The following is a 57,671-nucleotide window of genomic DNA, read 5'->3' on the forward strand; positions in this document are numbered from 1 at the left end:
ATGATCTGGCGGCCGAACAGGGCGAATATGACCAGAACGGGAATCGTGCCGAGGGCGGTGCCGGCCAGGACCAGAGTGTTGTCCCGGTAGTGGCCGGACGCCAGCGTGCTCAGCGCGACCTGCACCGTCGGGTTCTCGGCGTTGAGCACGATCAGCGGCCACATGAAGTCGTTCCACGCCTGCATGAACGTGAGCAGGCCGAGGACGGCCATCGCCGGGCGCAGCGCGGGCAGCGCCACATGCCAGTAGAGCCGCAGCGTTCCGCAGCCGTCCATGCGGCCGGCTTCCAGCAGTTCGTCCGGCACCGCCTGGATGACGCTCTGCCGCATGAAGACGACCCCGAAAGCGGTCACCGCGGTGGGCAGCACGACGGAGATCAGCCGGTTCCCCCAGCCCAGCTCCTGCATCTCGATATAGAGCGGGATGATGCCGAGCTGGACCGGCACCATCATGGTGGAGACCACCACGAGCAGCAGAGCGTTTCGGCCGCGGAAGTTCAGCTTGGCGAACGCGAAACCCGCCAGCGAACAGAACAGAAGAGTGCTCAGGGTGATGGACCCGGCGACGATGACCGAGTTCATCAGAGCCTTGCCGAAGTTGACCGTGTCGAAGACCCGGGCGGCGTTTTCGAAGAAGTGCCCGCCGGGCAGGAACGGCGGTGGCAGCTGGCCGACCACGTCGTTGGTCCGGGACGGGATCATGAAGGTCCAGTACACCGGGAACGCGGAGATGATGACGACCGCGAACAGGAGCGGATAGCGCAGCGGGCCGGAACCCTCGCCGGAGCCGCGGGTGGAACGGCGGGTGGAGCCGCGGGTGAAGCCGGTCACCGGGATCCCCCTGTGAGTCGGGATGTGCCACGGGTCACGAAGTAGGCGCCCGCGGCCAGTGCCATGGTCACCAGGAACATCACCCAGGCGATGGCGGAGCCGTAACCGAAGTTGTGCAGCCGGAAGCTCTCCTCGTAGAGCAGCAGCGCCAGCGTCTGGAACTGGTGGCTGTTGCCGCCGGAGACGCTGCCCGGCGAGTTGTCGAACAACAGCGGCTCGGTGAACAGCTGTATCTGCCCGATCACGGAGATGAGCGCGGTGAAGGCGATGGTCGGGCGCAGCGCCGGCAGGGTGATGTGCCACAGCTGGCGCCAGGTGCTGGCACCGTCCATGGCGGCGGCCTCGAAATGCTCCTTGGGGATCGCCTGCATCGCGCCGAGGTAGATCAGCGCGTTGTAGCCGGTCCATCGCCAGATGACCATCGACGCGATGGCGATCTTGGATGTCCACTCGCCGGCCTGCCAGTTGATCGGGTCCAGGCCGACCGTGTCCAGCAGCCAGCTGATGAGGCCGAACTGGCGGCCGAAGATCTGGCTGAACACGATGGTCACCGCGACGATCGAGGTGATGTTCGGCAGCAGGACGCCCATCCGGAACAGCGTGCGCGCCCGCAGCCGGGTGTTCAGGATGTGCGCGAGGATCAGCGCGAACGCCAGCTGGGGAACCGACGACATCGCCATCAGCAGGAAGGTGTTGCCGACAGCGTTCCAGAAGAACTCGTCCGAGAACAGGTCGGCGTAGTTCCCCAGGCCGATGAACTTCGCGGCACCGGGGCGGAGCATGTCCCGGTCGGTGAGCGAGATCCAGGCGGTGTAGACCATCGGGAAAAGCCCGAAGGCCGTGAAGATGACGAAGAACGGGGCGATGAGCCAGTAGGGGACCGTCGCGCGCCCGACGCGCCGGAACGTGCTGTGCGGCCTGGGTTGCCGCTGGGGCGCCTCCCGCGCGGCTGGCGCGGATTCGGCCGCGCTCTCCGTCGGGTGCGCGGGGGTCGCGATCGTCATCGGCAGCTCCCTCTTTTCCGCTGACAGGGCCCACGGGCTGTTCGCCGTCCCGAACGACACCGGCTGGGACGGTGCCGTTCGGAACGGTGCTGTTCGGGTGGTGCCGTGGTGTTGTTCGGGTCTCAGGCCTCAGCGGGCGGCGCGTTCCGCCTCTTCGACCGACTCGGAGAAGGCCTTGTCGGCGGCCTGGTTCTCCTGCTCGATGCGCTGGATTCCGTGTTCCATCGCCTGCCGGATGGCCCCGTGCTTCGAACCCTGGTACTGCGGCTCCAGGCTGATCGCGGACTCGCCGAAGATCTTCCCGGTGGGCGCGTCATCGAAGAACGGGTTGGTGAAGGACTGCACCGCCGAGTCCTTGATGGAGGTGACGCTGGACGGGAAGTTGCCCGTCTCCTTGAAGATCCGGGTCTGCTGCTCCGGCGCGGTCAGGAAGGAGACCAGCTCGTAGGCCAGGTCCTTGTGGTCGCTCTGCGCCGGAATCGTCAGCCAGGAGCCGCCCCAGTTGCCGCTACCCCCGGGAATCGAGGCGATGTTCCACTTCCCGGCCGTCTCCGGCGCGTTCTCCTTGATGTAGCCCTGCATCCAGGCCGGGCAGGTGATCGTCGCGAAGGTGCCTTCCTTCATCGCCGTGACCCACTCGTCCTCGAAGGCGACCAGCCCCGCGGACAGACCGTCCGAGATGGCCTTCGCGGTCGCGTCGAAAGCGGTCTTGACCTTGGGGTTCGACCCGACGATCACATCGGATGTCCCGGTGGCGTAGTAGCTCTCGTCGAGCTGGAAGATCTGCGCGTTGTAGATGTTGGTGCCGGCGTCGAAGAACTTCACCCCGGTGTTCTTCGCCGCGAAGTCACGGCCGGTCTTGAAGTAGGCGTCCCAGGTCGGCCAGAGCGCGCTGACCGCCGCCGGGTCGCTGGGCAGGCCGGCGGCCTCGAGCAGGTCGGTGCGATAGCACATCGCGAGCCCACCGACGTCGGTGCCGAGACCGACCTGGGTCTTGCCGTCCGCGGACAGCGACGCCGACCACTTGAACGCGGGGTAGTCGGCCTCCCGATCACTCGCGCCCAGGTCGTTCAGGTTGACGAACTGCTCCGGCGTCGCCTTCAGCTGCGCGATGAACCCCTCGTCGACCGCCTCGACGTCGGCGGCGCCGGAGCCGGCCGCCAGGTGGTTCACCAGGTTGTTGTGATGGTCGTTGTACTCGCTGACGGTCTCGACGATCTCGACGTCGGGGTGGCTGGCCTCGAACTCCTTGTACAGGTCCGTGTACCCGAAGACGCCGAACGTGTTGATGGTGAGCTTGGTCTTCCCTCCGTCGTCGCCTCCGCAGGCGCTGGTGGTGGATAAGACCATGGCCAGGACGGCCGTCCCGGCCATGGCCATAAGGCGGCCCTGCCGTGCCCTCATGAAGCCCTCCCTCTGGCTTCACACTCACCGCACTGATCGCGTGTGAGCGCTCTCATGGCTTCGAAACTGTGGGCCCCGGTTACGTCGCTGTCAAGTATTGGTCACTGGTGGATGTACATAAAACTTTCTGTGTCGGTCTGACTACCTGAAGGAGTTGGCGCCGAGTGCCGCCGAAGCTCTGGACGGGCCAGGCCGCTCGTGCGAATCTGGGGCCTCGGTGCGTCGACAAGGGCGTCGGAACCTCCCTCTCCGAACGTCCACCACGGCCGGTCGCGCGCCGTGGCCGCGCTGCGTCCTGCGTCGGCCGTGCCCTGCGCGGGCTGTGTCCAGCGCGTGGGTCTGTGTCCTGTGCGGGCTGCGCTGAGCGTCAGCGTCCAAGGGAAGAGGGAGCCCCATGTCCACGATCGAGTTGCGTGACGTCACCCTGACCTACGACGACCGGCCGACCCTGGAATCGCTCAACCTCGTTGTCGAGGACGGGGAGTTCCTGGTCCTCATCGGTCCGTCCGGCAGCGGGAAGACGACCGCGTTGCGGATCGTCGCCGGTCTGCTCGCGCCGACCGCCGGTCAGGTCCTCGTCGGCGGCAGGGACGTCACCGACGTCCCGCCGGCGGACCGTGATCTCGCGATGGTCTTCCAGAACTACGCCCTCTACCCGAACATGACCGTGCGGCGGAACATGGAGTTCGCCCTGCGGCTGGCCAAGGTCGACCGCGCCGAACGCGACCGGCGGGTCACCGCTGCGGCCGAGATCCTCGGGCTCACCGACCTGCTCGACCGGCGTCCGAAGGCACTGTCCGGCGGCCAGCGCCAGCGCGTCGCGATGGGGCGCGCGATCGTCCGCCAGCCCCGCGCGTTCCTGATGGACGAACCGCTGTCGAACCTCGACGCCAAGCTGCGGGTGCGCGTCCGCGGCGAGATCGCCCGCCTGCAGCGCTCGCTGGGCACGACGACGCTCTACGTCACCCACGACCAGACCGAGGCGATGACGATGGCGGACCGCATCGCCGTGCTGCACGACGGGCGCCTGCAGCAGCTCGGCACACCGGACGAGCTGTTCAGCCACCCGGCGAACGTCTTCGTCGCCACGTTCATCGGCAGCCCGCCGACGAACCTCGTCCCGGGGCTGCTCTCGGAGTCGCCCGGCACCGGCTCGCTCGAGCTGCGGGTCGGCGACCAGACTGTGGAGGTTCCGGCCGCCATCCGTGCGGGCCTGGCCGCGCCGACGGGTACCGAGGTGACCATCGGCGTGCGGCCGCACGACGTCCAGACCGAGCCCCCGGCCGGCCCCGCGCTGATCTTCGACGTCGAGGTCGACCTGATCGAACGCCTCGGCACCGAGACCCTCGCCCACGGGGCGGTGCCGTCGGGCCCGCCGACCAGCCCGGAGACCTGCCGTTTCACCGCCGCGCTGGACCCTCGGACGCCCGTCACCAGCGGCGGCAAGCTCAGGCTCTACGCCGCCGTCGACCGGCTGCACCTGTTCGACGCCGCCACCGGCGACACCCTGCGCCGCGCGGCGGCGTTGCAGGCGGTCGCCTGACATTGCGCACAGCACATGCCCAGGCCTCGCCACCGTGGCCTGCGGGCCCGGATCCGATCTCGGATCCGAACTCGGGCCCGCGACGGCCGCGGCGCTCGCCGGGTGGGTGCCGGCCGGAGAAGGCTTCAGTGCTCGTGGCGTGTGGTGGCCGCCTCGGGATGTTCGCGGAGCCAGGCGATGCCCGCCCGGCTCTCGTCATTGATCGGGGTGTAGACGATCACTCGGGTGCCGGGCTGGTACGACAGCTCGAGGTTCGTGGAGCGGGTCGCGATGTCGGCGATCCCTGAGTAGCGGAAGATCTTGTTGCACGGCCGTGGCGGGACCACGTCATGGCTGGCCCACAACCGGGCGAACTCGGGGCTCGCCGCGCACAGGCGGTGGACGAACTCCTGCCATTCCGGTTCGCCGAGGTGCTGGGTGTAGCGATAGCGGAAGATCCCCGCGTGCTCGGCGGCCAGCTCCTCGCTGTTCACGATGGGGTTRCAGGCTGGCGGGGCGGTGAACGTGAACCAGATGGAGTTGCGCTCGCTGACGGGCGCGTTCGCCAGGCAGGGGACCAGCGCCGCGAAGGTGGCGTTGAAACTGAGTACGTCGGACCGTGCGTTCACCAGCGCCGCCGGCAGCGGGTCCAGCCCGTCGAGGATCGTGCGGATGTCCGCTGGGATGCCGGTGGTCTCCTCGTCCGCCGCGGGATGCGGCTGAGGCGTGTCGGCCAGTCGGTAAAGGTGCTCGCGCTCGGCCGGGCCGAGGCGCAGGGTGCGGGCGACGGCGTCGAGGACCTGCGGGCTCGCGTTGATGGGCCGCCCCTGCTCCAGCCAGGTGTACCAGGTGACGCCGACCCCCGCGAGCTGCGCGACCTCCTCGCGGCGCAGCCCCGGTGTGCGGCGGCGGGGCCCCGGCGGCATGCCGACGTCGTCGGGGGTGATGCGCTCGCGCCGACTGCGCAGGAAGAGGGCGAGATCCGATCGCCGCCGCTCGGCCCGCGGCCTGATCGGGAGCACGGGAGCCACCTGTGCCACCTGATCCACCTGAGGCACGGCAGCCGGCGTGGGGCTGGGCTGCGTCGTCACGTTCTCAGCGTGCCGGGCTTCGGCCCGGCGTGCCAGGTGCTGCCAGTACCAGTATCACGGGGCTCTCGTTACCAGTACCGACGCACGCCCAGGATGTTCCTCATGGTCAATGCACTGCGCAGTCCCGCCACCGAGGAACGGCGGACGCCGCCCACACCGCAGCGCGCCGCGGGCGCGCTGCTCGCCGTCCTTCTCCTCGGCCAGTTCATGTCCGTGCTCGACAACAGCATCGTGAACGTCGCCCTGCCGACGTTGCGGGCGGACCTGGACGTCTCCGGAGCCGGGCTGCAGCTGGTGGTCGCGGGCTACGCTGTGGCCTACTCGGTGCTGCTGATCACCGGTGCCCGGCTCGGCGGAGTGCTCGGCCATCGCCGGGCCTTCCACCTGGGCCTGGTCAGTTTCACCCTGACGTCGTTGGCGTGCGGTCTCGCACCGGGCACGACGTCACTGATCGTCTTCCGCTTCCTGCAGGGTGCCAGCGCGGCCCTGATGACGCCGCAGACCATGAGCCTGATCCAGCGGAACTTCACCGGTGAGGCACGGCTGCGCGCGCTGGGCTTCTTCTCCGCGATGATCGCCGGCGGTGTCGTCGCCGGGCAGGTGGCGGGAGGCCTGCTGGTCAGCCTGGATCTGTTCGGCGCCGGCTGGCGGACGGTCTTCCTGGTGAACGTGCCCGTCGGCCTGGCGCTGATGGTCGCCGGCCCGCGAGTCATCCCGCCGGATGAGCCGGAGGGCGACGTCGACCTCGACCTGCTCGGCCTCGTCATACTCGGCGCGGCCGTCCTGCTCTTCGTGATGCCGCTGATCCTGGGGCACGAGCTGGGCTGGCCGGCCTGGACCTGGGCCTGCCTGGCCGCGAGCGTCGTGGTGTTCGCGCTCTTCGTGTGGGTGGAGCGTGGCCTTGCCGCCCGCGGCCGGCGTCCGCTGCTGTCGGTGCGCATGCTGCGCGCTCCCGGGCTTCGCCCCGCCGCGGTCATGCTGCTGCTGGCGCCCGCGACGTGGGCCGGCTTCCTGTTCACGACCACGCTGCACCTGCAGGGCGACCTCGGGATGAGCGCGCTGAAGTCGGGTCTGGCGTTCGTCCCGTGCGTCGTGGCGTTCGGGGCGGTCGGGCTCAGCTGGCAGCGGGTCCCGGCGCGGTGGCACGCGAACCTGATTCCGGCCGGGTTCGCCGTCGCCGCCGTGGCCTACCTGTTCGTCGGCCCGCTCGCCGGTGGCGGCGTGGGTTACGAGCTGCTGACCGCGCTGATCGGGTTCGGGCTGGGAGTCATGTCGATCATCATGTCGGTGGCGCTCGAGGGGGTGGCACTCTCCGACGCGGCCGACGCGAGCGGGCTGCTGCTGACCCTGATGCAGCTCGGGCAGGTCGTCGGCGTGGCCGGCGTCGGCACGGTGTTCCTCACCGCCGTGGGCGACGGTGGGTCGACCCGCCACGCGGAGTACGGCACGGGCCGGGTCCTGGCCGCCGTCGCGCTGGTCGCGGTCGTCTCCGCGTTGCTGCTGGTGCGGGACCGCCGCCGCGGCCGGGTGGGCCAGGCGCCCGTGGCCGTTCGCCCGTGAGACGCGAAGGCGCCCGCCCCCGGTGAGGGGACGGGCGCTTTCGCACTACCCTGCCGCGAATGGGTGTTACTCGACGTCCATCAGGGTTACGGGACGTTCACCACGGGGCTGCCGGGGCGGCAGCGGTCGGGAAGCGGCTCGGAGCCACACCCGGTGAGGATCCGGATGATCTGCGGGTCGTGGTCGCTGGCCTGGTCGGAGAACTCGGCGTTGATGTGCACCACACCGTAGGAGTAGCCCTTGATGGTCGGGCTGATCAGGATGTGGTCCAGCGTCTGCGAGTTGCCGTCGAACACGTAGCTGTACCGCTCGTTCACGGGCAGGTCGTTGATCAGCGGCTTGAGCAGCGCACCGTTGTCGGTCAGCGTCGCCAGGGTCGGGCTGAACTGGTAGTCGTTGATGTCACCGAGCACGACCACGCGAGCGGTGTTGCCGCTCTTGGCGGCCAGGTCGGCGACGAAGTTGCGGACCTCGGTCGCCTGGCTGGTCCGCTGGGTCTCGGAGCTGCGGGCCGGCGGCTGCACCGCGGCGGTGAGCGGGTAGTCGCCGCCCTTGCTGTTGAAGTGGTTGGCGACGACGAACAGCTGCTTGTCCCCGTCGTACAGGAACTCGCCGACCAGCGGCTTGCGGCTGGTGCTCCACGCGGAGCTCGTCGGGTTGATGCGGCCCGGCGACGCCGACAGGTAGATCTGGTTGCTGGTCGGGCGCACCTTGAGCACGCTCACGGCCGTGTTCGCGTCGCCGCCGGCGCGGTCGACGAAGGTCGTCCGGGCCGGGTTGAACAGGAACACCTGGCGGATGTTGCCACCGGGGGCGCCGCCGTCCGTGCCGTCGTTCGGGTCGATCGAACGCCAGGCGTAGGTCGGGCCGCCGGCGGCCACGATCGCCGCGATGAACTTGGCGACGGTCTGGTCGGCGGCGACGACGCCGTCGTTGACCGTGCCGTTGTTGTCCTGGATCTCCTCCAGGGCGAGGATGTCGGGCTTGCCGAGGTTCACGACGACGGCCTCGGCCAGCCGCGCGAACTTGGCGTCGGAGTCACCGGCGGTGAGGTTCTCGACGTTGTAGGTGGCGATCGACAGGTCGCCGGTCTTCTTCGGCGGGGTGACCTTCTGCCGCTTGAGGCCGCCGTCGGTGATGGTGCCGAGGGTGGTGGCCTGGATGACGTACCCGCCGAACGACTGGTAGTCGACGACGCCGACGGAACCGGCCGCGAGGGTGGAGCCGACGTTCGCGGCGGGGGCGCCGTCCAGGGCCTGCAGCATCAGCCGGCCGCTGTTGGGGTCGTCGTAGGAGACGTACGCCGAACCGCCGCGCGGGGTCTGGTTCTGGGTCGGCTTCAGGGTGACCCACAGCTCGCCGAACTCGGTGTTCACCGGGCTGATGAGGCGGGTGTCCTGGGCGACGGTGACCCGCATGCCCTCGTGGATCTCCAGCCAGTCGAGCACGTAGGAGCTCGGCTCAAGCGGCTGGGCCTCGAGGGAGCCCGTCTTGGTGAAGGCGTCGGGGAAGCTGACGGGGATCGGCGCGGGAAGCGCGTTGCCGCTGCTCAGCTTGCTGGTGGCGATCGGTCCGCCGAGCTCGGTGAGCGACTGCGCGCCGGCGGCCGGGCGGTACTCGGTGACCCGGCCGGTGGTCAGCACCGAGTCGCCGATGGCGACGGCGGGTGAGGTGCTGCCGGTGAAGACGAAGATGCCTTCGCTGGTCAGCGGGTCGGCGTCGGCCGTCAGATCCTGCATCCAGTAGCCGCGGGAGCTGCCCGTGGTGCGGACGGCGGTCACGATGCCGGGCACGTTGGTGACGCTCTGGCCGACGATCGGGGAGATCCGGCCGCTGCCCTGGATGTCGTGGATCCGGGTGCTGCCGGGGGTCGGGCCGGTCGGGCCGCCGCCCGGGTCGTCGGTGGCGGTCACCGTGGTGCCGGCCGAGTTGGTGGCCTTCGGCACGCCCGCAGTGAAGTCGACCGAGTTGTTGTCGGTGTCGACCAGGGAGCCACTGCGGGCCCCGGCCGTGGTGTTGGTCAGCCCGGGCGCGGCGAGGGTCTCGACGTTGGCGGTGGCGCCGTAGCCGACGAGGTCCTTGACGTTCGGAGCGGTGGAGCAGGAGATGCCGCAGCCGACCAGCGGGATGGTGTTCGTGACCAGGGCGACGACGCCCGAGGTCGCGGACATCGGGATGCTGCCCGTCGCGTCGGGGGTCGGCAGGCTGAGCGTGCCGGCGGCGCCGGCGGCCTGCTGGACCAGATACCGGCCGCCGGCCGGGATCGAGCCGTGCAGGGCGGTCAGCTGGAAGACGGCACCCGCCGCCGAGGCGTACTGGATGGACCAGCCCTCGACGCTGATCGGGCTCGCCGTGAGGTTCGCCAGTTCGATGAAGTCGTTCTTGATGGTCGCGCCCGAGTTGCCGCCTCCGCCGTAGACGGCGGAGACGACGACGTCGGCCGAGAGCGCGTTCGCGGGACTGGGTAGGGCCGTCAGGGTGGCCGCGACCATAGCCGGCAGGCTCGCCGCCGTGATCAGGCGGCGTGCGCTGAGTTTTGCCACAGGTGTTCTGCTCCTCAGGGAAGATTCTCCCCAGGAGCATGGTGGGCTTCGTGACCTGGTGGAAGTGCGGTTTTAGGCGAACTGCCGCGATCGTCCTAGATGTTCCCCTTTTCTTTCCGGAGCGTTTCGCTTCTGGTGGGGAACGGTGTCGGCCCGGTGGGGATGCCGGCGGCATCCGCAGGGCTCTCGGCGGTGGGATTCCGCGTGCTCGGCTCCGGGTGCTCCAACTGCGGGTGCTCCAACTGCGGGTGCTTCAGCTGCGGGTGCTTCAGCTTCGGGTGATCGAGGCCAGCCAGGCGGAGACGCCCATCGTGTCGAACGTGATCTCCAGGGTTGCCGGTTCCACCGCGTCGACCTGCCAGCCGTCGGCGAAGCTGCTCCGGATCTCGTCCTGGCTGATCCGGCGGGGGCCGATGTCACCGGGAACCTGGTCGCTGAAGCACAGCATGTAGTAATGGCCACCTGGGTGGAGGACGGAGTGCAGGGCCCGGACGAAGGCCTCGCGGTCCTCGTCCGTCAGCACATGGAACAGCCCGCAGTCGAGCACCGTGTCGAACCGCTCCTTCAGTTCGGCGAGCCGCAGTGCGTTCTCGACCCGGAACCGGGCGTGCAGGCCCCGTTCGGCGGCCTTGGCCTTGGCTCGCTCGATCGCGAGCGCGGAGGTGTCGACGCCGACCACGTCGAGCCCGAGGCCGGCGGCGAGCAGGGCGTGCTCACCGGTGCCACATCCGACGTCGAGGACCCGCCCGCGCAGTTGGCCGGCGTCCGCGAGCGCCTGGAAGGCGGCCTGGGGGCGGCCGATGTCCCACGGTGGGGTGCCCTGATAGAAGACGTCGAAGTCAGTGGGATGTCGTGGCCCGAGTGGTGGCAGGGCTCCGTCCGAACCTTCGAGGATGCTCATCCCTCGCGGACCTCCTTCGCGTCACCGATCAACCGTGGCCTGATCGTTACGTTGGGTGCCGGGACTGTCGAGGCTACGCGGGCAGGGGTCGCGCGAGCCGCCGGATCGCCGTTCTGGGGCGGTTGGCGGCGCATCGGACGGCCGGACACCACCAGACTCAACGGGGTGCGGCGGGCGAGGGCGACCAGCGCTGTCGACGCGGCCAGCGCGACCACCATGATGATCAACGTGGACAGGGGCGCGGGAAGCCTGCCGCGGAGCGAGTCGACGAGCGTGTCGACGAAGATCGGATGAACGAGGTAGACACCGAAGGACAACTCGGAGCCGATCCGCAGCAGCCGGTCCGGCGGTGAGGCCGCGATGCGCCGGGCAGCCCACAGCTGGCCGGCCGTGAAGAGACCGACCACGATCGCCGTGCCCCACACGATCATCACCGGCTGGAACACCGACGAGGCGAACGCGGGCGGGCGGCCGCTGCGCACGACGGCGGCGTACCACCCGGTGGCCGCTCCGGCGCCGCCCAGCACGATCAGCGGGACGAGCCGCCGGTGCCGGCCCGTCCAGGCCCGCACGGCGTCCAGCCGCATCGCCGCCACCGCACCCAGCACGACCCAGAACTGGTACGTCGGCAGCAGCGCGTGACAGTTCTCCCGCAACCAGCCGAGAACCCCGTGCCGCGGCGGGCCGTACTGGATCTCCTGCAGGATGCCGAACTGCAGCACGGCACTGGCGGCCAGCACCCGGCCCAGCGCGCGGCGGGCGCGGCGGACGAGCGTGAGCAACAGCGGCAGAACCAGGTAGACCTGCAGGGAGACCAGCAGGAAGTAGAGGTGGTAGTGCGCGTCGCCGCTGATCAGCAGCTGGCTGAGCTCGGCGAGGCCGGCGCGGAAGCCGTCCGTCTCCGCCCGGCCGACCACCGCCGACGCGCCGTACACCGCCGTCCACACGGCATAGGGCACGCCGACCAGCAGCAGCCGCCGCAACCAGAAACGGCGAAGGCCCGCGCCGCGCGGCGGCCGCGACGCGTAGCTGTGGACGAGTACGAAGCCGGTGAGAACGAAGAACGCCTCCCGGGTGAAATGCAGCAGCATCAGGGCCGCGTTGCCCGAATAGCTGCCGTTGTCGACGGTCCCGCCGGTCGCGTGCACGCCGATCACCGCGATGAACGTCAGCACGCGGACGACATCGGCCTCGTGGACGTGCCGGCCGCCGCCGGCCGGAGCACTGTCCGACCTGCTGCCTGCCGTGCTGCCTGCCGTGCTGCCTGCCGTGCCGCTGGAGGTGCTGTTCGGGGCGTCACCTGGAGCGTGCTCCGCGGCGCCGGGCGCGAGTGTCACGCCGCGCCGCGGCCGTCACCGGCCGCGTGGCCGCGGTCCGGCTCGGGGAGGTCCAGCAGGCGGCGCAGCACCTTGCCGGTCGGCCCGACCGGCAGGTCGTCGACGACCTCGATCCGGACGGGGCGCTTGTGTCGTTCCAGCCGCGTGGCGCACCGGCTGGACAGGTCGGCCAGCAGCTCGCGGGTCGATGCGGCCTCGCCGGCGCCGTTCCGCGTCGGCGCCACGGTCCGTCCCGTGGCCCGCCCCGAGGCGCTGTCGGCGGTGTGGTCGGGGGCGGCGGTGCGGTCGGCGAGCACGACCTGGGCGACGGGTATCCGGCCCAGGACGGCGTGCGGCAGCCCGAAGACCACGGCCGAGGTGACCCGGGGGTCCGCGAGCAGCACCTCCTCCACCTCACGGGGGAAGATCTTCTCCCCGCCCCGGTTGATGACGTCGTCGCGGCGGCCGACCAGGTAGAGGTAGCCGTCCTCGTCGAGCCGGCCGAGATCGCCGGTGTCGAGCCAGCCGCCCGCGCGGAACCGGTCGTTGCCGGCCTCGGTCGCGTAGGCGGAGATCACCCCGCCGCCGCGGATCTGTACCTGACCGGTCGTCCCGCACGGGCAGTGGCGCCCCTGCCGGTCGACGATCCGGATCTGCGTCCCGACGGCGCGGCCGACCGACCCTGGACGTCGCCGGCCGTCGAGCGGGTTCGCCGCGATCTGGCTCGCCGCCTCGGTCATGCCGTAGGTCTCGATCACGGGCAGCCCGGTGGCGGTCTCGAACGCCTCCAGCACGGCGACCGGCAACGGGGCCGAAGCGGACCGGACGAACCGCACCGTCCGGGTCTGCGCGGCGCTCGGGGCCGGCTGCCGCGCCAGAATGGCCAGAATCGCCGGGACCGCGTTGATCCAGGTGACGGCGTGGTTCTGGACCAGATTCCAGAAGCCCTGCCGGTGGAAGCGTGCGTCGAGCACCAGTTCGCCGCCGGCGACCAGGGTGGCGAGCAGGCCGACGACCTCCGCGTTCACATGAACCAGGGGGAGCGGGTTGTAACCGATGTCGGCAGGCGTCAGCCGGTGATGACGGGCGATCTCGGTCGCGACGTGGAGAAGCTGCCTGGCGCCGAGGAACACCTGCTTGGGAGTGCCGGTGGTCCCGGAGCTGGCCAGCAGGACACCGCCCGCGCGGGGGAACTCCATACTCCCGTTCGCGGTGTTGTCGTTCGCCATGACGCCGTTCGCCGTGACGACGAGGTCGGGTTCGAGACCGGCCAGTCGTTCGGTCAGATCCGGGGCTCCGGCCGGCACCGGAGCGGCGCAGCGGTCGCCGGCGACGGTGGCCAGGTAGGCGATGGCGAAGTCGAGCGGGTCCGCCACCGCCAGGGCGATTCGGCTGCCCGGGCCGGCGCCGTGCAGATCGAACACGCCCCACCAGCGGCGGACGGCGTCGGCCAGCTGCCGGTAGGTGATCTGGCCGCCGGTGCGCGCGGCGCGAAGGTAGACCTGGTCGGCGCTGGTCCGCGCACGTTCGTCGATCCAGCTGATCAGGGACTCGAGGCCGACCTGGTCACCCGCCGCACCGGGATCTTCATCGGCTGGCCCGTCCGTGCGCCTCGTCATTGCTGAGACAATTCACGTGCATCCTGAAGGCCGCGTTTGGGAAGTCTGAACGTCTACTGAATACCGCATCCGGGAAGTGGTCTGATATGCATTTATTCTGTGAATCTTCTGTGCTCCTTCTGTGTGCAGCTTATGAGGTTCTCGTTAAACCTGTCAGATTCTGTGTCATCACTGCCGGAGGCTGGTGTCGTGCACTGCATGCAGCCATCCTGAACTCTCCCCTCAGGATTTCTTCATCTCCCGGGGCGAAGGTCTGCCTCGACGGACCRGCGAAGGAGGAACATGTCTCGGACCGCGCTGCAGCTTCCATCACGGCAGGTGCGACCCCGTACCCGAGGTATCACCATGGTGATCGACAACGGTCTCCCGACCGGCTACTTCCAGGACGCGGTGACCAGTGCGGCGGACCTGGTCGACCTCGTCAAATTCGGCTGGGGGACGTCCGTTGTCACCGCCGACCTCGACCGCAAGATCGAGACTCTGCGGGCGCTCGGAATAGGCTACTTCTTCGGTGGCACGCTGTTCGAGAAGCATATCCTGCAAAATCGTTTTGACGATTTCCGTGAATTCTGTCACGGTCACTCATGTAGCCATGTAGAAGTCTCGAACGGGACGATCGACCTCTCCAACCAGGAGAAGTGTGCGTTCATCGGGAAGCTGGCCGACGATTTCACCGTGCTGAGCGAGGTCGGTTTCAAGGATGGTGAGCGCTCCGAACGGCTCTCCCCGTCACGCTGGATCGACTGTATTCGCGCGGATCTGGACGCCGGTGCCGAGCTCGTCATCGCCGAGGCCCGGGAAAGCGGGAGCAGTGGCATCTGCCGGCCGGACGGCCGGCTGCGCTTCGGGTTGATCGAGGACATTCTTGACGCGGGCCTTCCGGTCGACCGCCTCCTCTTCGAGGCGCCGACCAGGACCCTGCAGACCTACTTCGTGCGCCGGGTCGGGACGGAGGTGAACCTCGGCAACATCGCGCCGGCCGAGGTGATCGCCCTGGAGACGCTGCGGCTGGGGCTGCGCTCCRACACGATGCTCGACATCGGGGTGGAGGCCGGACCGCATGCGTGACCGCGGCGACACCTTCCACCTCGCCATTCCGGCCTTCGACCTGGACGAGGCCGTCGAGTTCTACGTCGGCCGGCTCGGCTGCAAGCTGGCCCGGCGTTACCCCGACCGGATCACCCTGGACTTCTTCGGCGACCAGCTTGTCTGCCATCTGTCCGAACGGCCGGCCGTGGCGGCGCCGCTCGGGCTTTACCCGCGCCATTTCGGGGTGACGTTCCGCCGGTCCGCGGACTTCGACCGGCTCCTGCGCCTGGTCGAGCTCCGCAAGATCCCGGTGTTCCAGCCGCTCGGTACCCGCTTCGAAGGCCTCGCGGAGGAGCATCGCACGTTCGTGCTGCGCGACCCGGCGGACAACCTCCTGGAGTTCAAGCACTACCGGGACCCGCGGATGATGTACTGAGCGCCGCCGGATGCGGGCGGGCGAGTACGACCTCGGCCCGGTTGCGCCCGCCTCGCTTCGCGCGGTAGAGCGCCGCGTCGGCGCATTCGACGAAGCTTGTGAGGTCGTCCCGCAGGGTGGGAACGAGCGCTGTCGTGCCGATGCTCACCGTCACGACCCGCGTGGCGGCCCTCGGGTGTGGCTCGGCCAGCGCCTCGACGGCCGCACAACAACGCCGTGCCAGCCGGGCGGCACCGGCGGCATTGGTGTCGGGCATGACGACGGCGAACTCCTCGCCGCCGTAACGCGCGGCGATCAGTGGCTCGCGCAGGCTGCGGGCGAGGCACTGGGCGACCAGCCGCAGGCAGTGGTCGCCGGCGGCGTGGCCGAAGTGATCGTTGTAAAGCTTGAAATGATCGATGTCGACCATCGCGAGGGCGAGGGGTGATCCCCGCCGCCGGGCCTGATGCCATTCGTGGTCGAGGATCTCGTCCAGCCGCCGGCGGTTGGCGAGCCCCGTCAACGGGTCGGTCACCGCAAGCTGCTTGAGCTGCCTGTTCGCGGCCGCGAGCTGCTGGGTGCGCTGATCCACCTTGCGTTCGAGCGACGCGTACATCAGGGCGTTGTCGAGCGAGACCGCCAGCTGGCTGGCAACAAGCATGATCCCTTCGAGGCGGTCCACCGAGAACGCGTGGCTGATCATGCGGTTCTCCAGCAGCAGCATCGCCCGGAGACGGCCGCGGATCGAGATGGGCACGGCGAGCAGCGAACAACGTTCATGCGGGCAGAAGCACGGGTCGCGGTGGAACCGCTCGTCGGTGGCGACATCGGTGACGACAACCGGCTCGCGGGTCCGTTCCGTGTACCAGACGACGGACGGTGGCAGGAGATGGCGCTGGCCGGCCTCCCGCAGGGTGATGGCGGGACCGGTGTCGGTCGTGACCGTCCAGGCCTTGCTCTCGTCGTCACGCAGCAGCAGGTGGACGTCGGTCGCCCCGGTCATCTCGGAGAGGATCCCCACGACCGTGGCCCGCAGGCCCGCCACGCTTGTCTCCGAGCTGAGCGCCCGCGACGCGGCGACGATGCCTCGCAGGTCGATGGTGCCCGTCGTGACCACCGAGCGTCCGTCCGCACGCCTCCTCGGGTCCCCGATGAGCAGTTCCTCGGCCGGTGGCCCGGTCCGCAGGCCCGGGGTTCCCCAGTCGAGCTGGTTGACCTTCGCGGTGGCGCCCCAGGCCGCGTAGACCCGACGGGTTCCGACCAGGAGCAGCCGCCCCGCCACCTCCAGGCCGTGGCTCAGGTAGAAGTGGGCGGCCTCCTCCAGGATCAGCGCGAGGTGCCACGGCCGAGACCGCGAGATGGCCTCCCGGTGCGCCGCGTCGAAGAAGTAGGAGGCTCGCTGGAAGTCGTCGGTGGCCCAGGCCCGTTCTGCCTGTGCCAGGTAAAGCAGGTGCAGGAAGTTGAAGGGCGCGTCGGCGGCGCGGGCGGCCAGCCAGGCGATCGTCTCGTCCAGTTCCTTCAGTAGATCGCCGGCCGGCACCCCGGCCAGCGGGTCACGGGCCGGTGGTCTCCCGGCCGGCGGGTGCTCGGTTCCCGGCCGCCGGTGCCCCGAGCGGATGCCCCGCGCCAGCGTCAGCACCCGCAGCAGACGGCCAGCGACGATCACGTAGCTTGCCTCGAACGGGGCGAGCAGCGGTTCCACGGCGGCGAGGTGCTCGGTCAGCTCGTCCGGGCGGTCGAAGACAGCGGCGGCGATCGCACTGTTGAGGTGGAAGTGCACGACGGCGACCGAGTTGCCGGCGATGAGGGAGAGCATGGCCGTCTCGTCGATGCCGCGCTCCTCGAGCTCACCGCGCAGAGCCGCCGCGAGCCGGCGGAAGGTGCTCACGGACTCCTCGGCCCGGTGGTTGCCGGTCCGGGTGGCCAGCGTCATCGCCACCTCGGCCTCGGTCGCGACGAGGTCGAGTGAGGTCGCGCAGTCCAGGAGGTTGAACAGCAGGCACTGGTGGGCCCAGCAGGCGGCCTGGTAGTCGCCGCTGCGAAGGAGCTCGTCCAGCGCCCGGCGGGTGGCGGCCAGATTCTGCTCGAGAGGCTCGAACCAGTGGCCGGATGTGATCAGGTAGTGGAACTCGGCCAGCCAGACCTCGGGCTCGTAGCCCCGCGCGTGGCCCACCGCGAGCAGGCGACGCAGGATGCGGTGGCCGGTGCGGTAGTCGGCTCGGTGCCTGACCGTCACTATCGCGGCATGGCTCGCCGGGCCCAGCAGGGCGCGGTCCGGGCCGTCCTCTGCCCACATCTGCAGTGTCCGTACGTTCAGCCAGGCCAGCATCGTGTGGTCGCTGAAGAACGCCGCCGGCGAGAGGGCATTGATCATATTCATGATGCTCAGTCGCACCCGGTCGACCAGCTCCGCGCGCCGCAGGTCATCGGCGTCGCTCGTGGTGTCGATCCATCGGTAGGCGGCGTCGAGGCCGCTGTCGATCTCCGCGTCCAGCTGCTCTCGGCCCGGGACGGTCAACCCGAGGCGCCGCAGCTGCTCGACACCGAGGTCGACCGCCTCGGCCGCACGCCGGCGATTGGTGAGGCTGCTGATCTGGACGACGGTCGGGGCCGTGCGCCGGAGCGGATCGGTGCACAACCGGTCGATGATCTCGTAGACCTCGTCGGCCTCCTCGAGCCGACCGAGGTCGCACAGGGCGGCGTGCCGTTCGATGTGGATGGCCAGCAGCTCGTCGACGTCGGACGGATCGAGAAGCGTCGCGGCGGCGGCCGTGTACCTCTCGACCTGGGCATGGTTGGACAGCACCTTCGCCTCGCCCGCTGCCCTTCGCAGAAGCGCCGACACCCGGCGCCGCTCGGCCGGGTCGTGGACCGCGCCGAGGACGGGCAGATACTGCTCTGCCGCCACGGAGAGATACTCCGCTTCCGAGTTGTTCGGGTCTTCTGGATCGCCGGCCAGGTTCCGGGCCAGCCTCAGGTGCGTCGCGTCCCGTGACTGCTCGCTGAGGCTGGCCAGTGCCGTCTGGCGGGTCCGGTCGTCCTGGAACCGCACCGACTGCCGTCCGCCGGCCGCGGTCTCGGAAACCAGCACCCCGGCCTCGATCGCCATGGCGAGCCGCTGTTCCACCTTGTCGATCGGCAGCGCGGCCGCGGCGGCCAGAAGATCCAGATCGGCATGGGCGCCCAGGCAGGCCACCGACGCGAGCAGATCCACGGCGACACCCGGCAGCCCGGCGACCCGGGCCGTCAGGAGTTCGGTGAAGTTGATCCGATGCAGGCGGTGGCGCAGTGCTTCCCGATCCCACCGCCAGCCGCCCGCGGCGAAGTGCAGAAGCTCCTCGTCGCGCAGGGTGTTGAGGAGCTCGACGGTGTCACGCGGATTTCCCCCGGCCGCCGGTGCGAGTATGCGTGCCAGTTCGGCCGCCGGCCCCGGCGCGACGTGCAGGATGTCCGCCACCAGCGCCGCCTGGGCCGTCGGTGGGAGGTTCTCCAGCCGCAGCTTGCGCGGTCCGCGCGGCTGGAGCAGCCAGCGACCTAGCTGTTCCGCCAGCGGGGTGGTGGCGCCGATCTCGCTGTCGCGGTACGCGCCGATCAACAGCAGCCCGTCGACAGCCGCGCTTCCACTGAAGATCGGGTCGAGGATGCCCATCGGGGTGCGGCTGGCCCACTGCAGGTCGTCCACGAAGCAGACCACCGGGCGCTCGGTCGAGGCGACGGCGCGCAGGATCTCGAGGCCGGTGTGCGCCGCGCGGGCTCGCCTCGTCATCACATCACCCGGCGCGGCCTGGACGTCCAGCAGCACCCCCAGCTCCGGCACCGCGGCGGCGGCCAGGCCCGCGTTGCGGCCCAGGCCATGGCGTAGCCGTTCCCGATACTCGGCCAGGCGCTCCTCGGGCTCGGCCAGCAGGAGCCGGCCGAGCGCCCGAACCGCCTGGAGGAAGCCGTTGTACGCCTGGTCGAGTCGGTGCTGGTCGAACTTCCCGGCCACGAACCAGCCGCCGTGACCGGCCGCGATCAGCCTCAGTTCGTCGACCAGGGCGGTCTTCCCGACCCCGGCCTCGCCGTCGACGAGGACGGAACGCGGGTGACCCGCCATGACCGCCAGGAAGGCGCCACGAAGCTCGTCGATCTCCTGGTCGCGGCCGATGAGCCTGGAGGACCTCAGCTGACGAGTCCACCGATCGTGGGCTCCGGGGCGGGCCGGCGGCGTTCCGCGGCGGACCAGGGCGAGGTCGTGCGCAAGCCCCTCGGCGCTCTGATAGCGATCATCGGGTTCCTTCTCGAGCAGGTGCGCGATGACCTTCGCCAGCGCCCGGGGCACAGTCGGGTTTCGCTCCGACGCCGGGACCGGCACCCGGGCCAGATGGTCGTGGATGATGCGCAGCGGGTCGTCCGCGCCGAACGGCGGCGCTCCGGTCGCCAGCTCGTACAGGGTCGCGCCGACGGCGTACAGATCGGCGCGCTCGTCGACGGGACGGCTGGTCCGGCCGGTCTGTTCCGGCGCGAGGTAGGGGACCGTGCCGACGATCGCGCAGTGGTGGGTGAACTCGCTGCGCGTCGACGTGAGCGTGGTGGCGAGCGTGAAGTCGATCAGCCACACCTCGCCGTCCGGGGTGGCCACGATGTTCGCCGGGCTGATGTCACGGTGCACGATGCCGCGGTGGTGCATCGCCGCGACCGCCCGGGCCAGCGACTCGGCGACGACAAGCAGCAGGTCCGGTTCGAGCGGCGTGCGCCAGGTGGAGAGTGCGGTGCCGCCGACGTCCTTCAGCAGGATCGATCCCGGGCTCTTCTTGCCTCCCAGCCCGAGCTCACCCGCCGCTCCGGACACGGACGCGGCCGCGGGCTCGGCGCGGGCGTCCGGCTCGATGCCCGCCTCGTGCTCGGCATCCGCCGCGGCGGCAAGCTGGACGACGCCCTCCACGCCGGTCAGCCTTCTGAGAATCTCCGTCTCATGCCGCAGCCGCCGGTTCGCGCCCCGGCCCAGCACCTCCTTGCGGATCAGCGGACCGGAGGGACCCGGCATCCGGGTCACCCGGGTGCGCTCGGACTCCGCGAGCACCACCGAACGGACCGGCGAAGGTGTCGGCGACCTGGGCGGATCCCGGCCCGGCGACATGCTCCGGGCTGTCCGCTCCGGCCGTTCGACGTCGCGCCAGACCTGCCCCACCCTGCCAGTCTGCCCCGCCGGTGCGCCGGGTATCGCGATGATCAGTTACCGCCCGCGAGGCCTTCTTTCTGCCCCGGAGTGCCTTCCTGCTGTGGCTAGTTGTTCGCGGCGCGTGGTTTCGGGCCGGTGGCCCGCATGTTCACCAGCCTGCCCAGCAGGTCGAACCAGAAGGGCGCGCCGGCCGTCAGCGCGAAGCAGGCGATCGCGATACCGGCGATCTTCAGCAGCCACCCGCCGACCGAGGTCGGCACCTCCCGCGGGTCGTCGCGCCGGTCGGACGCATCGACCCAACCGACCGGGATGGACAGCCCGGACGCGTCACGCACCGCCTCGATGCTGCGCTCCGCGGCCTCACCCACCGTCGCGTCACCATCCGCGGTCGCGTCGGTGCCCGTGGTGGTTCCGCTGCTGGTGGCCGCGTCGTCGCCCGCCGTGCCCACCTCGGCGACGGCGGCGGCCACCGCGGCCTGCCGTACGGTCCCGTCCTGCCACAGCGCCCGGGTGATCGCGATGGCGTCCAGATTGAACGCGGCCGACAGCAGGATCGCGTAACCGAGCAGGAACGCGGTGATGTGCCGCTTGTACCAGCCCGAGAGGCGGTCCATCGCGTCGTCGTACCAGCGCGCCAGATCGGCGATGATCTTCTCGCGGTCGCCGCCGGCCTTGACGATCGCGGCGGTCAACGCCGTCCGGGCGGGGGAGGGCGGCAGCGCGGCGAGGCTTTCCTCCAGTGAGGCGACGGCGCCGGTCCGGACGGCGGCGACGAGGGCGGCGGCCACCACCCGCCCGGTCGGGTGCTCCGCGGGCATGGCCTGGTGCAGGGCCGTGGCGGTCTGCTCGTCGAGTACCCGGCGCGCGGCGTCATACGCGCGCTGGTAGGCCGTCCGGATCTCGGCCGGGATCTCCGCGGGCAGGTTCTCCGGCCGGAGCTGGTGCAGCATGACCCGTGCGGGTGGGTCCACGAGATCGAGCAGGGCCTGCGCGAACGCGGTCGAGGGCAGGTAGGACGGCAGCCGCAGCCGCCGGGCCCGGCGGATCGACGCCCAGAACCCGCTGACCGGGGGATGGTCGGCGACGTTCACCGGTAGCACGTCCCTGCCGGTGGCTCGCAGGACCCGCAGCGGCCCGTCGAGGAGCTCGGCGGTGACATCGGGTCCATCCGCCGGGCCGCCGGCCTGGCGGATTCCGCCGAGGAGCCGACGGAGCTCGGCTTCGAGCCGCAGCCCCCGGTAGCGGAACAGGGCGAGGACGGTTTCGTTGATCCGCGAGACCGCCAGGCTGAACGCGGCGAAGATCAGCGCCAGCCCGACCAGCACGTCAAGAGCCGATGAGTCCGGCATGCCCCCGCTTCCAGTCTCCTCGGCGCCCGGTGGCCCCTACCAGTTCCGTGGGAGTTCCCCGCACCGGGCGATCCGACCTGAACGGCGTATTTCTACACCCCAACCGCACGTATTACGCAAAACCGCACGTGGGAAGGCCGGGCGAGCGGACTGCCGCCGCGGGTGGTGGGCGGGTGCTGCGCGCGGGAAGCCGCGTCGGAGGCTGCTGTCGCGTTAGTATTCCATCCGAACTTGAACATGTTCAACTCTGGATGGAGCCCTCGTCGATGGGAACGCAGGGAGTCGGCGGCGACGATGTCAGCGGCAGCGGCGACGACGTCAGCGGTGGCGGCAGCCGGGCCAGCGGTGGCGGCGAAGTCGGTTACCGCGGGGAAGGCGCCGGGCGGGGGGCCGCGACACGTGCGTTGATTCTCGAAAAGGCGCTGGCCTCGTTTCGGGAACGCGGCTACGACCAGACCACGATGCGCGGTATCGCGCAGGCCGCCGGGGTCTCGCTCGGGAACGCCTACTACTACTTCGGCTCGAAGGAGCAGCTCGTCCAGGAGCTCTATGCCGTGATCCAGGCGGGGCACCGGCAGCGGGCGGCCGAGGCGCTGCAGGCCCGCGACCTCTCGGGCCGTCTCCGGGGCGTGCTGCATGCCGGTATCGACGAGATGACGCCGTACCACGCCTTCGCCGGTTCGTTCATCAGGGTCGCGATCTCGCCGGACTCGACGTCCAGCCCGTTCAGCGCCGATTCGGCGGCTGCCCGGGAAGCCGCCATCGGCCTGTTCCGCGAGGTCGTCGACGGCCCCGCCCGCGGCCCTGCCCGCGGTCCCGTCGATGGTCCCGTGGAGGGGGCCGCGGGCCGGCTCGGTGTTCCTCGCCCGCCCGCGCCGCCCGCGCTGCCGGCGCTGCCCGAGCTGCTCTGGCTGTCCTACCTCGGCATCACGCTGTTCTGGGTCTACGACGGATCACCGGGCCAGGTACGGACGCGCCGCCTGGTGGACTCCTCGGCGCGGCTGATCGGCAGGACCGTGCCGCTCGCGAGGCTTCCGGTACTGCGCTCCGTCACGGACGACGTCCACCGCCTGCTGACGGATCTGCGTTCACCGCCGGGGTTCGGATGGCCGACGACAGCGCGTCGCTGAACGGCTGGCCAACGACATGTCGGGATGACGGGACCGGGTCAGCCCGGCTCGGTCTGGGAGGAGACGGGGCAGCGATGAAGATCATCATTCCGGGTGGTACCGGGCATCTGGGGCGTCTGTTGACCGGAGCCTTTCTGGACGCCGGGCACGAGGTCGTCGTCCTCAGCCGGCGTGAGCCCGCCCCGGCTGGAGCCGCCGGCAGGGCGGACGCCCGTCCGGGGGATGGTCGCGTGGTCTGCTGGGACGGGCGCACCCTCGGCCCGTGGGCGGCCGAGGTCGATGGGGCGGATGCGGTGATCAATCTTGCCGGCCGCAGCGTGAACTGCCGCTACACCCAACGCAACCTGCAGGAGATGATGGCCTCGCGGGTCGACTCCGCCACCGTGGTGGGTGCGGCGATCGCCCGGGCGGCGGCGCCCCCGCGGGTGTGGCTGCAGATGAGCACCGCCACGATCTACGCGCACAGTCACGATCAGGCCAACGACGAGGCGACGGGGGTCGTCGGGGGGGCCGAGCCTGGGGTGCCGGCGTACTGGGCCTTCAGCGTCGACATCGCCCGGGCGTGGGAGAGCGCGCAGGCCGACGCTCCGACCCCGCGGACCCGCAAGGTCGCGCTGCGGGCAAGCATGGTGATGGCTCCCGGCCGGGGCGGTGCCTTCGACATGCTCTGGCGCATGGCCCGGCTGGGCCTCGGCGGTCCGGTCGCCGGTGGCAGGCAGTACATGTCCTGGATCCACGGCGACGACTTCGCGCGGGCGGTCGCGCTGCTTCTCGCCCGGGAGGATCTCACCGGGCCGGTCAACCTGGCCTCGCCCGAACCGCTGCCCTACCGCGACTTCATGGCGCAGCTGCGGGCCGCGGCCGGGGTGCCTGTCGGCCTGCCAGCCACGGCCTGGATGGCCGAGCTCGGTGCGTTCCTGCTGCGCAGCGACACCGAGCTTCTCCTGAAAAGTCGCCGGGTTGTGCCAGGCCGGCTGCTCGACGCGGGCTTCGTCTTCGCCCACCCGCAGTGGCAGGCCGCCGCGCGGGATCTGGTGACCCGCAGCCGAACCCGCGGCCGGGCGGGCGGGGTACTCGACGCTGTCTGACCCCGCCGCCCTCGACCTCGACGCCGCCGGCCTCGGCTCCGGCTCCGACTCCGGCGCTCGAAGTCTCCGGCGCTCGAACTCACCCTCGAAGCCGCCGGCCGGCGGTTCGATCAGAACGCGAGGAACAGGATCTGCTCCCGGGAGTACTCGTGGCCCGGGTGCTTCTCGGCGAGATGGGCCTGGGTCTTCTCCACGAGGTCGTCGTCGTCCTCACCCTCGATGAATTCGCCACACGGGCAGCTGAGACGTCGTGCCACGGTTCCTCCTCCGCTCCGTGGTGGACGTCCTGTGCCGCCCACCGACAGGTTCGAAGCCATCTTTGCCGTCGGAATCGTCCCGTGCACCTGTTGGCATGAACGGCCGTACGGCTGGTGGCTGTTGGCTCACAGCGCCAGGGATCACGGCCTGGCGCGTGGCTTGATTCTGGTCTCCGGCAGCGGCGGTGCGGGCAGCCAGGCGGTGCCGCCGATGTACCCCTCGACCTGGCCGAACCGGTCGGACTGATTCTGCCAGGCCTCGCGGTAGACGGCGATCTCCTCGTGGCTGCGCCCAATAAAATTCCACCACATAACGATGTTTTCTTCGAAGGGTTCCCCACCGATCAGTACGACCCGTACCGGGTCGCTGCCGGGGTTGCCCAGTGCCAGGCTCGCCGCACCCGCTGCGAGGTAACCCAGCTCGCCGGCCGCGACCCGCTGCCCAGCCGCGTCCGGACCCGCGCCCGCGTCGGCGCACGCGGTCACCTCGACGTCACCGGTGTCCACCAGAACGCCGTGCTCGTAGCCGGGGTCGACGGGCAGCGTCAGCCGGGTTCCCGGTGCGAGCACGATCTCGGCGCCGAGCAGCGGCGAGAACGTGCGTACCGGTGACCGCTCGCCGGCGAGCTCGCCCAGGAAGACCCGTGCCGTCGCGCCGTCGAGGTCCACGACCGGCGGAACGTGGTGCTGGAAGTCGCGGGGGGCGTCGCGGTGCGCGTCGGGCAGCGCGACCCAGAGCTGCACCCCGTGCAGGATCGTCGTCCCCGGGGCGGTCACCTCGGAGTGGCAGATGCCGTGCCCGCCCGTCATCAGGTTCACCTCGCCGGGGCGGACGAACGCATGGGTTCCCAGGCTGTCGCGGTGCTCCAGGACTCCGGCGAACAGCCAGCTCACCGTCTGCAGCCCGGTGTGCGGATGCGGCGGCACATCCATGCCGCCGCCCGCCGAGACGTCATGCGGACCATAGTGGTCGACGAAGCACCAGGCGCCGATCATCGAGCGGCTGTGGCGGGGCAGGGTGCGCCGCACCGTCATCGCGTCGGCTCCGCCAAGCGGGACGTCGTGCGGGGAGATGATCTCGACGACCTGCCCCGAGCGCTCGTCGGCCCGGCACCGGATCTCGGCGGAAACCGTTTCCACATTGCTCACAGCGCACCGTCACCCCTGGTCGGCCAGCATCTGAACTGCACAACCTATTGCGACGATGCCCGTGTTCCACCAGTTCCGGTGCCGGACCTGAGATCGGAAGCATCCCGGGCGCGGGTGCCGGCACCGCTGCCTCCCGCGCTTACCTGTGCCTACTCGAACGCGGCCGCGGCCTCCCGCATCACCCGGACCAGCGTCTCGAGATCGTCCGGGCCCGGCTCGCCGGAGGTGTAGGTCACGCTGCGCAGCTGGCCGGTGTAGCGGAACGTCCGGTGCCGCTCGTGGACGGGCCAGGAGACCGGGGAGCGGCGGTCCACGCCGACGCTGATCCCCTGGAACGGCGCCATGCCGATCAGCTGGTGGACGCTGGCGAGCCGCCCCGTCTCGACTCCGTCGACGAGGACCCGCCACTCCCAGCGCAGGCCCGCCTGCGCCACCACCGCGATGCGAACGGCATGCACGCCTTCGTCCAGCGGCCCGGCGTCCACCTCGTGCAGCGTGCCGTACTCGTTGTAGGCGAGGTGGAGCCGGCCGTTCTCCACGTAGACGCTGTAACCGCCGCCCTGGTCACCGTGCGAGACGAGGACACCCGCGTCGTCCGCGGCGTGCCAGGTCAGGTCGATGTCGATGTCGAAGGACCGGAACGTGATCAGTTTGGCGGACCGGTACCGCTCGAGCTCCGGCGTACCGGCCAGCAGGGTGACCGGGCGGCGCAGGCGCTCCTCGGCCGGGTTGCGGATGGCCAGGCCGCCGCTCGCGTCGGTGAGCGGGAAGACGCCGTTGCGCCAGGCGGCGTCCTCCCAGGCGGCTGCCAGCGCCCCGACGACGTCGGGGTACTCGGCGGAGATGTCGTCGATCTCGGTCGGATCCTCGGCCAGGTTGTACAACGCCCATTCACCGTCGTCGTACGGTGTGCCGAACCGGTGCAGGGTGACCAGCTTCCAGCCATCCCGGTAATAACTGCGGTTACCGGTCATCTCACAGTACTGTTCACTGTGGGTGCTGGTCGTGTTCTGGTCTGTCAGGACAGGCGCGAAACTGACCCCGTCGAGTTCCTGGACGACCTGCCCGTGGCGCTGTTCGGGCCGTTTCACCCCGGCCAGCTCGAGCAGCGTGGGCGCGATGTCGGTGACGTACTGGTACTGCGCCCGGATGCCGTCGTCCGCCCCGGTCCGGCGCAGGCCGGCCGGCCAGGAAAGCACGAAGGGAACCCGCACCCCGCCGGCGTGGGTCTGGCCCTTGTAAAGCCGGAACGGGGTGTTCGACGCCATTCCCCAGCCGCGGGGATAGTGCACCAGGCTCTGCGGCCCGCCGATGAGGTCGATCTCGCGCTCGACGTCGGGATTCCAGTCGGCGGGAAGCAGCGGGTAGTGCACGAAACGGCTGAAGTAGCTGCGGGTGCCCTCCGGGCCACCTTCGCCGGTCCCGCCGTTGTCCGAGGTGAACAGGATGATGGTGTTGTCCAGCTCCCCGAGGGCTTCCAGGGTGTCCACCAGGCGGCCGAGGTTCTGGTCGACATTGTCGACCATCGCGGCGTACACCTCCATGTACCGGGCGTACAGGCGCTGTTCTTCCGGCGAGAGGTCAGCCCACGCGCCGACCTCGAATCCGGCCTCGAAGTTGCGGCGGGGCAGCCGGGTGCCCGGCGGGAACAGTCCGGCGTCGAGCTGCCGGCCGAACCGGCTCTCCCGTAGTTCGTCCCAGCCGTCGGCGTACCGGCCGCGGTGCCGTTCGAGATCCTCCGCCTTCGCCTGCAACGGGCCGTGCACCGCGTTGTGCGCGAGGTAGAGGAAGAAAGGCTTGTCCGGGTCGTGCGCCCGCAGGGACTTCACCATCGAGATCGCCTCGTCGGTGATCGCGTCGGTGTAGTAGTAGTCCTCCGGCAGCTCGTCGATGTCGAGCGGGCTGTTGTCCCGGACGAGCTGATGCGGGTGGAACAGGCTGGTCAGCCCTTCGAGGACGCCGTAGTAGCGTTCGAAGCCCTTCTGCAGCGGCCAGTTGCGCCGGTCGTCGGCGGCGTTCGACGCGGAATCCCTCGTCAGGTGCCACTTGCCGACTGCGTAGGTGGCATACCCGCCGTCGTGGAGAATCTCCGCCAGGGTGGGGATGTCGTCGGCGATCTCCATGCCGTAGCCCGGGAAGCCGGGGTCGGCGTTGGCAACCAGCGAATAGCCCACACGGTGCGGATTCAGGCCGGTGAGCAGGGCGGCTCGGGCCGGCGAGCACAGCGGCATGGTGTGGTAGTTCGTCAGCCGCACCCCGCGCTCGGCGAGCCGGTCCAGCACGGGTGTGGGAATCTCCGAGCCGAACGGGCCGATGTCGCTGTAGCCCAGATCGTCGACGAGCACCACGACGATGTTGGGTGCGCCGGGCGCGGGTGTCTCCCGCGGTGCCCAGGCCGGCTCCGACTGGCCCATTGTGCGTCCGATCCGGCCCGGGAAGCTGGCATACGGATCGCGGCGCCGCGGCGTGCCGACCGGCGTTGCCGCAGGCGTGCCCGTGCCCGTGCCCGTGTCCGTGGGCTGCAGGCCCGCGTCCGTGCCCGCTTCCGCATTCGTGGACTGCGCGCCCGGCCTGGCGTTCTCTCCCGGGGCCTGATCGGTCATACCGATGTTCCTCGTTTCGTCGCGTACGCAGTTTTCGGTGCGGTGCGGAAAATGGCGCGCGTCAGATCTCCGCGTGACGTGAGGTGCCCGCCCGCGCAGGAAAACGCCTACTTAGCTGAGAAAGAAGATCCGCGCTGGGCGGATTGGTATCGCTGAAATATCAGCGCGCACTGATCAAGCCGGTGTCAGTGGCGACACAGACAGCTGGTGACGTGAACATGCTCCACCATGCACCGCGCGGACGACGTCACCCCGATCACGTTTACCACTATCTTGGTAGACAAGTGGCCTGTCAAGCGCCCCCGGGCTCCGACAGCACGCCCTGCTCGAGATGCAGCCAGCGGTTCACGCCGATCCGGGCCAGGAACCGTTCGTCATGGCTGACCACCACGAACGCGCCCTGGTAGGCGTTCAGCGCGGCCTCGAGCTGGCCGATGCTGACCAGGTCGAGGTTGTTGGTCGGCTCGTCGAGCAGCAGCAGGTGTGGAGCCGGCTCGCCGAACAGGACGCAGGCCAGCGTGGCCCGCAGGCGTTCCCCGCCGGACAGCGCCCCTACCGGCCGGTCGGCACCGCCGGCGCGGAACCGGAAGCGTGCCAGCAGATGCATGCGCTCCGACGGCGGCATCTCCGGGGCGGACGCGGCCAGGTTCTGCGCGACGGTGCGGTCGAGGTCGAGCAGGTCGAGCCGCTGGGAGAGGTACGCGACCCGGCCGTCAGCCGCCCTGATCCGGCCGCCGGAAGGCTTGGCCTGCCCGCCGACCAACCGCAGAAGCGTGGACTTTCCTGACCCGTTCGGGCCGGTCAACGCGATGCGTTCCGGACCCCGGATCGTCAGATCAACACCGCCGCCGTGAACGCCGCTCCCGCCCTCGCCGCCGACGTCGCCGAAGACGGCCGTCTCGCCGTACCGGACCTGCAGGCCTTCGCCGGCGAACACCGTCCGCCCGGCGGGCACCCGGGTGGCGGGCAGGTCGAGCACGATCGGCCGGTCGTCGCGCAGCGCCTCCTCGGCACGGTCCAACCTGGCCTGCGCCTGTCCGACCCGCTCGGTGTGGGCTTCCTGGGCCCGTCCCGCCGACTCCTGCGCCCGCCGTTTCAAGCCCCCGGCGACGATCTTCGGGATACCGGCGTCGGGCAGTTTCCGCGCGGCGTTGCCAGCCCGGCGCGCCGCCCGTTCCCGGGCCTGCTGCCTGTCCCGCTTCTCCCGCCGCAGTTCCTGCTCGGCACCGCGGACCTCACGTTCGGCAGCGGCCTGACGCAGCTGGACGGCCTCTTCGTAGGCGGTGAAGTTTCCGCCGTACGACCGGACGTCGCCGTGGTCGAGCTCGACGATGCGATCCATCCGGTCCAGCAGGGCACGGTCGTGGCTGACCAGCAGCAGGCAGCCGGCCCAGGCGTCGACGACGTCGTACAGCCGGCGCCGCGCGGCGAGGTCCAGGTTGTTGGTGGGCTCGTCGAGCAGCAGTACGTCCGGACGCCTCAGCAGCTGCGCGACCAGGCCGACAGACACGATCTGGCCACCGCTGAGCGTGCGCAGCGACTGGTCGAAGGTCAGCGCGCCGAGGCCCAGTCGGTCGAGTTCGGCGTGGGTGCGCTCCTCGACGTCCCAGTCGTTACCGATCGTGGTGAAGTTCTCCTCGCTGGCGTCACCGGCCTCGACGGCGCGCAGCGCACGGATCGCCGGGGCGACCCCGAGGACCTCGGCCACCGTCAGGGTGTCCGTCCGGTGGTCTGCCAGCGGAAGGAACTGCGGCAGGTAGCCGAGCAGGCCGGTGACGGTCACGCTGCCGCCGGTCGGCCGCAGCTCGCCGGCGACCAGGCGGAGCAGCGTGCTCTTGCCGGCCCCGTTCGGGGCGATGAGCCCGGTACGGCCGGCACCGGCGGTGAGGGAGAGGCCCTGGAAGACGGGGGTGTCGTCCGGCCAGGAGAAGGACAGGTTGGAACAGACGACGGCGGTGTCAGCTACGACGGACATGCGGAAGAAGACCTCGGCTCATGGCGTGACGTGGCTGCCCGCATGGCACGCCTGCGCGCGTGGCGCGGCTGCTCAGCGGCAGAGGGCAGGACGACTCATCGGCCCGGGCGGTGCCGCTGTCGCGCACCGGCCGGCAGGCCGAACATCACCGGGATCAGCCGGAGATGTCGTCGTCGCCCTCCATGTCGCCTCCATCGAGCTGGGGAGTCTGCCCGGACACCATAGCCCGCCTCGCCGGGCCGCGGAAACCGGTTTTCGGCCGGGCCTCGCTGGCCCGGCTCCGGCCAGGGCCGTTCCTTAAGTTTCGCTTGTGAAGCGGACCGCTGGTCCGTACCGTAGCCGTGCATCCAGGCCGGGAGATCCGTTTCGACGGATCGACCGCCTGGCCAGGCGATTCGGCCGTCCGACCGTGAGATGGGGGACACCTACATGCAGGAGCTGGCGATCAGGCGCGAGCCCGGCGGCGGAACAGGGGGAGCGAGGCAGCGGCGGTCACCGCGACGGAGCGCGGGAGTGCGCTTAGCGGCGTTAGGAGCGTTGGGCGCCCTGTCCGCGAGCCTCCTGCTCGGGGCCTGCGGCGGCGACGAGGACTCTGACAGCCCGGCGCCGGCCGGCACCGCCGCTGCCGCGCAGGCGCTTGGGCCGGTGGCCCAGGCCAAGGGCGAACCGGTCAAGATCGGCGTGATCTCGGACGGTCAGAGCCCCGCCGCGGACCTGTCCTACGAGTTCAAGGTCGCCGACGCGACCGTCCAGTACCTCAACGAGCACCGCTCCGGCATCGCGGGCCGGCCCATCGAGGTCGTGCAGTGCGAGGCACAGGCCGACCCGGCCAAGGCCACCGACTGCGCCAACCAGATGATCGAGAAGGACGTCGTCGCCGTCGTCGTCGGTTCGTCCGGTGCCGGGGAGCAGATCTGGGAGCCGCTGCACGCGGCGAAGGTGCCGGTGATGTTCTACACCGCGAACGGCGCCGGCTCGCTGGGTGACAAGGATTCGACCTTCATCCTGAGCGACCAGTTCTTCCCGTTGGTCACGCTGCCGGTCCAGGTCGCCAAGGACGCGGGTGCCAAGAAGGTCACCGTCGTCGCGATCGACCTGCCGGTCACCACCGGCCTCTACCAGGTGACCAGGCCCGCGTTCGAGAAGCAGGGCATCGCGCTCGACGTCGTCCAGATCCCGGCCGGCACCGCCGACATGACGCCGCAGATGCAGCGCATCGTCGACGGCGACCCCGGGATCGTGCAGGTCGTCGGCAGCGACGCGTTCTGCATCAGCGCGTTCAACGGGCTGCGTGCCGTCGGGTATGACGGCCCCCTCGCGGCCATCGCGCACTGCATCACGGACGCGACTCGCGCCGCTGTGCCCGGCGACTTCCTCAAGGGCATGACGATCACCGCGACCGCCCCGATCGGCTCGGACGACCCGGCGATCGCCGTCTTCAACGCCGTGGTCGACACCTACGGCAAGGGCAAGAGCATCGATGTCACCGAGGCCGGCGCGGCCGCGATGTTCATCACCCTGTCGGCCTTCCACGCCGGGCTTGAGGGCCTGACCGGCGACATCACGCCGGCTACCGTCACCGCCGCTCTCAAGGGCATGCCGGAGAAGGACCTGCCGGGTGCGACCGGGCTGCGGTTCCGGTGCAACGGCAAGGCCTACCCGACCAGCCCGGCCGAATGTTCCCGCGGTGGCCTGCTCACGACGCTGGACGCCAAGGGCAAGCCCACCACCTACAAGCCGGTCGGCGTCACCCCGATCGAGGACTGAGGCGAGCGCGCCGGTGCGTTCGGCGTGCCGGCGCGCCGCACTCCAGCGTGGCGCCGCGGGTGGTGCACAGCCGCGGCAGCGCCACGCTCAGCGTCCGGGCGGACGTCGCGGGCCGCCCGGACGCCGCCAGCGGATGCGCGGGAAACCTTCTGAGGCTCGGCAGGCAGGCGGGAACGGCCTCCGTGGAGGCGGGCTTCTGGCGTCGAAACGGAGTCGGGTGCCTGACAATGGAACGCGCTTCTGGCGGGTGGTGCGAACTGATATTCATGTTGCACCATTTGCTTTGCGATTCGACGGTCCGTCGATTCGCGTCCGGCTCGAGGAGCCTGAATGCGCTTCCGGTCCTGGCGATCCCGCGCGKGAATCGCCGTCCTCGCCCTGCTCGGCATCTATCTGCTGGTCCTCGGGTTCAGCGCGCTGGGCTCCTTCGACCGTACGAACGGTGGCGAGGTGGCCGTCGTGCGCAACGGAGGCCCACTCGACAACCACCGGATCCGGCAGGTCATTGCGCCGGCATCCGGACGGGTCTGGGTCGGCCTCTACTCCGACGTGCACAAGTACCCTGCCCAGCAGCGCTTCTACACGATCACCGCGAACGAGGGGCAGGGTGACCGGCCTGACCACGAGGTCGTCCGGGTGCCGTCGAAGGACGGCGTCGAAATGGGTATCGAGGGGACGCTGTATTTCTCCCTCAACACCGACCCGGACGTCCTGCGGACGTTCGACGACAAGTTCGGGACCCGTAAGTTCCGGCTGCTCTCCGACGGCAAGCAGTACGCGCCCTATGACGGTGACAACGGCTGGTCCGCCTTCCTGGACACGATCATCCGGCCGGTCATCGACAACGACCTGCGTGAGCAGATAAACACCTTCGACTGCGCCCAGCTGGTCTCCTCGTGCGCGTTGGTGCAGCTCGGAGCGAACCAGGCCGTGAACCCGGACTCCGTCACCGGAACCACGCCCACCGGGCCGGTGGAATCGTCCAACGGGAACATTGCCGCGGTGCAGAAGGCGATCAACGAGTCGCTCGCCCGCGATCTGGAGTCGACCCTGGGTGAGGCGTTCCTGGTCGACCTGAAGTTCAATCTTGTTCGGATCACCCTGCCGGCCCAGGTGCAGGAGGCGGTGAACAAGGCGCAGGCGGCGTTCGCCGGTGTGAGCGAGGCCCAGGCCCGCGTCGCCCAGGCCCGCGCCGACGCCGAGGCGAACAAGATCCATCAGTCCGGTTATGCGGCCTGCCCGGCGTGCGCGGCCATCGACGAGCTCAAGGCCATCCCGCCGAACGTGACGACGTTCGCTCCGGGAGCGGGCTTCGCGATCACTTCGCCCTGACGGACCCTGACAAACCCTGACGGATCCGGCCGGACCCGGCCTTGGCTGTGCTGTGCTTTGCCTGCTGGACCAGGCGCGGCCAAGGCCTGGTCCAGCAGGCACAGATCAGGTGCTGATGTAGGCCGCGAGGTGTTCGCCGGTGAGGGTGGAGCGGGCGGCGACGAGGTCGGCCGGGGTGCCCTCGAAGACGACGCGGCCGCCGTCGTGGCCGGCGCCGGGGCCGAGATCGATGATCCAGTCCGCGTGCGCCATGACAGCCTGGTGATGCTCGATGACGATGACCGACCGGCCCGCGTCGACGAGCCGGTCGAGCAGGCCCAGCAGCTGCTCGACGTCGGCCAGGTGCAGGCCGGTGGTCGGCTCGTCGAGGACGTAGACGCCGCCGTCGGTGGCCATCTGGGTGGCCAGCCGCAACCGTTGCCGCTCACCGCCGGACAGGGTCGTGAGCGGCTGGCCGAGGCTCAGGTAGCCCAGGCCGACGTCGCCGAGCCGCGTCAGGATCCGGTGCGCGGCCGGGGTCCGTGCCTCGCCGGCGCCGAAGAACTCGGTGGCCTCCGCCACCGGCATCGCGAGCACCTCGCTGATGTCGCGGCCGCCGAGATGGTGCTCCAGCACGGACGCCTGGTAGCGCCGCCCCTCGCACTCCTCGCAGAGGCTGGCGACGCCGGCCATCATCCCCAGGTCGGTGTAAACGACGCCGACGCCGTTGCAGGTGGGGCAGGCACCCTCGGAGTTGGCGCTGAACAGCGCCGGCTTCACCCCGTTGGCCTTGGCGAACGCCTTGCGGATCGGGTCGAGCAGCCCGGTGTACGTCGCCGGGTTGCTGCGGCGGGAGCCGCGGATCGCGCTCTGGTCGATCGACACCACCCCCGCTCCGGGCGGGATCGACCCGTGCACGAGTGAGCTCTTGCCGGAACCGGCGACGCCGGTGACGACGACCAGCACGCCGAGCGGGATGTCGACGTCCACGTCACGCAGGTTGTGCGTCGCCGCGCCGCGGATCGGCAGCTGGCCGGTGGGTGTGCGCACCGAATCCTTGAGCACGGTGCGGTCGTCGAGGTGGCGGCCGGTGACGGTGTCGCTGGCGCGCAGCTCGTCGAGGGTGCCCTCGAAGCAGACGCTGCCGCCCGCCGAACCCGCGCCGGGGCCGAGGTCGACGACGTGGTCGGCGATGGCGATCGTCTCCGGCTTGTGCTCGACGACAAGCACCGTGTTGCCCTTGTCGCGCAGCCGCAGCAGCAGCTGGTTCATCCGCTCGATGTCATGCGGGTGCAGGCCGATGGTCGGCTCGTCGAAGACGTAGGTGACGTCGGTGAGTGAGGAGCCGAGATGGCGGATCATCTTGACCCGCTGCGCCTCACCGCCGGACAGCGTGCCCGATGGCCGGTCGAGGGAGAGGTAGCCCAGCCCGATCTCCACGAACGCGTCGAGGGCGTGCGCCAGCGCCGCGAGCAGCGGCGCCACCGACGGCTCGTCGAGGCCGCGGACCCAGTCGGCCAGGTCGCTGATCTGCATCGCGCAGGCGTCGGCGATGCTGATCCCGCCGGACCCGTCCGCGCCACCGGACCTGCCGATCCGGGACGACCGGGCTGCCTCGCCCAGGCGGGTGCCGTCGCACTCGGGGCAGGTGGTGAAGGTGACGGCCCGTTCCACGAACGCGCGGACGTGCGGCTGCAGGGAGTCGACGTCCTTGGCGAGGAACGACTTCTGGATGCGGGGGACCAGCCCCTCGTAGGTCAGGTTGATGTTGTCGACCTTGATGCGGCGGGCCTCGCCGTACAGGAACTCCTCGCGTTGCCTCTTGGTGAACCTGGCGATCGGGACGTCCGCGGGAACCACCGCGGCGAAGATGCGCCCGTACCAGCCGTCGGCGCTGAAGCCCGGGACGGTGATCGCTCCCTCGGCCAGCGTCTTCGTTTCGTCGAAGAGCTGGGTGAGGTCGATGTCGGTGACCGCGCCCCGCCCCTCACACCTTGGGCACATGCCGCCGGCGCGGGTGAATGTCTTCGTCACCGTCCTGCTGTTGCCGCGCTCGACCGTCATCGCACCGCTCGCCCGGACGGACGGCACGTTGAACGAGTACGCGTTCGGCGGCCCGGCATGTGGCTGCCCGAGCCGGCTGAACAGGATGCGCAGCATGGCGCCCGTGTCGGTGGCGGTGCCGACGGTGGAACGGGGGTCGGCGCCCATCCGCTGCTGGTCGACGATGATCGCGGTCGTCAGGCCTTCGAGGACGTCCACCTCGGGACGGGCCACCGTCGGCATGAAACCCTGGACGAAGGCGCTGTACGTCTCGTTGATCATCCGCTGTGACTCGGCGGCGATCGTGCCGAACACCAGCGAGCTCTTGCCCGAGCCGGAGACCCCGGTGAACACCGTGAGCCTGCGTTTCGGGATCTCGACGCTGACATCCTTGAGGTTGTTCACCCGCGCGCCCTGCACGCGGATCAGATCATGGCTGTCGGCGGCGTGCGGCGCGGGTTCAGGTGCGGGCGAGGACGTTTCTGATCTCGCGGCCGTGGTCAACGTGCCTCCAAACAGAGCTGGGCGTGCAGGGCGTGCGTCGCGGGACTTCTCGGCGGTCAGCTTCGTCTGTCAGCGGACCTCGTTGACGCGGACCATGTTGCCCGCGGGGTCGCGCACGGCGAAGTCGCGCACCCCGTACGGCTGCTCGGTCGGCTCCTGGACGATCTCGACATCGCCGGACTGCAGCCGCTCGAAGGCGCCGTCCAGGTCCTTGGTGGCCAGAACGATCATGGCGTAGGTGCCCTTCGCCATCATCTCGTTGACGACGCGGCGCTCGTCGTCGGTGACGCCCGGGTCGACGACCGGCGGGTGCAGCACGATCGAGGTTCCCGGCTGGCCCGCGGGGCCGACGGTGATCCAGCGCATCGTGCCACCGCCGACGTCGTTGCGGACCTCGAAGCCGAGGACGTCACGGTAGAACGCGAGCGAGGCCTCCGGGTCGGTGTGCGGAAGGAAGGTGGAGTGAATGCTGATGTCCATGGCCGTCACGCTAGGCGCGGCTCCGTGACCTGCGCTTCTCGATTCCTGACCGGTCTGCTCCGGACGGGCCTGCTCACCTGCTTCGCGACGCACGGCAGCAGGCCCGCGATCTCCGCGGTCGGTGTGTCCGCGACCGGTGTGCCTGTGACCGGTGTGCTCGTGGCCGCCGCGCCTGCGGCTTCGATCCGTGACCTCGCCTCCGCCTCGGCGGCCTGACGCCGGTAGACGCTCGGCGGCACCCCGACCAGCTCGGTGAACCTGGTGCTGAAAGTGCCCAGTGACGAGCACCCGACCGCGAAGCAGACGTCGGTGACGCTGAGATCACCACGGCGCAGCAGTGCCATGGCGCGTTCGATGCGCCGGGTCATCAGGTAGGCGTACGGAGCCTCCCCGTAGGCAAGGCGGAACTGGCGGCTGAGGTGCCCGGCCGACATGTGCACGCCGCGGGCGAGCGCCTCGACGTCCAGCGGCTGCGCGTACTCCCGGTCGATCCGGTCGCGTACGCGCCGCAGTCGCGCAAGGTCACGGAGCCGCTCCATCTCGCGCATCTGCTGCGCTGGGGTGGGTCTGCTCGTCACCCCCGAAATCGTGCCACGTCCGGCTGGCGTTACCTAGCGTCCGGTCCTCCGGCCGGTCCTCGATGCCGGAGCTGGGTTCGCCCCGCGTCGCCCCCGCCCCGCGTCGCCCCCGCCCGGCGCAGGCCCCGCCCGGTCCGGCCCGGCCCGGCTTCAGTGCCCGCGTCAGGCGAGGGCTCCTCGCCTGACGGCAGCCTGCATGGCCGATCTTTCGGAGGGATCTGACAGTACCGGCCAGCTCTGAGTATCCGCGCGTTCGTCGCGTTCCCGCGCCTAAACGGCCCCTTGTGGTCTTTTCTCCATGGAATCTCGACATCCATGTCGGTTCAGGTTCCGCAAGTCTTCGAGTGGCAGTTTTTTCGGGAAGATGTAGCGAGCTGAGGTAACGGTTTCGTGTCGCGTTCTTGGTCTGTCGGACCCGGATTTTCGCCCGTTCCACGGCCTGTAGGCCTCGCAGGAAGCTCTGAAGGTGCTGGTAGTGGCGGTGTGGTGGTTTCGTCGGCCATTGACGTGCCGCTGCGGGACCGGTGACCGGGGCGGATGGGTCGTCTGTGGCAGGGTGCGGTCCGACTTGCGGGTTCGCGATACGCCTTTGATCCGTCCAATGGATAGATCTGATTCAGGTTTCAGACGCTCATGTCACTTTGTTGGGCAGGGTCGTGGTCGGCAGGTCGCGAGGTGCCTGTGTGCGCGAGAAAGGAGCTGTCGACGCGGCCCTGACCGGTGGGTGACAGCAGTGGGCGGTCGCGCGCGGTGGCCGCACGGCGGGGGCGGTGGGGATGGTGGGGCGGTGGGGAAGGTGGACCCCGCCCCGGCGGACGGATGACGGAAGACAGTGACGGATGGACGGCGGACGGAGGATGGACGGCGAACCGGCGGGCAGGTGGCGGACAGATGTCGTGAACGGGTGGGTGGATGGCGAGGGGAAAGGCCGCACGGCGGACGGATGGGGCATTGGGCGCTAGAATCGCGGCTGCGCGGAAGCGGGGGGAATCGGCTGGTGAACGAGAGGGAGGGCGCCTTTCACGGCGTGCGGCTCGACATCTGTCGTCGAGCCTGGAAGGAAGCCGGTTACCGGGCCGGCTATTTCCTTCAGATGGTCGAGGGCGTCGGTGGCCTGGCGGCGGCCAGYAGGCCGATTGGGAATGCTCGGCCCGCTGAGGGGTTCACCGTGCTCTGGGAGCGAGGCAGGCTCGACCTGACCGTGGCGGCCGCYGTGCTGGATCCGCGATTCTCCTGTCTCTTCTACGATGACGAGCTCGACGCGGCGAGGGACCGTCTGCGGCAGAACGGCTTTCGCGTTGACGCCCGACCGGGGCGTTCGACACGCTATCGACAGGGGGCCTGGTGCACGTCGTTCGTCTCTACCTGAAGCTGCTTCTCGGGATGGGTCTGCCATTCGGTCTGTTGGCCGGTCTGGAATCCGGCGAGGTGCAGGTCGGGCTGCTGGCAGGGCTGTTCTTCGGGGTGTTCATGTCGGTTGTGTTCGGCAGTATCACTCTGTACAGGTATCGGGGGCTGGGTAGAGATTTCTCACCGCGGGTCACGTCGGTTGTCCGCGTCCCCGCGGACCCCGCGGTGGTGCACCGGCGGGTGCTGGAAATCCTTCCTGTTCTGTCGGCGCGGGTCGTCGCCGACGACGGCGTGCATGTGGTGGCGCGTACGCGGGCGAACATGCAGTCCTGGGGCGAGCGAATCACGGTGGACGTCCATCCGAGCGCGGACGACACCGAGGTGACGATCCGCAGCGTCCCGCGTCTGCGGGGGACACTCGTCGACTATGGCCGGGGCCGCCGCAACGTCGACGAACTGGTCCGGGCTCTGGGTACCGACCTCACCGGCCACGTCGGCGCTGCCAGGCCGGCCTGAGCGCGGCCTACGCCGCGGAGCGCGGGACGACGCGGCCGTCGATGGTGTGTCCAGACCTGCGCGCCCCTTCCCGCCGGCCCACGCGCTGGCGGGTCGAGTCAGGTGGGCCGGCACGCGGCTTGGTCGGGTGTGGGGCTGAAAAGGGATCAGTGCTCGTGGACGCCGAGCTCGGCGAGTAGCAGCCGGTGGAACTCGGCGAAGCCGGGGTCGCCCACGGAGCGGGGCCGGGGCAGGTCGATGCGGCGGTCGAGGGAGATCTGCCCGTCGGTGAGGACGACAACGCGGTCGGCGAGCACGATGGCCTCGTCGACGTCATGGGTGACCAGCAGGACGGCCGGGCGGTGCCGGGCGCACAGATCGCCGATGAGCTGGCGCATCCTGATGCGGGTCAGGGCGTCGAGGGCGGCGAACGGCTCGTCGAGCAGCAGCAGCTGCGGTTCCCGGACGAGCGCGCGGGCCAGTGCCACCCGCTGGGCCTGGCCGCCGGAGAGAGTGGCCGGCCAGGCGTTCTCCCAGTCCTCCAGACCGACCTCGGCGAGTGCGGCCCGGGCGGCGGCCCGACCGCTTCGCCCGCCGCGGCGCCCGACGACGACGTTGCGCCAGACCCGCTGCGACGGCACCAGCCGGGGTTCCTGGAAGACCACGGTGCGGGTCGGGGGAACCCAGACGCTGCCGCTGTCGGCGGCTTCGAGGCCGGCGAGGATGCGCAGCAGTGTGGTCTTTCCGCTCCCGCTGGCGCCGAGCAGCGCGACGAACTCGCCGGCGTGGATGTCGAGGCCGATCCCGTCGAGGACGGGGCGGGCGAACGTCTTGCGCACGTCCCGGACCCGCACGGTCAGCTGTTCCTCGGCCGCAGCCGAGGCCGCGGCCGACGGTGCCACCGAAGCCGAAGCCGAAGCCGAAGCCGAGGCCGAGGCCCGGTCTGAGGCCGAGGTCGGGTCTGAGGTGACGGTCATCTGGCGGCCACTCCTCGGTGCCAGGGCATGAGGACCTTCTCCAGGACGCGGACGATGAGGTCGGACAGCAGGCCGAGGATCGCGTAGATCGCCAGCACCACGACCAGGATGTCCACCTGCTGCAGCGACTGCGCCTGGTACATGAGGTAGCCGAGGCCGGCGCTGGAGTTGATCTGTTCGGCGGCGATCAGGGCGAGCACGGAGACACCCAGGCAGAACCGCAGGCCGGTGAGGATGGACGGCAGCGCCAGCGGGATGATCACCTTGGCGACCAGGCGGGCACCGCGCAGGCCGAAGACGTCCATCGCCTCGATGACGCGCCGGTCGACGTTGCGGACGCCGTTGTAGGTGTTCAGGTACATCGGGAACAGCGTGGCCAGCGAGATCAGCAGCACCTTCGGCGTGTCACCGATGCCGAGCCAGACGATGAACAGCGGCACCACCGCGAGGAACGGGATGGTGCGCAGCATCTGCATGGTCGCGTCGAGCAGCTCCTCGCCGATGCGCCACAGGCCGGCGACCGCGCCGAACAGCAGGCCGAGGCTGCCGCCGATGAGCGCGCCGCGCAGCGACAGGCTCAGCGAGACCCACAGCTGGTGGAACAGGTGGTCCTCGCTGACCAGGTCGCCGAACGTCCTGACGACCTCCGGCGGGGAGACGAGGACGTTGGCGGAGATCCAGCCCGTCTCCGTTCCCCACCACCACAGGCCGAACAGCGCCAGTGGCAGCAGCGCCCGCAGGACGAGCGTGAGGCCCCGGCCATGCCCGCGCCTCCTGGCCGCGCGCGGCTGGACGAGCCCGGGAGCCGGAGCGGCGTCCGACGCTGGGGCGTGTGTGTCGGAGAGCTTTGTGGCGGGGGAGGGCTTTGTGATTGTGGCGGGGGCCGGTGGTGGTGCGGGGGTGGCAGAGGCCACCCCCGCGACGGGCAGATCGGTCATGACTTGCCTGAGGTGGCTTCTGTGATGACTGGGTTGTAGCGGTCGTCGAAGACCTTCGCGGCGTCGACGGTCGACTTCAGCACGCCCTGCTCGGTGAAGAAGTCGGCCTCGGACTGGTGGGCGTCGATGATGGCGCTGTCGATCGGCACGTACCTGAACGGCGCGAGGGTGACGATCTTCCTGGCGATCGCGTCGTCGACCTTGTAGATCGGCTTGACGATCTCGGCGGCCTTGTCCGGGTTGGCGTTGTACCAGTCCTGGGACCTGGCGACCCGGCCGAGGAAGTCGCCGAGGGCGGCGCTGGTCTTCGGGTCGGACAGCGCTCCGTCGCGGGCGACGAGATAGTTGAACCCGGGCAGCAGACCCGCGCCGGAGATGAGGACCCGGTCCTGGCCCTTGGCCAGGGTGGTGACCAGCGGCGCCCCGCCGCTGCCGGAGACGTCGACGTCGCCCCGGTCGTAGGCGGCCTGCGCACCCTGCTGGATGTTGACCAGCTCTACGTCCTTCGTCGTCAGGCCGGCCTTCTCCAGCACCCTGCCGATGAGGTACTGCGACACCGTGCCCTGCGAGTTCAGGATCTTCTTGCCCCTGAGGTCGGCGATGGTGCGGATCGGGGAGTCGTTCTTGACGATCAGGGCGAAGTTGTACTTCGCCGGATCGCTGATCTTCGAGACCCCGACGACCTTCACCGGGCTGTTCGCCGCCTGGGCGAAGACGACCGGCGTCTCGCCCATCATGCCCAGGTCGACGTCGCCGCCGGTCTCCGCCGCGATGACCGCGGGGCCGCCCTGGAACTGGCTCCACTCGACCTTGTACGGGGCGTCGTCGAGCACGCCGGCTGCCTCGAGCTGCGACTTGAGGATGTTGTACTGGTCGCCGACGTGCAGCGTGACACCGGTGAGGTCGACGGCGGCGGCACTGGCACCGGCGGAGGCGGCTGGTGCCGTCGCGTCGGACGTCGCCTCGGTTTCGTCGTCGCTCCCGCAGGCGGCCGCGAACAGTGCCACCAGGGCGACCAGCATGGCGAGCAGCGGGAGTCGGGCGCGGCGGGCGCGGAGGGACCGGCGTCCGCCGGGAAACTCAGTAGTCACAGCAGTTCTTTCGGTGAATGTGTGGATGGTTGTCCGTCAGCTGTTGACGGCGAACTCGTTGATGGTCACGCGCTGGAGTGGCCGGGGGGCGTCGCCGAAGTCGATCGAGGCCCGGTGCAGCACCGTGCGGTTGTCCCAGAAGGCGATGTCGCCGGGGCTCCACCTGAACCGCGCGACGTACTCGGTGCGCGAGACGTGCGCGGCGAGCAGGTCGAGGATGCCCTTGCTCTCCGTCTCGGTCAGGCCCTTGATCCGCCGGGCGAAGCCGGTCACGGCGAACAGCGTCCGGCGCCCCGTCTCCGGGTGCACCCGCACCAGCGGATGCTCGACCGGGCGGGCCGCCCAGGAGAGGATCTGGTTGCGCGTTGCCTCGTCGACGTTCGGGCCCCACGCCCAGTCCTGGAAGTTGTCGGCGTAGTGGATCACCGTGAGGTCGTCCACGAGCGTGCGAACCGGCTCGGAGAGGTCGTTGTAGGCGGCCTCGAGGTCGAGGAACAGCGTGTCGCCGCCCACCGGCGGGATCACCGGGAGGGTCAGCAGCGTCGCGAACGGCGGCTCCGGCAGGAAGGCCATGTCGGAGTGCCAGCCCTCGGCGCGGGTGCGGATGCTCTGCTGCATCAGCCACTCGAAGTCGGGGTAGCCGCCGGCGAGCTCCTGGATGGGGTGCGGCGTCAGGTCGCCGAAGTGCTCCGCGAACCGGCCCTGCTGCTCCAGGTCGAGGTGCTGGCCACGCAGGAAGATCGCCTTGTGGTCGAGCAGGGCCTGGCGGACGAACGCGACGGTCGCGGGGTCGAGCGGTCGGCTGGCGTCGACGCCGTGCACGACCGCGCCGATCGTGGGGTGGATGGGCTCGACTCGGAGCAGGGTGGTGGGAGCCTCGATCGTGGTCACGTCAGCCCTCCGCGGGGTCCGTCGATTCGCCGGATAATTTCGATCGGATTGGTGAAGTAGCGTGTTGCAATATCGCAACTCGCTTCCTCGTCTGTCAAGGCTGTCCGCCAACGCTGGTAGTGAGCCGGTAGGCGACCGAGGCGACTCGGGCAGACTGTCGGGTGTCGACCACGCCATGGCCCTGAGTGAGGAGCGATGACGGCGCGCAACACAGCTCTCCCCGCCGACACCCGTAGTGATCGGGTGTCACCACCGACGCGACGGGTGATCCGCATCCTGGAGCTTCTCGGCGCCCACCCGGACCGCTCGTGGACCCTCGCGGAGGTTGCCCGGGAGCTCGGCCTTGTCCCGAGCACGGCGCTGGCGATCCTCAATGAGCTGCGTCACTCGGCGCTGGTGGTCCGGGACGAATCCGACAAGAGCTACACCCCGGGCCCCGCGCTCCTCGCCCTCGGCAAGGCCGCGGACGCCAGGTTCCCGGCCCTGCGCGCGCTCGCCCACCAGCTCGAACCGCTCAGCCGGTCACTCGGCTACGGGTGCTCGATCCACATGCGCGACCATGACGAGCTCGTCATGGCGCACCGTTTCGGCCCGTCGGAGCGCTTCGTCGAAGCGGTGATCGGCGTCCGGTACCCCTTCGCGCCTCCGTTCGGCCTGCTGATCACCGCCTGGGCGTCGGACGAGGACCGCGCGGCCTGGCAGGCGCGCACACCGCGGGCCGCGCGGCACCTGGACCTGCCCGAGCTGCTGGCCCACACTCGGCGTCGCGGCTTCGGCGTCGAAGGGATCGGCCTGCTCACGCCGAGCGCGATCCTCTCGATGATCGCCGATCTGGATGGCGACGTCGCAACCCAACCGGGTCGCGTGTCCGAGCGTTTCACCGAGCCCGGGCCCGACCCCACCGGCAGCGACCCCACCGGCAGCGAGCCCGCTGCTGGCGGCTTGGAGGACATCCAGTACGGCTACGGGGCGATCGCCGAGGATCAGTCGTATGTCGTCGGCCTGATCGGCGCGCCGGTGTTCGACAGCTCGGCGCGGACCCGGTTCATCGTCTTCCTGCATCTGGGCGGCGAGGCACTCACCGGCGCACTGATCAACACCATCGGCGCGGAGCTGGCCGCGCGGACGGCGGAGGCCACTCGTCGTCTGCACGGTGTGTTCCCGTCCGGCTATCCCGGTACGTGAGGCAGGTGCGGCGGGTCCGGCGCACCGCCGGCGGACCCGTGGAGGAAAGGGCGATACGGTCATCTACCGTGAGTAGGAGCTGCCCGTGGCCCGGCGCGGTGCCAACCCTGCGCGATACCAGCAAGACGGTGCGCAGGTACCGGAATGGCTGACCTCGACAGCGCCGAATGGTCGTCCGGCACACTGCTCGCGCAGTTGTCGCCGGTGGCGCGGGCCCGTGTGGTTCAGCTCGGCGTTCCCCGGACCTACCAGCCGGACGAGGTGCTGCTCGCCGAGGGCGAACGCACAACACACATGATTCTTCTGCTCGGYGGCTTCGTGCGAGTCACGAAACGCGGGTTCGAAGGGCGTTCGTCTCTGATCGACATGCGCGGCGCCGGGGACACGATCGGCGAACTGGCGGCCAAGGACGGACTTCCGCGGTCGGCGACCGTCACCGCTGCGGAGCGCGTCTGGGCCCGGCAGTTCTCGCGCGAGGCCTATTTCGGCCTGCGTCGGGACGTCGATTTCATGACGGCGCTGGACGCCACCGACGGCCACCGGAACCGCTATCACGGCAGGCGGGCGCTGGACAGCAAGGAGGCCGAGCCAACCAGGTTCGCGCGAGTGCTCGCGGAGCTGGCCGTCACCTACGGAATCCGTGACGGCCGCGGATGCGTCCTTCCGCCGCCGTTCGTCGTGGCCGACCTCGCCGAGCTGAGCGGAATGAGCCGTCCGGCGGCGCAGCGGATTCTGCGAGACCTGGAACTGCGCCGGCTGGTGGAACTGGACGATCCGCAGCTGCGGGTCCCGCATCTTGGCCGGTTGGGCGAGGTTGCCTACCCCGGTCAGGAGATCCCGGTCTGGTAAACGGCCTCGCCAGCCTCGCCAGCCACCGGGGGTTTGGTCTGCTGGCACGGGAAACATGTCAAGGCCACCACCTCTGAACCTGGTGAAGCGACTCGCGCGCCCGACGGACGAGTGTCTGTGGGTCGTGCGCGAGGACGGCAGGCAGAACCGCCGTGACACTGCGCCGATCCACCTGCGCGGCACTGCGCAATGCCGTTCGCCAGAGGGCGGGGGCCGGTGAGGCGCCGCTTCGGCACGCCGCCAACGCGATCGCGGTGAGCGCGTGAACGCGGGAGAACGGGTCGTCGATCGCCGCGGCGGCCGCCACCGCCCGCGCCAGCAGATCGCCGGTCAGATAAGGCGCAATCGCCCCGAGCGCACGTGCGCGCGAGTACGGATCATCGACAGCGGCCGCGGCATCAACCGCCCTTACCAGCAGTGGTCGGCGCTCGTCCGCGGTCAGCTGCGCGGCAAGTTCCCCCAACATCTCCGCACGGAAGTACGGGGCCTTGATCGCTGATGCGGCAGTCTCGGCCGCCTCGACAGCTCGCCGCAGCTCGTTTTCGCTGTCCGGTGCGGCGTTCATCCTGCTGGGTATCTGGTCGCCGGCCAGGCGCGTAACCGGGGGAAACGGAACCTCGGATGTCGGCGCCGTCCCGGTCGAGGGCAGGCATTCGGCCAGGTCCGCCAGTGCCCGAGCGCGAGACGCCGGGTCGTCGATGGTGGTGGCGGCGGTGGCGGCGCGGGTGAGGAGGTTGGTGGGTAGGTGCGGGGTGATGACGGTGAGGGCGCGGGTGCGGGAGTAGGGGTCGTCGATGGCGCTGGCGGCGTCGACTGCCTGTTCGAGCAGCAGCAGGTGTTCGTCGGACGGGAACCGCGAGGCCACCTCGGCGAGCGCCGCGGCCTTCGCCGGGGGGTCCAGCGAGGCGGCCCGGCTGGCGGTCTGTCGCACAAGATCCAGAGTTAGATGCTCGGCGAGGCCTGCCAGTACCCGAGTCTGTGCATGTTGGTCGTCGATTGTCAGCGCACTGTCGATCGCCTGGGAATAGATCGGCCTGGCCTCGGCGGCGGGCAGGCGCCGCGCCAGGTACGCGAGAGCGCGGGTACGGGGAACCGGGTCGATGCCGGCGGCGGACCGCACGGCGCGTCGGACCACCAGGACGCGTTCGTCCGCCGTGAGGCGCACGGCCACGTCGGCGAGTACCTGGACTCGGCGTCTTGGATCCTCGATGGTGATCGCGGCGTCGACCATGTGCAGGAGGAACTCGGCCGGCAGGCGGACTGACAGGGCACCGAGCGCGTCTGCCCGGGCATACGGGTCCTCGATCGAGGCCGCCGCGCCGAGGGCCTGCTGTACCAGCGCCCGGCGCTCGTCGAAGGGCACCTCTACGACCAGACCGCCCAACGTCTCCGCCATGGATGCGGCGTCGGGGTTTGTCAGCGCGTACGCCAGGGCACGTGACACCGGCCAGAGCCCGTCCGCGACCAGGCGTACCAGCAGCGTCGGTGGGATATTCGCCGCGATGCTCGCGATGGAGCCGGTGATCAATGCATAGGTGATCTCGCCCGCGATTCCGCCGCCGCCTCGGCCCGCAGTAAACGCCGCGTCGGTCTCGCTTTCCACGTCTGCCCAGGCGGCGCGGATGTCGCCGAGATAGTCGCCGGTTCGCCCGAGGCTCTCGTGGGTGGCGTACCAGGCATTCTCCACGCCGCCGGTGCCGGTGTCCCACTGGATTGTCAACAGCTGTTCTACCAGGTCGCGGCGGCCGGTACCGAGAAGATGAATTACCAGGGCTCCGACGCCGTACTGGTCCACCAGGTCGAGCCGGGCGAAATCCCGCAACCCGGGGAGCGCCTGCGCCAGGCCGCCCCAACGGTTGACAAGAATGTCCGCCATCACGCCGTGCAGTTCGGCGAGCCGAGACCCGGACAGGCCCGAGCGTGCGTAGTCGAAAAGCAGATCGTGTACCCCGACCGTATCCGCACGCGGATCGATCTGCACCAGACAACGGCGGGCGAACATGCGTAGTAGGTCATCGGCGTCCAGGTCATCCATCCTGCCGGTGACCTGCCAGAGCTGGACGACCACGGCTGCGGGCACCGGCCCGCGGCCGGCGAAGACCGCCAGCTCGCGGAATCTCTCGGCTGTCTCCCTGGGGAGCGCGGTGATGCCGGCGTCCAAGGCGGCGAGTAGGTCAGGATGCGGATAGTCGGCGAAACGCCCTGCCAGGCGGCCGAGGTCCGCGCGCCGCAGTCGTTCGGCGACGTTCGCCCAGGGCCGGCCCTCGGCGACCATGCCACCGACCAGCGCCAAGGCCAGCACCAGACCCCCGCAGTGGGCCAGGATGTCCGCCGCCTCGGCGGGTAGCTCACTCTCCGGGTAGTCGGCGTAGGCGGTGAGCACCCGCCAGGCGGTGTCCGGGGCCACCGGTCCCACCTCGAACACCGTGCTGTCGGTGAACAGCGCGTCCCGGTTCCGGCTGGTTACCAACAGCCTCGAGGCGCCGGAGAGCGGCAGCGCGCGAAGGACGTCGACCCGCCAGACGTTGTCGGCGACGACCAGGCAGGCTCTTCCGGCCAACAGCCGGCGTAGCCGTTCAGATCCCTCCGGAACGGTGAGTAGTGGTGCCATATCGCCGAAGGCGGCCAGGACCGCGGCCACGACGGCCGCCGTATCCGGCAGCGCGCTTACGTCGACCCAGACAATTCCGTCTGGGAACGTTGCCCGCACAGCCGGGTCGTGGACCACCGCCCGTGCAAGAGTCGACTTGCCCGAGCCACCCATGCCCACCAGGCCGACGACCGCTCCGGCTGACGGGTCGGCCAACAGATCACGCACCGCGGTGACTGCGTCGTCTCTGGCCACGAAGCGTGCCGGCAAGGTAGGCAGAAGTCCTGCGTCCGGGCGGATTCCGCTCGCTGCAAGCCAGGGCCGGTTCTCGGTGGTGGCTCCGCCGGCGAAAGCGGGATTCGCCGGGTACCGCGCCCGCGCGACGGCGAGTAGCCGCTCACGTCCATCCGCGATCACGCCGGCCCGCAGCAGGCCGTTCACCTCCCACCAGAACTCCTGGGCGGAGCCATGCCACGGGGGCTGCCGCTGAGCAGGCAGACCTGCCTCTTCCAGAAGGTGGCGGGCAGGTCTTGGATCGGCGAAGCAGCCCGCCAGCGCGCGGAGCTCCGATTCCTCCAGAGGGCCTGTAGGTGAGCCCTGGCTCTCGCCTTCCATCACGAAAGCATCTCATCGCTGGTCAGCCTGGGCGAAAGCGCCGCCATGAATGTTGTGCGCGGCCGGGTGGTCGACCTGGCTGCGGTGCGGCCGAGGAAATTTATTCGTCTGCTCCCGTTCTTCAGGTAGCTCCGACTAGCATGGTCGGTGTTGGTCAGGGTGCGGGTGGGCCGAGCTCGCGCACGGACGCGGCGTCGGAGGGTGCGGGCCCTTGCTCCCGAGCGCGGTTATTCCGGGCATGGTGGTCACGGTCGAGGCGCCGACGCGTATTCACTTCGGCCTTCTCCAGATGTCCCGGACGTATGCCACGGCCTATATGGGCCTCGGTGGCGCGCTGAGCGAACCGTCGTGGTCACTCCGTATCGCGGCGTCCAGCGCGGGTGACCGGTTCGACGATCTTCCGGTGGAACTCGTCGACTATGCCCGCAGAGTGTGTCGGGCGCTGCGCGCACTGACAGATTTTCCGCCGGTCAGCGTCCGGGCCCGGAAAACCGTGCCGCCGCACGTCGGCCTTGGAGCGAAGACCAGCTTCGGCTGCGCTCTCCTGGCGGGCCTGGTGGAGTTTCTCGCGCTCCCCGGAGGCTGGCCGCGGTATCGGCACGTCCTGGGGCGTGGTGGGGCCAGCGGCATCGGCATTCACAGCGCGGTGAGCGGCGGCATGATCCTCGACGCCGGTCACATCCTGCGGCCGGGGGACACGCTGCTGCCCAGCAGTGCCCGACCGGGAGAGACGCCTCCGCCAGTCGTCGCTCGCTGGGACGTGGGCTTCCTGCCCCCGGTGGTCGTGGCCCGCCCGAGCGGGCTGCAAGGTCTGCACGGGCCGGCTGAGCACGCCTTCTTCCGCGAGCGGTTGCCGTTACCCGAGGCGGAGGTCCGGGAGGTCGCCGCGGTGGCGCTCTACGAACTCGTTCCCGCGCTCACGAGACAGGACGCACGTGCGTTCGCCGACGGGCTTACGCACCTGCAGGGCGTTGGTTTCAAGCAGGCCGAGTGGGAGCTGCAGCCGGATCCCGTGCTGGCGCTGCGCGCGGCAGCGACCAGCCACGGAGCCACCGCCGTCGCTCTGTCCAGCCTCGGCCCGACCCTGGTCGTCTTCGCCGATGACCCGCACCGCCTGGCTGACTCCCTGCGAACCCTGGACAACGTGGAGGCGTCCGTCTCCTCGTTCGCGGCGCATGGTGCGCGGGTCCGGGCCTGTGAAGGCGACGGTGTGGATGACTACGAGAGCTGAACGCGCCGATGAGAGCCAACGGCCAGGTGCGTTGGCGGACGGCGCTGTTCCGGCTCGAGTGACGGTCGTGCTGGTCGGCCGATCCGGCGTGGGCAAGTCGACCACGGCCAACGTGCTCGCGGAGCTCACCGGGCGAGCCCTGGTTGAGGTGGGGGACGTCGTGCGCAGCGGCGCGGTCCAGGCCGGCCGCAGCCCTCTGGACCACGCCCGGCAGGTGATCGGCTCGGGGGACGAGACCCATTTCGTACGTCGTGCCATCGACGAGGTACGCAGGCGCGGGCCCAGCGTGATCGTGGGGCCGCGCCTGCCTGCGGAGCTGGCCTACCTGCGCAGGGAGCTTCCACCGGTGCTCGCGATCGGTCTGTTGCTTCCGACCGCGCAGAGGTGGGCCAGGATCGCGCGCCGGTCCAGCGCCTTCGATCCCGCCGCGCAGGCGGTCCGGGACGAGATCGAGGAGAACTGGGGGCTCGCGCGGACGTTGGCGGACTGCGACTGGCGGATCTCCACGGTCGGTAGCCCTCGTGCGGTGGTGGTGGAGTGTCTGCGGCACTGGAGCCGCTTCGGCGCGAGTGCCGCGATCTGACGGATCAGGCGGGGTGTGGCGAGCGCGCGAACCGTCGGCGCTGGCTGCCGCTGGTGGGCGGCTCGGGTGTGGCGAAGGCGGAACCGGTCGTCCGGGACGTGATGGAGCGGCTAGGATCAAAAGTGAGCGTTTACGTACTACTGCTGACGCCGCTGCACCGCTGACGTGACGACGGCGAGAACCAGGAGCTCACGATGCCGAGGCCGAACTGGCAGCTGCTTGGGGACCCCGAACCGCAGGAGCGCAGCTACTCGATCGTCTCCGTCGATGATCACCTCACCGAGCCGGCCGACGTCTTCGTCGGGCGGTTCCCGGCGAAGCTGCGTGAGTGGGCACCCCAGGTGATCACGACCCCCGACGGCTCGGAGGCCTGGCTCTACCGCGACCGGCTCTACCGCGACAACGGGATGAGCGTCGTCGCCGGGCGCCCGAAGTCGCAGTGGACTCTCGACCCGCTGAACTTCGACGAGATGCGCCGGTCGGCGTGGGACGTCCATGCCCGGGTCAAGGACATGGATCTCGACGGCATCTGGGCGTCGCTGTGCTTCCCGTCCGGGGCGTGGGGTTTCACCGGCCGGGTGCTGTCGATGAACAACGACACCGAGGTCGGGCTCGCCGCGATCCGGGCCTGGAACAGCTGGATGATCGAGGAGTGGCACGGCGCGTACCCGGAGCGCTTCATCCCGATGCAGCTGCCCTGGCTGAAGGATCCGAAGATCGCCGCCGAGGAGATCCGGCGCAACGCCGAGCTCGGCTTCACGTCGGTGTCGTTCCTGGAGTCCCCGCACCTGCTCAAGCTGCCGCCGATCACGAACCACCAGCACTGGGAGCCGTTCTTCAAGGCGTGCGAGGAGACCGACACGGTCATCTCGCTGCACTGCGGGGCGAGTGGCTTCGTCCTGCAGGGCTCGCCCGGTGGCGGGCTGAACGTGCAGACGTCGCTGTTCCCGGCCGGCGCGTACTGCGCCGCCATCGACTGGGTGTGGGCGGGCATCCCGGCGCTGTACCCGAACCTCAAGATCGCGTTGAGTGAGGGCGGCATCGGGTGGGTGCCGATGGCCATCAACCGCCTCGACTACGTGGTGGAGCACTCCGGCGGCGGTGGCACACCGTGGACGTATGACCTGACGCCGAGTGAGGTGCTGCGCCGCAACTTCTACTTCTGCATGCTGGACGACCCCGGCACCCTCGACCAGCGGCACATGATCGGGATCGACCACATCCTGTTCGAGACGGACTTCCCGCACGCCGACTCGACCTGGCCGAACTCGCAGGACCTGCTGCGCAAGCGCTTCGCGGACCTGCCGCGGCACGAGGCCGTGCTGATCGCCGGTGGCAACGCCGCCAGGCTGTTCCGCCACCCGCTGCCCTCCGGCGACGACTGGCCGGCCCTCCTCCCGTAGCTCGTAGCCGATCGCTCACGCCCACGGCCACGCCCACGCCCACGGCCACGGTCGCGGCCGTGGGCGCCTCAGTCGCCCGAACCGTTTCCTGAAGGGGTGTCAGGAAACGGTTCGGGTGCCCTGTACGCGAATGAGAACCTGTTCTAGTCTGTCGGGGTGCCCGCCGGCCGACCAGACGGGCGGTCGCGCGTCGCAGGACTGAGCGAGGAGGCCGGTCTCATGGGTTCCGACATTGGTTCCGACAACCGCCTGTTCATCGCGGGAAAGTGGGTCCCGTCGGCGGGGGAGGGCTTCGTCGACGTCATCAGCCCCGCGTCGGAAGACGTGATAGGCCGGATTCCGTCGGTCGCCCGCGCCGATATCGACGCGGCCGTGGCCGCCGCCCGCACGGCATTCGACAGCGGCCCCTGGAAGAACACCGACGGCGCGGCCCGGGCCGAAGCTCTCGCCCGAATCTCGGCACAGATCAGCGCCCGCTCCGAGGAGTTCRCCCGCACGATCAGCAACGAGATAGGCGCGCCCATCACCTTCTCGCGCCTGGGCCAGGTACTGGCCGCCACCATGGTCGCCGACTACTACGCGGAACTCGGCAGAAACACCGCCTGGGAGGAGACCCGGGCCGGGCTGCTCGGGCCGTCCGTGGTGCGTCGAACTCCGGTCGGTGTGGTCGCCGCCATCGTTCCCTGGAACGTCCCCGTCTACGCCACCATGCTCAAGCTCGCGCCCGCGATCGTCGCCGGCTGCACCGTCGTGCTGAAACCCGCTCAGGAGGCCGCGCTGTCGGCCCGACTTCTCGGCGAGGTGCTGGAGGAGGTCGGCCTTCCCCCGGGCGTGGTGAACATCGTGCCGGCCGACCGTGTGGCCGGCGAGTATCTCGTCACCCATCCCGGTGTCGACAAGGTCAGCTTCACCGGCAGTACGGCGGTGGGCCGGCACATCGCGTCCCTGTGCGGGCAGCGGCTGCGCCGGGTGACCCTTGAGCTCGGGGGCAAGTCGGCCGCGATCCTGCTGCCCGACGTGGACCTGGCGGCGGCCGTTCCGGCCCTGCTCGGCGCGGGCCTGATGAACAGCGGCCAGGCGTGCGTCGCGCAGACCCGCGTCCTCGCCCCGCGCGACCGCTACGACGAGGTGGTGGAAGCACTGGTCGCCGGCGTCGAGGGAGTGAAGGTCGGCGCGCCACTCGACGAGGAGACGCAGGTCGGGCCGCTGGTGAGCGCCCGGCAGCGCGGGCGCGTCGAGGAGTACCTGGCCGCCGGGGTCACCGAGGGCGCCAAGGTCGCGGTGGGCGGCGGGCGCCCGGCCGGCCTCGACCGCGGATGGTACGTGGAGCCGACCCTCTTCGTCGGCGTCGACAACGGGATGCGGATCGCCCAGGAGGAGATCTTCGGCCCGGTGCTCTCCGTGATCGAGTACGACGGCGTGGACGACGCGGTGCGCCTCGCGAACGACTCGAACTACGGGCTGTCCGGATCCGTCTGGACGGCGGATCACGACACCGGCCTCGCCGTCGCCCGCCAGGTGCGGACAGGGACCTTCAACGTCAACACCTTCATGCTCGAGAACTGCGCGCCGTTCGGCGGCTTCAAGGATTCGGGGCTGGGCCGTGAGCTCGGGCCGGAAGGCCTCGCGGCCTACATCGAGTACCAGACCGTGAACATGCCGGCGGAATGGTCCGGCAGCTGACCGATCCCACCCGTTCCGCAGGCTGCATGACGTCCTGGCACACGGCACGAAAGGGGAACCGGTGCGATGGCGGGGACACATCTCTGGGGCACGATTGACGGGGCTGAGATCACCTTCCCGATGCGGGTGGAGGAGTTCAACGCCGCCACGCTGACGTATTCGGTCCCGGCGCGGCAGGCCGCGGCCCTTTTGCCGGGAAGTTCTTTCGAACTGGTGGAGACGGCGCCCGGTGTGGGCTGCCTTGTCATCGCCGCGTGCGATTTCCGGCGCAATCCATGGGGCGACTACAACGAGCTCAACGTCGGCTTTCTGAGCCGGCCGGCCGGCGCCGGCGACGAAACGGTCGGATCGTTCATCTACCGGATGCCGGTCAACCAGCCCTTCACCTGCGAGGCCGGCAACCGGGTGATGGGATTCCCGAAGACGGTCGAGACGATATCCGCCGGATACGACGACGGCGGGTTCACCTTCCGGGTGAGCAGCCCGGCCGGCCTGCCGGCCCTCACACTCGGGTTTGCCCGGCGCCCCGCACCGCTCGGTCCACCGGTGGTGCTCGCCGTGGAGAGCTACTCGTACCTCGACGGCCACCCGTACGCGACAGCGGCCGAGATGGAGATCGGCTCGGACGCCGTAGATCCGTCCGAGGTGTCCCTCGAACTGGGGGAGGGCCCGCTCGCGGACGAGCTGCGCGGCCTCGGCCTGCCGGTGGCGCCCGACAGCTGCGTGTGGGGCGAGGGCCTGCGCGCCACCTTCCAGCTCGGCCGGCGGCTGGTGACCGCATGAGCACCACCCCGAACCCCCGACCCGGTACCCCGAACCCGGCGGCGGACGCGGCCTGGTTCCGGCGGGTGCTCGGCACCTTCCCCACCGGGGTCGCCGTCGTCACCGGGATGGCCGCGGACGGGCAGCCGGTGGGGATGGCCGTCGGCTCCTTCACCTCCGCGTCCCTCGATCCACCGCTGGTGGCGTTCTTCCCGGACAGGTCCTCGACGTCCTGGCCGCGGATCCAGGCCTCGGGCCGGTTCTGCGTGAACGTCCTCGGCAGCGATCAGGAGGCGGTGTGCCGGGCGTTCGCGGCCCGCGGCGGCGACAAGTTCGCGAATCTCTCCTGGCAGCGGGCACCTTCGGGCTCGCCGCTGCTCGACGGGGTCGTCGCGTTCATCGACTGCGAGATCGAAGCGGTGCACTCGGCCGGCGACCACTGGATCGTGATCGGCCGGGTGCGTCATCTCGACGTGGGCCGTGAGATCGCTCCGCTGGTCTTCTTCCAGGGCGGCTACGGCCGTTTCGCGTCGCCGTCGCTGGCGGCCTGGGAAGGCGACCTCGCGGTACAGCTGCGCTGCGCGGACATCGCCCGCCCGCACATGGAAGCGCTCGCCGACGCCCTCGGCGCCGAATGCGTCGCCAGCGCGGCGGTCGGCCAGGAGCTGGTCCTCGTCGCCAACGCGGGCGGCACGCGTTCCCACGCGCTGCCGACCCGGGTCGGTCAGCGGATTCCGTTCCTGCCGCCGCTGGGCACCGCCTTCGTCGCCTGGGCTCCGGAGAACGTCCAGCGTGCCTGGTGTGCGCAGATCGGCAGCGGGGCGCGGCCCGGTGCGTCCGAGGCGCTGAATGCGACCCTCGCGTCGGTGCGCCGGCACGGCTACGCGGTCGGGCGCGGGCCGGGCTGGCACGTCTCGCTGCTGCGCGCGCTGATGCGCACCGATTTCACCGACCGGGCGCAGACCGAGGCCCGGGACCTGATCCGGGCCCTGCCACCCGGCTGGGAGGCACCCGACTGGGAGGAACCCGCCGCGGAGGCGTCCGCATGGGAGGGGTCCGCGTGGGAGGGGTCCGCGGGGGAGACGTCGAACGGCTCGTCCCGGGGCGAGGGCGCCGGACGCGCCGCCGGGCCGCGCGAGGCGGTGGAGACGCTGTCGGCTCCGGTCTTCGACGCGGACGGGAGCGTGGTGCTGGTGCTGAGCGTGATCGGCCGTGACTCGGGCTGGCACACCGGGCCGCGGGCGCAGGCCCGCCAGCTGCTCGCCACCGCGCGGGAGGTCACCGCCGCCCTCGCCGACACCCCCGCCTCCTGACTCCGTCCGCCTCCTGACCCTCCGCCTCCTGACCCTCCGCGTCCTACCCCCACTTCCAAACCGGCGCCGCCGCCACCGCCGCGCCGGAAAATCGTAAAAAATACGGTGATCCGCCGCGAATGGTCCCGCGGCGGATCACCCTTCCCAGGCCTCGACGCGACCGGACCCCGTTCACGGCGCGGCTGCTCACCCGGGGATCCCGCACGCCCGCACAGCGCCAGAAATTCCCGCCAATAGGCGCAAACGGGCGCTGGCGATCCGCAAGAAGTGAGGATTTCGGCTGTTCCAGCAGCCAAGATCCTCACTTCTTGCTCAGCGACAGCGCGGCAGCGATCTGACGCCTGACCAGCAGGCGGATCTGTTGCTCGCCAATCTTCCGCATGTGGAGGACGATCTCGCGGCGGGCGCGGTCGTCACGCTTCTGCGTGATCGGATGCGGATCCGCCCGCTGCCCTTCCACGCCAGATGATCTTTTGGGGAAGCGGCCTTCAGTGGACCCGGCGTTCGCCGTCGGACCAGTAGCGGGCGCGCAGGGCCTTCTTGTCCGGTTTGCCGACCGGGCTCATCGGCAGCTGGTCGACGACGTCCACGCTCTTCGGGGCGTGATGCGGGCCCTTTCGTTCCCGGACGAGCGCGGTCAGTTCGGCGGCGGAGACCTCGGCGCCGGGGCGCAGGGTCACCACCGCCTTCACCGCCTCCCCCCAGGTGTCGTCCGGGACGCCGATGACGGCCGCCGCCGCGATCGCCGGGTGCGAGCACAGGACGTCCTCGACCTCCTTCGGGAAGATGTTGAACCCGCCGGTGACGACCATGTCCTTCTTGCGGTCCACGATGGTCAGGAAGCCGTCGGCGTCGCGGCGGGCGATGTCCCCGGTGTGCAGCCAGCCGTGCTCGAACAGCTCCGCCGTCTGGTCCGGGCGGCGCCAGTAGCCGGCGGACAGCAGCGGCCCGCGGACGCAGACCTCCCCGGGCTCACCGTCGGCCACCTCGGCGCCGTCGTCGTCGAGCAGCGCCACCCGCACCCACGGCACCGGACGCCCGCAGCTGGCCAGCCGGTCGGGGCGGTTGACGTCGTGCTCCCCGCGGCGCAGCACGCTGATCGTCATCGGGCATTCGCTCTGCCCGTAGAACTGGAAGAAGACCGGCCCGAACCGTTCGATGGCCTCCGCCAGCCGGGTCGGGCTCATCGCCGAGGCCCCGTAGAAGACGGTCTGCAGGCTCGACGTGTCCGCCGCCGCCAGCTTCGGGTGGTCGAGCAGGTGGTAGAGCATCGTCGGCACGAGCATCGTCGCGGTGATGCGGTACCTCTCGATCGCGTCGAGCACCGCGGCGGGGTCGAACCGGGGGAGCACGACCAGCGACCCGCCCCGCAGCAGCACCGGCACGAAGAACGCGGCGCCCGCGTGCGACAGCGGTGTGCAGACGAGGAAACGGGTCTCGGTCGGCCACTCCCATTCGGCGAGCTGGATCTGGGTCATCGTGGCCGCGCCACGGTACGTCGACATCACCCCTTTGGGACGTCCCGTCGTACCGCCCGTGTAGGTGATGCCGGAGACGTCCTCGGGCCCCACCCGGGGCGCGACCAGCGGGCGCGGGGTGAACCCGGCGGCCAGCGCGGTCAGGTCCGTGCCTACCTCCGCCGGGCCGAGTGACAGCAGGTTCTTCAGGGACGGCACCCGCCGGGCCAGCTCCGTCGCACGGCGGGCGAAGGCCGGGTCGAACACGAGCGTCTCGATCTCGGCGTCGGCGAGGATGTAGGCGTGATCATCCACGGAGCCGAGGGGATGCAGGGCGGACGACCGGCATCCGGTCAGCATGTTCGCGCCCATGGTGAACAGGACCTCGGGGCGGTTCGCTGAGATCATCGCGGTCGGGCTGCCGATGCCCAGGCCGAGCTTCGCGTACGCCTGCGCGTACCGGCTCATCTCGTCGCGCACCTCGGCCCCGGTCAGCACTCGGCCGTCGAGATGCACCGCCGGAAGGTCGCGGCCGCGTTCGAGCGCCGCGATGAGCAGATCGGGCAGGAACGACGCCCGTTCCCGCCCCGCCGCGTCGGCCGCGGACCCCGCGTCCGCGGACCCCGCGTCCGCGGACCCCTTGGCCGCCGCATCGCCAGTCACGCCCGCCGGGCTCTGGCTGGCAGCAGGGACGGCGCCAGGCGGTTCCGCGGAACCGGAAGGTTCGGTGGTGTCGGGTGGTTCCGGGGCGCCGGGCAGGTCGATGACGCGGGGCGGTTCCGCGGAACCGGATGGGTCGGTGACGTCGGGCGCTTCCGCGGAGCCGGCGAAGTCGGTGGTACCGGGTGGTTCCGCGGAGCCGGACAGGTCGGCGGCGCGGGCGCGGGCCCAGGGGATGTCGACCTTTCCGGCCGGGCTACGCCTGATGGCGGTCACGGTGTGAATCTCCCGCGGCACCTTGAAACCGGCGACGAGGCCTCGGCAGTGCGCGATGAGCGCCGCGGAGTCGGGCGCCCGACCGGCGCGCAGGACGGCGAGGGCGACGACCCGCTCGCCGAAGCGGGCGTCCGGGACCCCGACCACCACCGCGTCGACGAGGTCGGGATGCGTCTTCAGCGCGTCCTCGACCTCCTCGGGGAAGATCTTCTCGCCGCCGGAGTTCACCACGGTGCTGCCGCGGCCGAGTAATCGGACCGTGCCGTCCGCGTCGACGGTGGCGAGGTCGCCCGGCACCGCCCAGCGCACCCCGTCGGCGTCGGTCTGGAACACGGCGGCGGTCTTCTCCGGGTCCTGGTAGTAGCCGAGCGGGATCGCCCCGCGCCGTGCGATCCGGCCGACCGTGCCTGCCCCAGGGCTGATCGGGACGAGGCGCTCGTCGAGGACGGCGGTGTCACCGCTGAGCCGGAACCGTGCCGGCCCACCCTCCTCGGCGCCGCTGTGCCCGAGCTCGGTGGCGCCGTACGAGTCGATGATGAGGACGTTCGGCAGCAGCCGCGCCAGCCGGGCCCGGATCCCGCTGGACAGCGGCGCACCACTGTTGGCCAGCGCGAACAGCCCGGAGAGATCCCAACCGCCGGGCCGTGCCTCCAGCGCGTCGACCAGCGGGAGCGCCATCGCGTCGCCGACCAC

At 70.2% G+C, this 57,671-nt stretch carries 42 protein-coding genes and 1 pseudogene (2 of these 43 running past the window's edge); 18 read left to right on the forward strand and 25 right to left on the reverse strand.

All coding sequences use genetic code 11. The features are described 5' to 3' along the window. From CcI49_RS00425 to CcI49_RS00435, 3 genes are all read right to left on the reverse strand, one after another. Positions 1 to 830 carry the 5' portion of a carbohydrate ABC transporter permease gene (locus CcI49_RS00425; protein WP_054564349.1) on the reverse strand. Its footprint begins 34 nt before the window's first position, so only the first 830 of its 864 coding nucleotides appear in the window; it begins with the start codon at positions 828 to 830; its stop codon lies beyond the left edge, outside the window. Continuing rightward, positions 827 to 1,834: a sugar ABC transporter permease gene (locus tag CcI49_RS00430; RefSeq protein WP_054564348.1), complete on the reverse strand. Its 1,008-nt coding sequence runs from the start codon at positions 1,832 to 1,834 to the stop codon at positions 827 to 829. The genes CcI49_RS00425 and CcI49_RS00430 overlap by 4 nt, the downstream gene beginning before the upstream one ends. A gap of 129 nt (positions 1,835 to 1,963) precedes the next feature. Then, positions 1,964 to 3,238, reverse strand: a complete 1,275-nt coding sequence (locus CcI49_RS00435; RefSeq protein ID WP_198955423.1) for an extracellular solute-binding protein — start codon at positions 3,236 to 3,238, stop codon at positions 1,964 to 1,966. Positions 3,239 to 3,632: 394 nt separating this feature from the next. Here CcI49_RS00435 and CcI49_RS00440 point away from each other — a divergent pair, with 394 nt between their 5' ends. Further along, a complete protein-coding gene (locus tag CcI49_RS00440; protein WP_054564347.1) occupies positions 3,633 to 4,781 on the forward strand; it encodes an ATP-binding cassette domain-containing protein in 1,149 nt (382 codons plus the stop codon). Positions 4,782 to 4,906: 125 nt separating this feature from the next. Here CcI49_RS00440 and CcI49_RS00445 read toward each other — a convergent pair whose 3' ends face one another. After that, the gene (locus CcI49_RS00445; protein WP_235497509.1) at positions 4,907 to 5,791 is read right to left on the reverse strand and encodes a helix-turn-helix transcriptional regulator; all 885 of its coding nucleotides are present in this window, start codon (positions 5,789 to 5,791) and stop codon (positions 4,907 to 4,909) included. Between the two features lie 162 nt (positions 5,792 to 5,953). On the opposite strand from CcI49_RS00445, the gene CcI49_RS00450 reads away from it, so the two are divergent. Then, positions 5,954 to 7,411, forward strand: coding sequence for an MFS transporter (locus tag CcI49_RS00450; RefSeq protein ID WP_076823619.1), 1,458 nt, complete (start codon positions 5,954 to 5,956; stop codon positions 7,409 to 7,411). A gap of 86 nt (positions 7,412 to 7,497) precedes the next feature. Here the strand turns inward: CcI49_RS00450 and CcI49_RS00455 are convergent, their stop codons facing one another. The 4 genes from CcI49_RS00455 to CcI49_RS00470 all read right to left on the reverse strand — a co-directional run bounded on the left by CcI49_RS00455 (position 7,498) and on the right by CcI49_RS00470 (position 13,790). Next, positions 7,498 to 9,954 (reverse strand): endonuclease/exonuclease/phosphatase family protein, encoded by a 2,457-nt coding sequence (locus CcI49_RS00455; protein WP_241839833.1) that lies wholly within the window; start codon positions 9,952 to 9,954, stop codon positions 7,498 to 7,500. Between the two features lie 268 nt (positions 9,955 to 10,222). Continuing rightward, complete coding sequence (locus tag CcI49_RS00460; protein WP_054564346.1) at positions 10,223 to 10,855, reverse strand: class I SAM-dependent methyltransferase; 633 nt, start codon at positions 10,853 to 10,855, stop codon at positions 10,223 to 10,225. Next, positions 10,852 to 12,192 (reverse strand): acyltransferase, encoded by a 1,341-nt coding sequence (locus tag CcI49_RS00465; RefSeq protein WP_076823621.1) that lies wholly within the window; start codon positions 12,190 to 12,192, stop codon positions 10,852 to 10,854. The genes CcI49_RS00460 and CcI49_RS00465 overlap by 4 nt, the downstream gene beginning before the upstream one ends. After that, positions 12,189 to 13,790, reverse strand: coding sequence for an AMP-binding protein (locus CcI49_RS00470; protein ID WP_054564344.1), 1,602 nt, complete (start codon positions 13,788 to 13,790; stop codon positions 12,189 to 12,191). Before CcI49_RS00470 ends, CcI49_RS00465 begins: the two co-directional genes overlap by 4 nt. A gap of 282 nt (positions 13,791 to 14,072) precedes the next feature. Here CcI49_RS00470 and CcI49_RS00475 point away from each other — a divergent pair, with 282 nt between their 5' ends. Together CcI49_RS00475 and CcI49_RS00480 are read left to right on the forward strand one after the other, a co-directional pair. After that, positions 14,073 to 14,858 carry a phosphosulfolactate synthase gene (locus CcI49_RS00475; RefSeq protein ID WP_076823622.1) on the forward strand — a complete coding sequence of 262 codons (786 nt, stop codon included), beginning with the start codon at positions 14,073 to 14,075 and terminating at the stop codon, positions 14,856 to 14,858. After that, positions 14,851 to 15,255 (forward strand): VOC family protein, encoded by a 405-nt coding sequence (locus tag CcI49_RS00480; RefSeq protein ID WP_054564342.1) that lies wholly within the window; start codon positions 14,851 to 14,853, stop codon positions 15,253 to 15,255. The genes CcI49_RS00475 and CcI49_RS00480 overlap by 8 nt, the downstream gene beginning before the upstream one ends. Here CcI49_RS00480 and CcI49_RS00485 read toward each other — a convergent pair. Beyond that, positions 15,221 to 20,353: a diguanylate cyclase gene (locus CcI49_RS00485; protein WP_076823676.1), complete on the reverse strand. Its 5,133-nt coding sequence runs from the start codon at positions 20,351 to 20,353 to the stop codon at positions 15,221 to 15,223. The two genes, CcI49_RS00480 and CcI49_RS00485, sit on opposite strands and share 35 nt — an antisense overlap. Positions 20,354 to 20,499: 146 nt before the next feature. Next, positions 20,500 to 21,744: a hypothetical protein gene (locus CcI49_RS00490; protein ID WP_054564340.1), complete on the reverse strand. Its 1,245-nt coding sequence runs from the start codon at positions 21,742 to 21,744 to the stop codon at positions 20,500 to 20,502. Positions 21,745 to 22,010: 266 nt separating this feature from the next. Here CcI49_RS00490 and CcI49_RS00495 point away from each other — a divergent pair, with 266 nt between their 5' ends. Together CcI49_RS00495 and CcI49_RS00500 are read left to right on the forward strand one after the other, a co-directional pair. Continuing rightward, positions 22,011 to 22,874: a TetR/AcrR family transcriptional regulator gene (locus CcI49_RS00495; RefSeq protein WP_083749226.1), complete on the forward strand. Its 864-nt coding sequence runs from the start codon at positions 22,011 to 22,013 to the stop codon at positions 22,872 to 22,874. Positions 22,875 to 22,948: 74 nt separating this feature from the next. Continuing rightward, positions 22,949 to 23,962, forward strand: a complete 1,014-nt coding sequence (locus tag CcI49_RS00500; RefSeq protein ID WP_076823678.1) for a DUF1731 domain-containing protein — start codon at positions 22,949 to 22,951, stop codon at positions 23,960 to 23,962. Between the two features lie 110 nt (positions 23,963 to 24,072). Here the strand turns inward: CcI49_RS00500 and CcI49_RS00505 are convergent, their stop codons facing one another. From CcI49_RS00505 to CcI49_RS00520, 4 genes are all read right to left on the reverse strand, one after another. Then, positions 24,073 to 24,219 carry a hypothetical protein gene (locus tag CcI49_RS00505; protein WP_006538181.1) on the reverse strand — a complete coding sequence of 49 codons (147 nt, stop codon included), beginning with the start codon at positions 24,217 to 24,219 and terminating at the stop codon, positions 24,073 to 24,075. 141 nt (positions 24,220 to 24,360) lie between these two features. After that, the gene (locus tag CcI49_RS00510; RefSeq protein WP_076823623.1) at positions 24,361 to 25,368 is read right to left on the reverse strand and encodes a pirin family protein; all 1,008 of its coding nucleotides are present in this window, start codon (positions 25,366 to 25,368) and stop codon (positions 24,361 to 24,363) included. Positions 25,369 to 25,517: 149 nt separating this feature from the next. Beyond that, a complete protein-coding gene (locus CcI49_RS00515) occupies positions 25,518 to 27,782 on the reverse strand; it encodes an arylsulfatase (RefSeq protein ID WP_054565336.1) in 2,265 nt (754 codons plus the stop codon). A gap of 481 nt (positions 27,783 to 28,263) precedes the next feature. Continuing rightward, positions 28,264 to 29,946 carry an ABC-F family ATP-binding cassette domain-containing protein gene (locus tag CcI49_RS00520; protein WP_076823624.1) on the reverse strand — a complete coding sequence of 561 codons (1,683 nt, stop codon included), beginning with the start codon at positions 29,944 to 29,946 and terminating at the stop codon, positions 28,264 to 28,266. 513 nt (positions 29,947 to 30,459) lie between these two features. Here CcI49_RS00520 and CcI49_RS00525 point away from each other — a divergent pair. Both CcI49_RS00525 and CcI49_RS00530 read left to right on the forward strand, forming a co-directional pair. Next, positions 30,460 to 31,713, forward strand: a complete 1,254-nt coding sequence (locus tag CcI49_RS00525) for an ABC transporter substrate-binding protein (RefSeq protein WP_054564336.1) — start codon at positions 30,460 to 30,462, stop codon at positions 31,711 to 31,713. Between the two features lie 330 nt (positions 31,714 to 32,043). Beyond that, positions 32,044 to 33,045 carry an SPFH domain-containing protein gene (locus CcI49_RS00530; protein WP_076823625.1) on the forward strand — a complete coding sequence of 334 codons (1,002 nt, stop codon included), beginning with the start codon at positions 32,044 to 32,046 and terminating at the stop codon, positions 33,043 to 33,045. 105 nt (positions 33,046 to 33,150) lie between these two features. On the opposite strand, the gene CcI49_RS00535 is transcribed toward CcI49_RS00530, so the two are convergent. From CcI49_RS00535 to CcI49_RS00545, 3 genes are all read right to left on the reverse strand, one after another. Beyond that, positions 33,151 to 35,571 carry an excinuclease ABC subunit UvrA gene (locus CcI49_RS00535; RefSeq protein ID WP_054564334.1) on the reverse strand — a complete coding sequence of 807 codons (2,421 nt, stop codon included), beginning with the start codon at positions 35,569 to 35,571 and terminating at the stop codon, positions 33,151 to 33,153. 69 nt (positions 35,572 to 35,640) lie between these two features. Continuing rightward, positions 35,641 to 36,051: a VOC family protein gene (locus CcI49_RS00540; RefSeq protein WP_076823626.1), complete on the reverse strand. Its 411-nt coding sequence runs from the start codon at positions 36,049 to 36,051 to the stop codon at positions 35,641 to 35,643. 5 nt (positions 36,052 to 36,056) lie between these two features. Continuing rightward, on the reverse strand, positions 36,057 to 36,599 hold the full coding sequence (locus CcI49_RS00545; RefSeq protein WP_054564333.1) for a helix-turn-helix transcriptional regulator: 543 nt from the start codon (positions 36,597 to 36,599) through the stop codon (positions 36,057 to 36,059). Positions 36,600 to 37,626: 1,027 nt separating this feature from the next. On the opposite strand from CcI49_RS00545, the gene CcI49_RS00550 reads away from it, so the two are divergent. Next, a complete protein-coding gene (locus CcI49_RS00550; RefSeq protein ID WP_198955425.1) occupies positions 37,627 to 37,998 on the forward strand; it encodes a hypothetical protein in 372 nt (123 codons plus the stop codon). After that, on the forward strand, positions 37,974 to 38,495 hold the full coding sequence (locus CcI49_RS00555) for a hypothetical protein (RefSeq protein ID WP_063792962.1): 522 nt from the start codon (positions 37,974 to 37,976) through the stop codon (positions 38,493 to 38,495). Before CcI49_RS00550 ends, CcI49_RS00555 begins: the two co-directional genes overlap by 25 nt. A 146-nt stretch (positions 38,496 to 38,641) precedes the next feature. Here the strand turns inward: CcI49_RS00555 and CcI49_RS00560 are convergent, their stop codons facing one another. Genes CcI49_RS00560 through CcI49_RS00575 form a run of 4 tightly spaced genes read right to left on the reverse strand, consistent with a single transcriptional unit; the run spans position 38,642 to position 42,371 of the window. Beyond that, on the reverse strand, positions 38,642 to 39,451 hold the full coding sequence (locus tag CcI49_RS00560) for an ABC transporter ATP-binding protein (RefSeq protein WP_241839836.1): 810 nt from the start codon (positions 39,449 to 39,451) through the stop codon (positions 38,642 to 38,644). Further along, positions 39,448 to 40,389, reverse strand: a complete 942-nt coding sequence (locus tag CcI49_RS00565; protein WP_083472959.1) for an ABC transporter permease — start codon at positions 40,387 to 40,389, stop codon at positions 39,448 to 39,450. Before CcI49_RS00565 ends, CcI49_RS00560 begins: the two co-directional genes overlap by 4 nt. Next, on the reverse strand, positions 40,386 to 41,480 hold the full coding sequence (locus CcI49_RS00570; protein ID WP_235497500.1) for an ABC transporter substrate-binding protein: 1,095 nt from the start codon (positions 41,478 to 41,480) through the stop codon (positions 40,386 to 40,388). The genes CcI49_RS00565 and CcI49_RS00570 overlap by 4 nt, the downstream gene beginning before the upstream one ends. A gap of 36 nt (positions 41,481 to 41,516) precedes the next feature. Further along, the gene (locus CcI49_RS00575) at positions 41,517 to 42,371 is read right to left on the reverse strand and encodes a TauD/TfdA family dioxygenase (RefSeq protein WP_054564330.1); all 855 of its coding nucleotides are present in this window, start codon (positions 42,369 to 42,371) and stop codon (positions 41,517 to 41,519) included. Between the two features lie 195 nt (positions 42,372 to 42,566). Here CcI49_RS00575 and CcI49_RS00580 point away from each other — a divergent pair, with 195 nt between their 5' ends. Beyond that, entirely contained in the window at positions 42,567 to 43,556 is a 990-nt protein-coding gene (locus CcI49_RS00580) for a helix-turn-helix domain-containing protein (protein WP_083749227.1), read from the forward strand. 144 nt (positions 43,557 to 43,700) lie between these two features. Further along, positions 43,701 to 44,405 carry a Crp/Fnr family transcriptional regulator gene (locus CcI49_RS00585; RefSeq protein ID WP_054564328.1) on the forward strand — a complete coding sequence of 235 codons (705 nt, stop codon included), beginning with the start codon at positions 43,701 to 43,703 and terminating at the stop codon, positions 44,403 to 44,405. A gap of 58 nt (positions 44,406 to 44,463) precedes the next feature. Here CcI49_RS00585 and CcI49_RS00590 read toward each other — a convergent pair whose 3' ends face one another. Next, positions 44,464 to 47,610 (reverse strand): NB-ARC domain-containing protein, encoded by a 3,147-nt coding sequence (locus CcI49_RS00590; protein ID WP_083749228.1) that lies wholly within the window; start codon positions 47,608 to 47,610, stop codon positions 44,464 to 44,466. A 238-nt stretch (positions 47,611 to 47,848) separates the two neighbouring features. Between CcI49_RS00590 and CcI49_RS00595 the strand changes: the two genes are divergently transcribed. From CcI49_RS00595 to CcI49_RS00620, 6 genes are all read left to right on the forward strand, one after another. Then, on the forward strand, positions 47,849 to 48,841 hold the full coding sequence (locus CcI49_RS00595) for a beta-ribofuranosylaminobenzene 5'-phosphate synthase family protein (protein ID WP_054564326.1): 993 nt from the start codon (positions 47,849 to 47,851) through the stop codon (positions 48,839 to 48,841). Further along, the gene (locus tag CcI49_RS00600) at positions 48,825 to 49,424 is read left to right on the forward strand and encodes a hypothetical protein (protein WP_131830961.1); all 600 of its coding nucleotides are present in this window, start codon (positions 48,825 to 48,827) and stop codon (positions 49,422 to 49,424) included. Before CcI49_RS00595 ends, CcI49_RS00600 begins: the two co-directional genes overlap by 17 nt. A gap of 194 nt (positions 49,425 to 49,618) precedes the next feature. Next, positions 49,619 to 50,827, forward strand: coding sequence for an amidohydrolase family protein (locus CcI49_RS00605; RefSeq protein WP_076823629.1), 1,209 nt, complete (start codon positions 49,619 to 49,621; stop codon positions 50,825 to 50,827). Positions 50,828 to 51,046: 219 nt separating this feature from the next. After that, positions 51,047 to 52,510, forward strand: a complete 1,464-nt coding sequence (locus CcI49_RS00610; RefSeq protein ID WP_076823630.1) for an aldehyde dehydrogenase — start codon at positions 51,047 to 51,049, stop codon at positions 52,508 to 52,510. A gap of 66 nt (positions 52,511 to 52,576) precedes the next feature. Further along, positions 52,577 to 53,293 carry an acetoacetate decarboxylase family protein gene (locus CcI49_RS00615; protein ID WP_076823631.1) on the forward strand — a complete coding sequence of 239 codons (717 nt, stop codon included), beginning with the start codon at positions 52,577 to 52,579 and terminating at the stop codon, positions 53,291 to 53,293. Then, positions 53,290 to 54,585, forward strand: coding sequence for a flavin reductase (locus CcI49_RS00620; RefSeq protein ID WP_054564321.1), 1,296 nt, complete (start codon positions 53,290 to 53,292; stop codon positions 54,583 to 54,585). Before CcI49_RS00615 ends, CcI49_RS00620 begins: the two co-directional genes overlap by 4 nt. Positions 54,586 to 54,886: 301 nt before the next feature. On the opposite strand, the gene CcI49_RS41870 is transcribed toward CcI49_RS00620, so the two are convergent. From CcI49_RS41870 to CcI49_RS44350, 3 genes and pseudogenes are all read right to left on the reverse strand, one after another. After that, complete coding sequence (locus tag CcI49_RS41870) at positions 54,887 to 55,045, reverse strand: hypothetical protein (RefSeq protein ID WP_158230681.1); 159 nt, start codon at positions 55,043 to 55,045, stop codon at positions 54,887 to 54,889. Positions 55,046 to 55,073: 28 nt separating this feature from the next. Further along, positions 55,074 to 56,609: an AMP-binding protein gene (locus CcI49_RS44345; protein WP_076823679.1), complete on the reverse strand. Its 1,536-nt coding sequence runs from the start codon at positions 56,607 to 56,609 to the stop codon at positions 55,074 to 55,076. 348 nt (positions 56,610 to 56,957) lie between these two features. Continuing rightward, a pseudogene (locus tag CcI49_RS44350) lies at positions 56,958 to 57,671 on the reverse strand (AMP-binding protein) (its annotated part continues 879 nt past the right edge of the window); the annotation flags it as partial.

This window comes from Frankia sp. CcI49, assembly GCF_001983215.1.
GTDB classification, from domain to species: Bacteria; Actinomycetota; Actinomycetes; order Frankiales; family Frankiaceae; genus Parafrankia; species Parafrankia irregularis.

What these genes read in the sequence shown, in the direction of transcription:
- CcI49_RS00485 (WP_076823676.1), bottom strand. Translation starts at nt 20,353, where the DNA reads ATGTCGCCGGGCCGGGATCCGCCCAGGTCGCCGACACCTTCGCCGGTC.
- CcI49_RS00545 (WP_054564333.1), bottom strand. Translation starts at nt 36,599, where the DNA reads ATGCGCGAGATGGAGCGGCTCCGTGACCTTGCGCGACTGCGGCGCGTA.
- CcI49_RS00450 (WP_076823619.1), top strand. Translation starts at nt 5,954, where the DNA reads ATGGTCAATGCACTGCGCAGTCCCGCCACCGAGGAACGGCGGACGCCG.
- CcI49_RS00495 (WP_083749226.1), top strand. Translation starts at nt 22,011, where the DNA reads ATGGGAACGCAGGGAGTCGGCGGCGACGATGTCAGCGGCAGCGGCGAC.
- CcI49_RS00580 (WP_083749227.1), top strand. Translation starts at nt 42,567, where the DNA reads ATGACGGCGCGCAACACAGCTCTCCCCGCCGACACCCGTAGTGATCGG.
- CcI49_RS00590 (WP_083749228.1), bottom strand. Translation starts at nt 47,610, where the DNA reads ATGGAAGGCGAGAGCCAGGGCTCACCTACAGGCCCTCTGGAGGAATCG.
- CcI49_RS00500 (WP_076823678.1), top strand. Translation starts at nt 22,949, where the DNA reads ATGAAGATCATCATTCCGGGTGGTACCGGGCATCTGGGGCGTCTGTTG.
- CcI49_RS00620 (WP_054564321.1), top strand. Translation starts at nt 53,290, where the DNA reads ATGAGCACCACCCCGAACCCCCGACCCGGTACCCCGAACCCGGCGGCG.
- CcI49_RS00595 (WP_054564326.1), top strand. Translation starts at nt 47,849, where the DNA reads ATGGTGGTCACGGTCGAGGCGCCGACGCGTATTCACTTCGGCCTTCTC.
- CcI49_RS00480 (WP_054564342.1), top strand. Translation starts at nt 14,851, where the DNA reads ATGCGTGACCGCGGCGACACCTTCCACCTCGCCATTCCGGCCTTCGAC.
- CcI49_RS00470 (WP_054564344.1), bottom strand. Translation starts at nt 13,790, where the DNA reads ATGACGAGGCGCACGGACGGGCCAGCCGATGAAGATCCCGGTGCGGCG.
- CcI49_RS00565 (WP_083472959.1), bottom strand. Translation starts at nt 40,389, where the DNA reads ATGACCGATCTGCCCGTCGCGGGGGTGGCCTCTGCCACCCCCGCACCA.
- CcI49_RS00515 (WP_054565336.1), bottom strand. Translation starts at nt 27,782, where the DNA reads ATGGGCCAGTCGGAGCCGGCCTGGGCACCGCGGGAGACACCCGCGCCC.
- CcI49_RS00560 (WP_241839836.1), bottom strand. Translation starts at nt 39,451, where the DNA reads ATGACCGTCACCTCAGACCCGACCTCGGCCTCAGACCGGGCCTCGGCC.
- CcI49_RS00490 (WP_054564340.1), bottom strand. Translation starts at nt 21,744, where the DNA reads ATGCCGGACTCATCGGCTCTTGACGTGCTGGTCGGGCTGGCGCTGATC.
- CcI49_RS00540 (WP_076823626.1), bottom strand. Translation starts at nt 36,051, where the DNA reads ATGGACATCAGCATTCACTCCACCTTCCTTCCGCACACCGACCCGGAG.
- CcI49_RS00435 (WP_198955423.1), bottom strand. Translation starts at nt 3,238, where the DNA reads ATGAGGGCACGGCAGGGCCGCCTTATGGCCATGGCCGGGACGGCCGTC.
- CcI49_RS00600 (WP_131830961.1), top strand. Translation starts at nt 48,825, where the DNA reads ATGACTACGAGAGCTGAACGCGCCGATGAGAGCCAACGGCCAGGTGCG.
- CcI49_RS00440 (WP_054564347.1), top strand. Translation starts at nt 3,633, where the DNA reads ATGTCCACGATCGAGTTGCGTGACGTCACCCTGACCTACGACGACCGG.
- CcI49_RS00460 (WP_054564346.1), bottom strand. Translation starts at nt 10,855, where the DNA reads ATGAGCATCCTCGAAGGTTCGGACGGAGCCCTGCCACCACTCGGGCCA.
- CcI49_RS00615 (WP_076823631.1), top strand. Translation starts at nt 52,577, where the DNA reads ATGGCGGGGACACATCTCTGGGGCACGATTGACGGGGCTGAGATCACC.
- CcI49_RS00605 (WP_076823629.1), top strand. Translation starts at nt 49,619, where the DNA reads ATGCCGAGGCCGAACTGGCAGCTGCTTGGGGACCCCGAACCGCAGGAG.
- CcI49_RS00520 (WP_076823624.1), bottom strand. Translation starts at nt 29,946, where the DNA reads ATGTCCGTCGTAGCTGACACCGCCGTCGTCTGTTCCAACCTGTCCTTC.
- CcI49_RS00430 (WP_054564348.1), bottom strand. Translation starts at nt 1,834, where the DNA reads ATGACGATCGCGACCCCCGCGCACCCGACGGAGAGCGCGGCCGAATCC.